Genomic DNA, 57,671 nt, shown 5'->3' with positions numbered 1-57,671 from the left:
GATACCATTCAAGTTGAATATGTAAGTGCGAATCCAACAGGCCCGTTGCATGTAGGTCATGGCCGTGGTGCTGCTTACGGTAGTGCTCTTGTAAATTTGTTGCGGGCAGCGGGTTACAATGTACAATCTGAGTATTACATCAATGATGCGGGGAACCAAATCGACAATATGGCTATCTCCATTGAGTACCGCTTCCAAGAGTTGCAAGGTGCGACATTAGTGTTCCCACCTAAGCGCAACGAAGATGGTTCCATGCCTGAATTCGATATTCCAGAAGGGGCTCTCGTGTTCCCTGAAAATGGCTACCGTGGTCCTGACATTATCGAGACTGCAAAAGCTATTGCAGAACGAGAAGGCTTCGATACATTAAATGCTATGAACGAAGCAGATCGTATTGCATTGTTCAAAGAGGAAGGTCTTAAAGAAAAACTAGCTCGACTAGAAGAAACATTGAGAAACTTCCGTGTTACTTTCGATCATTGGTTCTCTGAACGTACTGTTCATGAAGCTGATGAAATTCATCACTCCGTAGAGGCGTTAAAGGCTCTTGGCAAAGTGTATGAAAAAGACGGTGCATTGTGGTTGAAATCTACTGACTATGGCGATGATAAAGACCGCGTAGTTATTCGCGATAATGGAGTTCCTACTTATTTAGCTGCGGATATCGCATATCACCGCAATAAATATGACCGTGGCTTCAAAGAAATGATTGATATTTGGGGCGCTGACCATCATGGCTATGTATGTCGTGTAAAAGCTGCTATGGCTGCTTTCGGTTATGATCCAGACCAATTAACGGTATTATTATTACAAATGGTAGCATTGTTCCGCGATGGGGAACTTGTTAAATTGTCTAAACGTAGCGGCGATAGTGTTACATTAGATGAATTGATTGAAGAAGTTGGCGTGGATGCATCTCGTTACTTCTTCTTGATGCGTTCTCTAGATAGCCAACTTGATTTCGATATTAACTTGGCTAAATCTCGTAGCAATGATAACCCAGTGTATTATATCCAATATGCTCATGCTCGTATTCATAGTATTTACAACCAAGTGCGTGAAGCAGGCATTGCATTTGGTGATTATAATCAAACTGATTTCACAACTCTTACAAGTGAAATGGAATTAGAATTAATTAAGAAATTAGCTGAATATCCAGAAGAGGTAGTTCAAGCTGCCGAACATCGTGCCCCTCATCGTATTGCTCGTTACTTATACGATTTGGCAAGCATGTTCCACTCCTTCTACCGTCAAGGTCGTATCATTGGCGTAGATCCAGCATTGCAACAAGCTCGTCTTGGTTTAATTACAGCGATTGCCCTCGTACTTCGTCAAGGTTTGGGCATTTTAGGTATTTCCGCTCCGGAAAAAATGTAATAGGTGGGAGGCATCATGGCAACTAAGTATATTTTCGTAACTGGCGGCGTTGTTTCTTCTCTTGGGAAAGGGATTACAGCAGCATCCTTGGGGCGTTTGCTCAAAAACCGCGGTTTCAATGTAACGATTCAAAAATTTGACCCATACATTAATATCGACCCTGGTACGATGAGCCCTTACCAACATGGCGAGGTTTTTGTAACGGATGACGGTGCTGAAACTGACCTTGATTTGGGCCACTATGAACGCTTTATCGATATTAATCTTAGCAAACGCTCTAATATTACAGCTGGTAAAGTATATTGGTCTGTAATTAATAAAGAGCGTAAAGGTGATTACTTGGGCAGTACTGTTCAAGTTATCCCACACGTTACTAATGAAATTAAACAAAATGTATATCGTGTTGGTAAAGAAAATAATGCAGATGTGGTTATTACTGAAATCGGTGGTACCGTTGGTGATATTGAAAGCTTGCCATTCATGGAAGCTATCCGCCAAGTGAAAAAAGATGTAGGTCGTAATGACGTGCTTTATATTCACGTTACATTAGTGCCATACATCAATGCAGCAGGCGAATTGAAAACAAAACCAACACAACACAGCGTAAAAGAATTGCGCAGCATCGGTATTCAACCAGATATCTTGGTATGCCGTAGCGAAAAACACATTTCTGACGAAATGAAAGAAAAACTTGCTTTATTCTGCGACGTAGAACCAGAAGCAGTTATTGAAAACCAAACTTGCAGCTCCATTTATGAAGTGCCATTGATGATGCAAGACCAAGGTCTTGATGATATCGTTATTAAAAAGCTAGGTCTTGAAGAACGTCCTTGTGACATGACTGCATGGAAAGAAATGGTTCATAAAATCTTGAATCCTAGTAAAGATATTACAGTTGCCCTTGTTGGTAAATATGTAGCATTGCATGATGCGTATCTTTCTGTAGCAGAAGCATTGAGTCATGCTGGTATTGAAACTGATACTAAAGTTAACCTTCGTTGGATTGACTCTGAAGAACTTGATGATCTTTCTGTAGATCCTAAAGAGGTATACGAAGGTATTGATGGGATTGTAGTTCCTGGTGGCTTTGGCTCTCGAGGTGTAGAAGGTAAAATTCGTACTATCCAATATGCTCGTGAAAATAATATCCCATTCTTAGGCTTGTGCCTTGGTATGCAATCTGCAGTAATGGAATTTGCTCGCAACGTATGCGGTATGGAAGGTGCAACTTCTAGCGAATTTGACGAAAATGCAAAATACAAAGTAATCGATTTGATGAGTGATCAAGTTGATATAGATAAAAAAGGTGGTACAATGCGCCTTGGCATCTATCCTTGTAAACTAGAAGCTGGTACAAAAGCTCGTGAAGTATATGGTGAAGATCTTGTATACGAACGTCATCGTCATCGTTACGAATTTAACAATGAATATCGTCAACAATTGAGCGATGCAGGACTTGTTATCTCCGGTACATCTCCAGATGGTCGTCTTGTTGAAAGTATCGAAGTTAAAAACCATCCATTCTTCGTGGGTACACAAGCGCATCCAGAATTAAAATCTCGTCCGAATAATGCACATCCATTATTCCGTGGTTTTGTAGATGCGATTTTAGAACTAAAAAAATAGATAAAAAATGGGTTCTATTTTATCTATTATAGGTTTATTTATATTAGCTGTACTCAAACTAGAGCAGTTCGTATATGGTAAATCGGGGAAACAACAATCTACAACTGGCCATATGGCACGGCGTGGGCTCGCTAATTTAGCGGGATTAATCGCGTTTGATCATTCTACTGTGAATAGTAAGTCTGTTGTGGTACGTAAAAAGAAGGAAGATACTCAGAAATGAGTATCTTCCTTCTTTTTTTTCTGTATCGAAAAAACTTGCAAAAATATATCGATATATTTAAAAATAACACTTGCTATTTTAAATGATTAGTGTTATTATATAGACAAAGATAGATATAGATTTGATGTAAGTATATCAAAAGCATATAATAATCGTTAATAAAGAAAATACAAGGAGGACACAATGTCTATTATTGGTAAAAAACTTCCTGAATTTACACTTGATGCTTTCAAAAAACCTGAATTGGTAAAGGTAAGCACTGCAGACGTTTTGGGTAAATGGTCTGTATTCGTATTCTATCCGGCAGACTTTACATTTGTTTGCCCTACAGAATTAGAAGACGTACAAAACTCCTATGCTGAATTAAAAGAATTGGGTTGCGAAGTTTACTCTGTATCCTGCGATTCCGAATTTGTTCATAAAGCATGGTCTGATGCTTCTCCAAGCATTAACAAAATCGAGTACTACATGTTAGCTGATAAAAAACATGAATTGGCTGATTTCTTCGATGTATTCCAAGAAGAATCTGCTATGGCTTACCGTGGTACATTCGTAGTAGATCCTGAAGGTATCGTACGTACTGCTGAAATCCATGATATGGGTATTGGCCGTTCCGCTGAAGAACTTGTTCGTAAAGTACAAGCTGCTCAATTCGTAGCTAAACATGGTGACCAAGTGTGCCCTGCACGTTGGAAACCAGGTAAAGATACATTAAAACCAGGTCTTGACCTAGTAGGTAAAATCTAATATTTAGATTTACTAAACATCTCCTCAAATGACAAACTATGGGCACGGATCGTATCTCCAACGATACCGGTAAGCCCCATTACATGGTGAAATACTCTCCAATTCACCGATGTAAACCTCATATAACAAACTACAAACTATACGCAAAAAGACCAGCCTTTGGGCTGGTCTTTTTGTCGTTAATAGTGCACAGTAAATATGACATCTTATAATATTTCATAAAGCCCTTTAACTAAGTAGGAAATAAGGTCTTGCATTTTTACATTTTGTATTCTATAATAATATTAATTCCTAGTAATGTACAAGGTTTTATGTGAAAAGCATAGGACATGTATTGTTAATACGTTCAAGAGACGTTAGCTTTTACAAAGAAAGGCAAGATACATGAGAATTTCTACAAAAGGGAGATATGCATTGATGGTTCTCATCGACTTAGCAGAACAAGGTCTTGAAAAACCTGTTTCATTGCGTTCTGTAGCAGAGAGACAAGGCATATCTGAAAAATATTTAGAAGGTATTGTAGCTCGTTTAGGTACAGCTAAATTAGTAGATAGTATTCGCGGTAAGTACGGTGGATATAGATTATCTAAGAAACCTAGTGAATATACAATTATTGAAATTTTGATGGCTACCGAAGAATCGATGGCGATTATATCTTCATTAGATGAAGGTGTATCTACAGATGATGTCATCAATGAACGTACTGTTGGTTTTTGGGCTGGGTTGCAGAACTATATTCATGATTATCTTGCAGGCGTTACATTGCAAGATGTGATTGATGGTACGTATGCAAAGCTAGATACAAAATATGACAATTGGGATGGTTCTATTTAAATAATTTAGTTAAATTTATTTCATATTATGCATAATATCCATATAAGGAGTGTTGATTATGTCTAAAATTGCAAAATCTTTCGTTGAATTAATTGGTAAAACACCATTGTTAGCAGCTACTCGTTTTGGTGAAAGTGTAGGTGCTGAGGCTAATATTCTTACTAAACTTGAATATTTTAATCCAGGCGGTTCTGTAAAAGATCGTATTGCAGCTGCAATCATTCAATCTGCTATAGCTTCTGGTGAATTGCAACCTGGTGGTACGATTGTAGAGGCTACATCTGGTAATACAGGTATTGGTTTATCTGCAGTAGGCGCTGCACTTGGTTACAAGGTTGTCATCGTAATGCCGGAAACAATGTCTATTGAACGTCGTAAATTGATGCTTGGCTATGGTGCTCAACTCGTATTAACTGATGGCGCTCTCGGCATGAAGGGTGCTATTGCGAAAGCAAAAGAAATCGTCACAGCTACAGCTGGTGCGGTAGAGGCTGGACAATTTGTAAATCAAGCAAATCCAGCTATTCACTATAAAACAACTGGCCCTGAAATCTGGGGTGATACTGATGGTGCAGTAGATATCTTTGTAGCCGGTATTGGTACTGGTGGTACATTAACTGGTACAGGTCGTTATTTAAAAGAACAAAATCCAGATGTAAAGGTTGTTGCGGTAGAACCAAAAGATTCTGCTGTATTATCCAATGGTAAACCAGGTCCTCATAAAATCCAAGGCTTAGGTGCAGGTTTTATTCCTGAAACATTGGATACTAATATTTATGATGAAGTCATTTCAGTTGCTAATGATGATGCATTTAAAACATCTCAAGAATTTGGTCATACACAAGGTATTCTTGTTGGTATTTCCTCTGGTGCTGCTTTATGGGCTGCTGCTGAATTGGCGAAACGTCCTGAAAATAAAGGTAAGAACATCGTTGTTATCCTTCCTGATACAGGGGAACGCTACTTGTCCACTGCTTTATTCCCAGAAGAATAATTAAATACACTAGTATAGAATATATGAGGCGTCCTATGAGGGCGCCTCTTGTATTATTCAAGAGGTAAAAAAGGAACTGCCGCAGCAGTTCCTTTTTGTGTTATGGTATGTATTCAATTATGATTATCTACCGTATTTAACGATAGTATCCATCCAGTTAAACAGATCTTCTAAATCATAGTCACCAGAATGGTCTACATTAAATGGTGTAGACATGTCTACTGTATAGCCTAAATTTTGAGCACGTGTGCCTACAATCAATGGAATTGCAATCGATGTATTACTATCGGCAGTACCGTAACGGATACGATAGAATTGTGCATTTGTCGCTGCTGGAGAACCAAGATAGTTCATGGGATTCATCATAGTAACGACCTTAGCATTTTCTACATATACATCTTGGTTTGATGTTGTATCATGTAATGCCGCAGTGATTGTAAAGTGGTTATTATCTGTCGTGCTTGTGCCAAACAGACTATTTTCACCAGAGTCGTTTGTACGAGAGTCGAATGCACCAGGTGCTTTGGAACGGCTTACAAATTGATTATATACATCCCAGTTGATATCTTTGATGGCACCTGTTTTATTATCCCGTACTAAATATGTATGTCTAGATAAATCAGTACCTTGCGCTTGTGCTTTATTAGCTGCATCGATGATGAAAGTTTTCACATAGGACTTAAATGTACCATTACCATTCTTATCTAGTTTTAAGATACGTCCCATAGAGTCATGTAATTGTAAATTGTTTACATAATCAGGGAAACGTTCCTTAAGTAAATTAGAGTAAGCAAGATCGTCAGCATTCAAGTTTACACGTTGCATTGTGCGTTTTGGTGGAACAGCGGTACCACCTACATTAGCTTGTGGCAATTCTCCTTGTCCCATAGATACTTTATTGAAGGATGTAATACCACTATAACTCCATTCGTACGCCATATCTGCGGCATCAAGATTTGTGATAGGAGCATATGCAGAAACTGCATACACATTGGTTGGTGCTGTAGCAGCACCTAATGCTTGTAAATATGGTTGGAAGTCAGAGCTATTACCAGTAGCACCTTGTAATAAGGATAGAGCACCACCAGCACTTGTACCATTTGTAATTATACGATTTGCATTACCTGGAATAGCCGCATTATTGGCGTGTAAGTATGCTGTTGCAGCTTGTAAGTCAACGATAACTGCCGGTGCTTTACCTATAAAGTTGCCATCAGAGGCTTTGTTTGTACGGCCTCGAGTCGCAGGAGAGGCTACTACATAACCTCGAGATAATGCGTAAAGAACACTATTAGGTTTACCATTTTCTACTTTTGGTGCCATAGCTTGACTTGGCATATAACCGCCCACTGCATTTGGCATGAAGATAGGTGCTGTTTGTGTATTGTAACCATTAACTGTACCGTTGTTGAAGTATTCTTCTGGTACATAAATATTCATGTATTGTTGATCGATGTCGATTGGATTAGCCACATAAGGGATATATTCAAAAGCACGATACTTAATTTCCTTGTTATCTATAGTAGAAGACCTGGATTCGTAATTTTTTACGTCGAAGTCAAGGCTAATCTTTGCAGATGTATCTGCTTGTAAAGGAGGCTCCATTGGTTGAGATAAAATATTTTTTTCATCCATTGCACTAGATCCTTTCGTGGATGCTTGATTACGAGCATCTACATAAGATTGTGGTAACTTAGGCTCCTGTGCTTGCTTAGCTTCATCCTCGGCCTTTGCTTTTGCTTCAGCAGCTTCTTTTGCCTGAGCAGCAGCTTCTGCCTCAGCTTTGGCTTTAGCCTCCGCTTCAGCTTGTGCCTGAGCAGCGGCTTCTGCCTCGGCCTTAGCTTTAGCCTCCGCTTCTGCTTGTGCCTTAGCAGCGGCTTCTGCCTCGGCCTTAGCTTTAGCCTCCGCTTCAGCTTGTGCCTTAGCAGCGGCTTCTGCCTCGGCCTTAGCTTTAGCCTCCGCTTCTGCTTTGGCTTTAGCAGCAGCTTCTGATCTAGCTTTCGCAGCAGCTTGTTCAGCTGCGATGCGCTCTTGCTCTGCACGAATAGCGGCCTGACGTTCTTGTTCAGCCTTAATAGCCGCTTGGCGTTGAGCCTCAGCTTGTTCAGCCGCGATACGCTCTTGCTCCACACGAATAGCGGCCTGACGTTCTTGTTCTGCTTTAATAGCCGCTTGGCGTTGAGCCTCAGCTTGTTCAGCCGCGATGCGTTCTTGCTCTGCTGCTTGACGTTGAGCTTTAGCAATACGAGCTTGTTCAGCTTGGATTGCCTTTTGTCGTTGTTGTTCTGCTAGAATAGCCGCTTGGCGTTGCGCCTCTGCTTGTTTTTCCGCAACAATGCGATGATCAACTTGATCTACAACTGCTTCACTTTCTTTTTGTGCTGCTTCTTCCGCTGCAAGTTGTGCTAGTCTTTCCCGTTCAGCACGTTGAATATCGCGAATTGTTAAGTTTCGCTTTGCTACTACTGATTTAGTAGTTGTTGTATTAGCAACTACTAATGGCGTAGTAGACTGTTCTTGTACAACTACCGGTGTGCGTTGTACCTGTGTAGTTTGTATTTGTTGTTTACCATCTACTTGTTTTTCTACAACAACTGGTTCAGTTTTACGCTGTACATTGATTAGGCTGTGCATTGCCAAAGTTGGCTCCATCACAGTTTTTGTTTCTTTGTTAACCACGTATTGCGGTTGTGATACAGCCATATGTTGTGCAGATAAAGCTTTTGCTGTATCTGGTACTGGAATTGGACGCACACGAGGGATTAGTGGCGTAACCTTTGGTACAGATGGTGTAGTTTGTAGGGCTGATTGAGTAGCCAGTGGTTTTGCGACTGGTACCGCTACACTTGTAGAGGCTTGTGTCGTTGATTCAGTGGTAGTACTCGAACCTACTAAATCATTCATGTTGAGGATAGGGGCTGCATAGGCAACACCACCCAAAGCTGCTGCTGCTAAAAAGGCGGCAGTAACTTTACATTTCCTAGATGATTTCATGAATTAATTCTCCGAACTAGATTTCAAAAAATAGTTTATAATTTTAAAATTTATTTATCTTTATATAGTCTAACATAAATCGAAGTAATTGTATACTTATTGAGTTCTAGCAAATATGGGGATGAAAATAATTCCTAGATACTTACAAAAATATAAAACAATTTAAAGTAAAACTATATGATTAATAATTATAGTGAGATATATGAAAAAGTCCCTATGTACTTTTATGACATAGGGACTTAGAAGTTTTACTATAAGTTTCTTATTATATTTATGGCTTTCACTATATAAATAAGAATTTATATAGTATTATATTATTTATTTAATCTTGGTTTTACAATAGCCAAGATTATGCAAGCTACAACGGAACCGATTGCAATGGATGCAAGGTAAAGAAGTGGGTTGCCGATTGTTGGTACTACGAAGATGCCACCGTGAGGTGCACGTAATGTACATTCAAAGAACATGGATAATGCACCAGCTGTACCAGCACCGATGATGCAAGAAGGCAATACGCGGATAGGATCAGCTGCGGCAAATGGGATAGCACCTTCTGTGATGAAGGAAAGCCCCATGATGTAATTTGTAATACCAGATTTACGTTCTGCTTCTGTGAAGCGGCTAGGGAAGAATGTTGTACAAAGGGCAATCGCCAATGGAGGAACCATACCACCAGCCATAACAGCGGCCATAATACCATATTCACCAGTTGCTAGAGCGCCTGTACCGATAACATAGGCTGCTTTGTTGACAGGGCCACCCATATCAACAGACATCATAGCACCGAAGACAAGACCTAATAATATGCGGCTAGTAGTACCCATTGTTTGCAAGGAATTCATAAGCCATTCGTTTAAGGCAGATACTGGTGGATTGATGATAAATGTAATCGCGATACCAATAAACAATACGCCCAGTACAGGGTAGAAGAGTACTGGTTTAGTACCTTCTAATGCTTGAGGTAATCCGGATACGAGTTTCTTAACTAACAGTACTAAGTAACCTGCTGCAAAGCCTGCAATCAAGGCACCGAGGAAACCAGAACCGCCTTGGCTTGCTAATAAGCCACCAACGAAACCAGCTACAAGACCTGGACGGTCTGCAATACTCATAGCAATGTAACCTGCTAGAACAGGTAACATAAAGCCAAAGGATGCACCGCCGATTTTCATTAGGAATGCAGATAATGGTGTGCCAGAGCCGAAGCCAGAAGGGTTCGTTGGATTAAATGTATCGAATAAGAAGGCTAAAGCGATTAAGATACCGCCACCAATAACGAATGGAAGCATGTGGGATACACCATTCATCAAATGTTTGTAGATTTGGCGACCAAAGCTGTCTGACGCATCCACAGTAGATGCTGCATTATCTTTGTCAGCTTGAGATGCATGATATATTGGTGCTGTGTTGGACATAGCTTCACGCAATAATTCTTCTGCTTTATTAATGCCGTTTGCCACCTTAGTTTGAATTATTGGCTTGCCATCAAAACGAGTCATTTCTACTTGACGGTCAGAAGCGACGATGATGCATTTAGCATGCTCGATTTCTTCTGCTGTAAGTGCGTCTTTAATGCCAGAAGCACCATTTTTTTCAACCTTTAGAGAAATCCCCATTTCTTTAGCTTTACGTTCTAAGGATTCTGCAGCCATGTATGTATGAGCAATGCCAGTAGGACAGCCTGTAACAGCTAATACTTCGTAATATGGATTATCTACAGATACCTTAGGAACTACCTTTTCGATAGCCTCTGTAGCTTTTGCTTCGATAGCATCGGTAATGCTTGGTGCTTTTTCATCTTCCGTCTTGATATAGCCTTCTACAGATGGATCAAAGTTGCCTTCTTCTTTGGCAGTGATAAGTTCTAAGAATCTGTCAACCGTAGCTGATTGAATGAGGGCGTTTTTAAAGTCTGGATCAATCACCATAGTTGCTAATTTGCTTAATACTTCTACATGGGTATCAGCTGCACCTTCTGGAGCTGCAATCATAAAGAACAAGCGCGATGGTTGTCCATCAAGGGCATCGAAATCAACACCGTTTGGTACTACCATAGCGGCTAAACCTGCCTCTTTTACGCCATTGGATTTAGCATGAGGTGTGGCAATACCGTCGCCAAGGCCAGTAGAACCGGATTCTTCGCGGGCAAAGACAGCTTCTAAGTATTCTGCCTTGTCAGATAGGTTGCCGCCTTTATCCATTAAATCACCTAGAGTGTAAATGGCATCCGCTTTGTTAGTTGGTGATGCATTCAGCAGGATTGATTGGGGCTTTAATAAATCAGTAATCTTCATGTGTGTACTCCTTACTGTACATATATAATGAATAATAAAATTAACGAATGGTGTTAAGCAAGGTGAGGACCTCGTCCTTGGTGGCTAGATTCTCCGAAAAGGCTGAAGCAGAGCCTGTTGCAATACCCCAATAGAGGGCTTGTTGTAAATCTTGGGTGTTGAGGTATCCAGTCATGAAACCAGCTACCATAGAATCGCCGGCACCAACGGAGTTAATAAGTGTTCCTTTTGGCGCAGGACTGGTACATACTGTACCATCTGCTGCTACGAGAATAGCCCCATCACCAGCCATGGAGATGAGAACGTGTTGTGCCCCTTGGGTTTGTAATTCTTTTGCAGCAGCAATCAAGTCTTCTTTAGTGGATAAGGTACGTCCAAAGATTTCGCTTAATTCATGATTATTTGGTTTGATTAAAAATGGTTTATATGGCAAAACACGCGTTAATAAATCCTTAGTTGCATCTACAACGATACGAATGTGTTTATGGGCTAAGCGCTCCATAATGATTTCGTACATATCGCTTGGAAGGCTAGATGGGATGCTACCAGCTAAGATTAATGTATCTTGATCTGTTAATGTGTCCAGTTGTGTATATAATGCTTGTAGTTCATCGTCTGAGATAGTAGGCCCACGACCATTAATTTCAGTTTCTTCGTCACATGCTTTTACTTTAACATTGATACGTGTTAGACCTTCTTTGAGGCGAATAAAGCTTTCACGTACACCAAAATTGTTGAGTTGACGTACGATTTCATCCCCCGTAAAGCCTGCGATAAAGCCGAGGGCTGTTGTATTCATACCTAAATTGTTAAGTACGATTGATACATTAATACCCTTGCCACCGCCCAGCACATATTCTTGTTCAGTGCGATTGATTGTACCCGTGGTTAAGTGGTCTAAGCGAACGATATAATCCAATGCAGGATTGAAAGTAATCGTATAAATCATAAGTTTTCCTCTATATTTCGTATAAATAGAATGTATTAATGGATTTGTTGTTCCTTGCGTCGCAAGCGATACCAATAGATAAGTGGTACTAAGTATAAGAAGAACGCAAATGGTACGTAACCTGCGGGCGAGACATCCATCATAATGACAGGTACGAGCGCCGCAATATTCCATGGTTGTAAGGCTGCAATAAGAATGCCGCTGTTTTCAAAGTCTAGCATAACGTCTTCGTCATGAATGCGTTCTTTTGCATAGGTAGTACGCATAATCGAATGCGTCATGATTACCGCAATTGCTTGACTACAACCTAGAGCACCTGTAATAAATGCAATTAGTACATTCGACACAAAGAGTTTGGCGCGACCTGATACGTGTTGTAAAAGGCTGCGAATATCATTCCAAAAACCAACGCCTTCAAGCATGCCGGAAATGGAACAAGCCATGAATATAGATAGGGTTGGTATCCACATCGTTTGTAGGCCTCCGCCGTGGATAATATCCGATAGCGGATTATAATCTGGCAGATGGAACCCCAATACGGTAAATTGTAACATATCCATTACTGTATAATTTTGATGGATAACTGCGAGGATGGTTGCCGCCAGTGCACTAATACCAATAGGCCAACGTATAGATAGCTTTGTTGGTAACAAACCAATAATGATAAGAACTGGTATCCATAATGTCCAATGGATATTGAACACGAAATGAATCGTATCCGGTAGATAACTGTTAGTGTAGTCTAGTGGAAACCATAGGGATAAGAGTAGATACAATATACAGCTGATGATGAGAGCAGGTAAGCTATCTTTCAACATGATTGGTATATTGCTATTTACTTTGGTGTGTGTTAGAGCAGCTACGAGAGAGGCGCTAGAGGATAGAGGTGAGTTTCTGTCTCCTAAATAGGCGCCTGCCATAATGGCACCTGCTACAATATCAATAGGCAGATTACCAGCTTTGGCAATCGTAATTAGTACAATACCGATGGTGCCCACTGTTCCGAACGATGTACCAAGTAACATACTCACGCAGGATGTAATTAAAAATGCGCAGATTATGAAAAGATTTGGATTAATCAATTCAATACCAGACGCAATAATCATGGGAATAATCCCCGATGCTTGCCACATGGCTATGAGCCAGCCGATGAGCAAAAAGATTTGCATAACCACGATTGAGGTTTTGGCACTCGTCCAGGACATGCGGAGTAAGTCTTTTGGATTATATCCTTGTCGATATAGAGCGTAAGCGAGGCACAACCATACGAGGACTAATGCATAGCCGATGGGGACACTAAACATGACAGATGCTAGAATAATGATGATAGAAACGAATAATGCTATGACTAATCCTATGTTGGTAGGTATCAGGGCACGTCCCTGTTTATACTTTATGTACCCTTGTAATAGTAATTGTAACCATTTCATATTATTCGATAGGAAGTTCTGTTTCGAATACTTCCTCAGCCGGACCTGTCATAAGAACCGTGCCATCCTCCAAATAACTGATATGCAATGTACCAAGATATAATTCTACATCTACCTCACGACCTGTAAGACCTTTTTCGTGAGCCATGACCGCAGATGCACAAGAACCAGTACCGCATGCCAGTGTAGCACCAGCACCGCGCTCCCAAGTGCGAACCTTGATGTGATGGTCGTTGACCACCTCGATGTAGTTTACATTCGTATTGGCCGGAAATGCATCGTGTTTTTCAAGGATAGGACCCTGTGTTGTTACTGGTGCTTTAGTAATATCGTCAATGAAAACCTCAGTATGAGGTACACCGAGAAGAACGGAACTAACAGTAACTGTTTCACCATTTACATCGAGGTCCACATCAATAACTTTGTCCATTTCTACATTAATCGGAATATCGTGGCTATTAAAGAATGGGTTCCCCATGTCTACAGTTACTTGGGTAACCACACCATTATCAATGGTCAGTGTAGGTTTCATGACCCCTGCTAAGGTTTCGATGGTGAAAGTTTCTTTTGTAGTTTCACCGTGCTCATAGGCATATTTGGCAAAGCAACGAATGGCATTACCGCACATTTCGGCTTCGCTACCATCAGAGTTAATGATACGCATACGCACATCACATGTGTCGGATGGAACTAGGATAGCAAGACCATCAGCACCGATACCGGTGCGGCGGTCGCATAGGCGAATAGCGAGGTCTGTGTAATCCTTAGTTTTTCCCTGTGGATCAGAAAAGAGGATAAAATCATTTCCGAGACCATGCATCTTTGTTAATTTCATAAATTCTCCTATTCACAGTCGCATTTCAATTAGCGACATTTTCCTTAGAATAGAGTAGACTTTCACTATGATGCTCGTGAAAGTCTACGGTTAAATATATAATATAACATTATATCACAGAATATATTATATAATAGTAGTTCTCTTTATTGTTCCATGTAAAAATGTTAAAATATAATGTAATGTAGTTTATCAGTATAGAAAGAGGATCACACATGCGAATTCAAGGGATTTTTGGATCTCGAGGTGTTGCCGTTGGCAATGTGTACAAATATATACAAGAAGAAATAGTTATACCTGATTATGAGGTAGCAGAAGACCAAGTAGAGGCCGAGATTGCTAAGTTTGCCACTGCTATGGCGGCTACACTCAAGCAATTGGATACCATTCGACAAAAAGCATTAGTTGATATGGGGGCTGATGAGGCCGCTATTTTTGAAGCACATATGCAAATCGCTCAAGACCCGTCTTTATCAGATGGTATTAAAGCCCTAGTAGAATCATCAAAGATGAATGTTGTAGCTGCTACAGCACAAACCATTGAAACGTTTGCGGCTATTTTTATAGGTATGGATGATCCATATATGCGTGAACGCGGTGCAGATATCAAAGATATTGGTGACCGCTTGATGCGAAATATGCTCGGTATGAACCCTCGTGGTTTATCTCATATCTCTGGCGAGGTTATCATTGTCGCTCAAGACTTAGCTCCGTCTGATACAGCATCACTCGATAAATCCGTGGTAAAAGGGATTGTCACAGCGGCTGGTGGCCCTACATCTCATGCGGCTATCATGGCTCGCACCTTGGAGATTCCTGCTGTTATGGGCGTTGGTGATATTGAAGGATTTGCTGACGATGTGCGTGCTGTTGTACTTGGCACTGATGGTGAAGTGATTACGGAACCATCTGATGAGGAATGGGACCGCTATACAAAAGAAGCAGCGTTATTCCAAGAGGAATTGAAACGTCTAAAAGACTCTGCAAATTTAGAAGCTGTTACAAAAGACGGCCATCATGTTGATTTATTTGGCAATATCGGCAAATCTAAGGATGCAGACCATGCATTGACGATGGGGGCTCAAGGTATTGGCTTATATCGTACCGAATTCCTCTATATGGAAAACGATGAATTGCCTACAGAAGATGTGCAATTCGAGGAATATAAAAAAGTAGCTGAGGTGATGCATAGCAATCCTGTTATCATCCGCACCATGGATATTGGTGGCGATAAGGAATTGAAATGTCTTGATTTACCAGAGGAAATGAATCCATTCCTCGGCTATCGTGCGATTCGTATTTCCCTAAATCGCCCCGACATATTCAAGGCTCAATTACGTGCACTTCTTCGCGCTAGTGCTTTTGGGGATATTCACATCATGTATCCTATGATTGCCTCTGTAGAAGAGGTGAAAGCAGCCAACGAGATGCTTGACGAATGTAAAGAAGAATTGATTGCTGAAGGTGTAGCTTTCAATACGGATATTAAAGTAGGTATCATGATTGAGGTTCCTGCAGCGGCGGTGATTTCCCCAATCTTGGCTAAATACGTTGACTTCTTTAGCATAGGTACCAATGACCTTTGTCAATATACATTGGCCGTAGACCGTATGAATGAAGCAATTGGTAATTTATACCAACCATTGCATCCTGCTGTATTGCGTCTCATCAAACATGTTATCGATGCGAGCCATGATCAAGGTAAATTTACCGGTATGTGTGGTGAGTTAGCTGGTGATCCAGTTGCAACTATGATTTTATTGGGCTTAGGACTTGATGAATTCTCTATGACTGCATCATCCATTCCATTGATTAAAAATATTTTGCGCTCTGTTACAATGTCAGAATGTGAAGAACTCGCTCAAAAAGCATTGTCCATGGATACAGCGGAAGAAATAACAGCTTATGCAAAATCGGTACTTGCTGAAAAAGGATTAGCATAATCGGTAGCTTTCATAAAAACAAACTTGAATTTAATATGTATAAATTGATACAATACCTATATTAATAAGCAAAGGTATAAGGCGTGCTAGCACGCTGAGTAGAAAGAGGTAACTCATGAAAGAAGTAACAGTAGAAATTACAAACGAATCTGGTTTACATGCTCGTCCTGCGACGGCATTCACACAATTGGCTGCTAAATTCGCATCCAAATTGACAATCGCAGCTAATGGCAAAACTGCAGATGCTAAATCCATTTTGACTGTATTGACATTGGGCGCTACAAAAGGTACATCCGTAGTATTAACTGCTGATGGCGCAGATGAAGATGAAGCGTTGGCAGCACTTAGTGAGTTCTTAACAACAAACCACGACTAATACAAACGAAAGAGGCAATATCCAGAATTTAGGATATTGCCTCTTTTTATTTTCCCATGTTAGCGAAACGCTCCACGGCGAGTGTAAAATCATTTATTGTTTTATCTACATCACCATGTTGAATGCCATCACGTACACAGTGATTGATATGTCCTTCAAGAACCACTTGGCCAACCTTATGCAATGCAGACTTTGCAGCATTGATTTGGGATAGCACGTCTTCACAAGGAATGTCTTCTTCAATCATTCGATCAATAGCTTGCACTTGACCTAAAATTTTTCGCAATCGACGATGTAGATTGTCTGAATCCATACACTGTTTCATAATACTCCTCCAATTGGGCATGTTTTATCATCCTATTCATTATACGCTATTATATACATTAATTACAATATATAACCATGCATAAAATAGATGACTTGTGATACAATACAATCAATATATAATGAGTTGTATTATAGACATTTTATTTGTGAAAGTATATATAATCAGAAATCTGTTATGACACAGATATGGGTGAATGTATGTTTATATTTCGACTATTACGCCGTTTGGTTCTTATAATCTGTATAATCTTGGGTGCTATATACGCATATGATGCGTATCAAAGCTATCAAGGTACAAATCGTGTCAGTAAGGCGCACACAACTGTAGAACAGACGATTGAAAAAAATGAAGATACCTTAAGCCGTTGGGAACGTATATATCGCATGCTTACCTTTAAAGAAAAGGTTGAAATTGCACTGTATCAACGAGTTTCAAAGGATACATGGGTAAAATCGGATGTTATTCCAGATAATGCAAAACGGGCACTCATCGCTATAGAGGACAAGCGCTATTACAAACATGGTGCTATCGATGTACTCGGTGTATCCCGTGCTCTCTATGTAAACACAGTGGCTGGAGAAACTGTTGAGGGGGGCAGCACGATAACACAACAATTGGTAAAAAATTTATTCTTATCCTCAAAACGAACGATGACTCGTAAAGCAGAGGAAGCTATTCTTGCTATTGAGATGGAACATTATTATAGTAAGGATGAAATTTTGACGATGTATTTGAATACTGTCTATTATGGTCATAATTTCTATGGTATTAAAGAAGCAGCGGAAGGATATTTTGGAACAAGCCCTAGCCGTTTGACATTAGGTCAGTGTGCTATGCTGGCAGCCTTACCTAATGCACCATCCTATTTAGACCCTTATACAAACTATAAAGGGGCGAAGGCTCGCCAAAAGCTGGTGCTCGAACAAATGGTAGACCAAGGCATGATTACACAAGCTGAGGCTGATTATGCGTATACACAAGATTTAGGTTTAGACAATTAAATATAAAACGGTGGACTTTCAAAGAATCTATAAAGTGAAATGGCTGTGTGCTTATTAGATTTCAATTAGATATGGATTCTAGGAAAGTCTTTTCGATTCCGAAATATATAATGAAGATGAATAAAATTTCTGCTTGCATTTATAAATATACAGTGATATACTAACACCTGTAGTCGATAAGACATGAGGAATTCATAATGAATTCGTAGTATAATAATAGTAATTGGTATAATTCATACCTAGTATAATTTAGTTTATGAGGTGTTATCATGGGCAAAGCAAATAAAGTTGTACTCGCATATTCTGGTGGTTTAGATACATCTGTTATCATTCCTTGGTTAAAAGAAAACTATGGCGCTGAAGTTATCGCTGTTTGCGTAGATTTAGGTCAACCAGAAGATTATGATGCAGTTGAGAAAAAAGCAATTAAATCTGGTGCATCTAAAGCGTACATCGTTGATGCTAAAGAGGAATTCGTTAAAGATTATGTATGGCCTACAGTAAAAGCAGGTGCAATTTATGAAGGTAAATATTTATTAGGTACTTCCTTCGCTAGACCTTTGATTGGTAAAATCCTTGTAGATATTGCTGAGAAAGAAGGCGCTGATGCCATCGCTCATGGTGCGACTGGTAAAGGTAATGACCAAGTTCGTTTTGAGTTAGCTATCAAAGCATTGGCTCCGAATATGAAAATCATCGCTCCTTGGAGAGAGTGGGATTTGAAATCTAGAACAGACTGCATGGAATACGCTGCTAAACATGATATTCCAGTTGTAGCTACGAAATCCCATCCATATTCCATGGATCAAAACGTATGGCATTTGTCCCATGAAGGCGGCGATCTTGAAAATCCAGCAAATGCTCCTAAAGATGATGTGTACTTGGTAACACATACACCAGAGCAAGCTCCTGATGAAGCTGGTTATGTAACTGTAACTTTCAAAGACGGCGTACCTGTAGCTGTTGATGGCCAAGAAGGTACTCCTCTACAATTGTTAGAAAAGCTCAACGAAATCGGTGCACATCATGGTGTAGGCGTTGTAGATATCGTTGAAAATAGATTGGTTGGTATGAAATCTCGTGGCGTTTATGAAAACCCAGGTGGCTCCATTATCATGTATGCTCACAGAGAACTTGAATACCTCTGCCTCGATAGAGCTACATTCCACTATAAAGAGCTCATTGCTAACAAATATGCTGAACTTGTATACGATGGCATGTGGTTCGCACCATTGATGAACGCTTTGCAAGCATTCGTCGATGAAACTCAAAAAACTGTAACTGGTGATGTAAAACTTAAATTGTACAAAGGTAACATTATCTCTGCTGGTGCTACATCTCCATACTCCTTGTACAGCGAAGATTTTGTAACATTCGAAGAAGATGATGTATACAACCAAGCTGATGCGGCTGGTTTTATCAACTTGTTCGGTTTACCTCTTAAAATTAATGCATTAATGAAAGAAAAGGCAGGTAAATAATGGCTAAATTGTGGGGCGGGCGTTTCACAAAAGGCACAGATAAAGCGGTAGAGGATTTTACATCCTCTATCGCTTTTGACGCTAGAATGTACGCCGAAGATATTGCGGGCAGTAAAGCGCATGCTAAGATGTTAGCAAAACAAAATATTATCTCTCAAGAGGATTGCGATGCTATTGTGGCTGGCTTAACAAAGATTAAGGGGCAAATCGACAAAGGTGAATTCCCATTCTCTGTAGCTCTTGAAGATATTCATATGAATATTGAAAAACATTTAACCGATGATATCGGTGAGGCTGGTGGCCGTCTACATACAGGTCGTAGCCGTAATGACCAATGTGCGGTAGATTTACATATGTATGTACGTAAGGCCGTTATCGAAATGGGTGAGCTTATTGTAGATATGCAAAAGGCGCTCATCGAAACAGCTGAAAAATACAGTGATGTTATTATGCCTGGCTATACCCATTTGCAACGGGCACAACCAGTATTATTTGGTCACCATATGATGGCCTATTTCTCTATGCTAGAACGTGACTTTGATCGTTTGTTGATGGTATTTAAGCATGCAGACATTATGCCTCTTGGGGCAGGTGCATTAGCTGGTTCTACGTACGGTATTGATCAAACCTATACACAAAAGCTATTAGGTTTCTCCCGTATTTACGAAAATAGTATGGATGCCGTATCCGACCGTGACTACGTGGTTGAATTCCTGTCCTTTGCGTCTCTTGTGATGATGCACTTGAGCCGTCTCAGTGAAGAGTTAATTTTGTGGTCTACAAACGAGTTTAATTTTATTGAGCTTGATGATGCTCATTGTACAGGCTCTAGCATTATGCCACAAAAGAAAAATCCTGACGTATGTGAACTCGTTCGTGGTAAAACTGGTCGTACCTATGGTCACTTGCTTGGCCTTTTAACTACCTTGAAAGGTTTGCCGCTTACATACAACAAAGATATGCAAGAGGATAAAGAGGGTATCTTTGATGCTATTGATACGGTACACTTTGCATTGTCCATCAATGCGGCAATGATTCGTGGCATGAAGGTGAATGGGGCGCATATGAAAGCTGTCCTCGATGATGACTTCTCTAATGCTACAGACATGGCAGATTACCTTGCAAAAAAAGGTGTTCCATTCCGTGAAGCTCACGAAATCGTAGGTAATGCTGTACATCATTGCATTGAAAAAGGTTGCGTATTGCTAGATTTATCCGTTGAGGACTTCAAAGCTATTTCACATCATTTTGATGCAGATATCCTTGATGCTATTTCTATTGAAGCTTGTGTAGCAGGTCGTAACAATTACTCCGGCACAGCTCCAGAATGTGTGGAACGTCAACGCAATAATGGTAAAAAAGTTATTACAAACGAAGAATCACAAATTAATGATTGGAAATCTATTGTAAATTCTGTACAAGAGTAATTATTTAGACACAAAATTTCTTATAAAAGTGCTTAAAATATAGAATTTGGCTTCACCGTTTGGTGGAGCCAATTTTTTGATTTTCTCATTTATAAAGTGTCCGTATTGGATGGACTGTAAAAGAGTAATGGTCTTGTAGTACGAAACTATAGTTAGAATAGATAGTGGTTTTCCATATAATTAATAGGTTAAACTAGGATAAAATGACACTCTTAATGTTATCATACCGTTTCTAATATAAAATAATATATAATTACTATAATTTTATTCAATTCGTGTAATATGCTTTGTCCACCAATAAAGTACTTTTCATTTAACTCTTATGATGTTATTATTAATTCGAAATAAAAATAAAAACTTAAATAAAACGGTGCTTTCACATTCCCGCCCATTACAGCAGGAACTGAAAGTGCTTAGCGGTTTTGATATATATTTGTGAATTATGGACGAGAAAAAATTCACCTTACGAAAGGGGATTGATACATGAAAACCACCGCTAAAAAAATGTCTGTATTCCAGCTAACCACAATGGTAGCAGCCAATATGCTAGGAGCTGGAATCATTATGTTACCAACTAATTTGGCTCAAGTTGGTACTATTTCAGTTTTATCTTGGCTCGTAACAGCTGTGGGTGCGCTCTTGTTAGCGTATATTTTTGCTCAAGCGGGTATGTTCTCCCAAATTAAGGGAGGCATGGGCGGTTATGCAGAACATCGCTTCGGTAAAACTGGACATTTTATGGCGAGCTATGCTTATAGCATATCTCTCATCATTGCTAACATAGCTATTGCAGTATCTGCAGTAGGCTATGGATCAGAATTCTTTGGTGTTGATCTAAATGCAACGCAAACTAGTCAAGTAACAATTGTTTTGTTATGGTTTGCAGCGATTTTGAATTTTAGAGGAAATCGCTTTACAGGTCAGCTCAGCAACATTACTATTTGGGGTTGTGTTGTTCCGGTACTTCTTATCGGTACAATTGGTTGGTTCTGGTTTAATCCAGATACTTATATGGCAGCATGGAATCCAAACGACTTGCCGTTCTTTGAAGCAATTAAACAATCTATTGCTTTAACATTGTGGGGCTTCCTAGGATTTGAATCAGCAGCAGCAAATGCAGATGCTGTAGAAAATCCAAAGAAAAACGTGCCAATTGCAACTTTTGCAGGCACATTAGCAGTGGCGGTGATTTATATCTTGTCCACAAACGTTATGGCCGGTATTGTGCCTAACGCAGATTTACTTAATTCTAATGCACCATTTGGGCTTACATTTGCATATATGTTTAATGATACAATTGCAAATGTTGTGATGGCTCTTATGATTGTTTCTTGCTGCGGAGCTTTGCTTTGCTGGCAATTTACATTGTCTCGCGTATTTAAAAATGCTGCAGAAGCAGGCTATTTCCCTAAAGTATTTGCTCGTGTAAATAGCAAAGATGCTCCTGTTCGTGGCGTATTCATCTTACTTGCTATCGAAACAATTCTTACATTGTTCACAGCAAATGATTCCTTACGCGGTCAATTTGAAACATTGGTAAACCTTGCGGTTGTAACTAATGTTGTACCTTATATCCTCTGCATTCTTGCAGTACCAACTATGATGCAAATGTCTGGCGTTGCAGAACGTAAAATTGAACGTTTCTACATGGTTGCTGGCATCGGTGTAGTATACTGTGCATACGCAGTATATGCATGTGGTGTTGAAGCAATGGCTGGCAGCACTGTTGCAGTAGTTATTGGTATGGGAATCTATGTTGTACGTAAAGGTTGGCTAGCATACCGTGCTCAACGACTACAACAAAGTATCGATTAATTGAATATTTTTCTCGTCTTATTAGAGGCTGTTACTAGGTAACAGCCTCTTTTTTGTTATTGTCTTTAGACTGGTTCGCGACGTAGTCGCGAATCATAAAACCACCCGCTATGCGGGTGCGGCAACGAAAGTTATACAAAAAAATCACCTTGCTTAAGTATAATGTAAGTGTTCAAGCCGCATTATATGCAAAAGAAAGGTGATTTTATATGGCAACAAAGACACAGAGTCTTGCGCACACAAAATGGTTATGCAAATACCACATAGTATTTACACCTAAGTATAGACGTAAAGTTATATATAATCAATATAGAAATAGTTTACGTGAAATATTGAAGCGTTTATGTGAATATAAGGGCGTCAAGATTATAGAGGGGGAGCTCATGGCAGATCATGTGCATATGTTAGTATTAATCCCACCTAAAATAGCAGTATCATCTTTTATGGGATATTTAAAAGGTAAAAGTGCACTTATGATGTTCGATAAACACGCAAACTTAAAGTATAAATTTGGAAATAGACACTTTTAGTCCGAGGGATATTATGTTAGTACAGTAGGTCTAAATGAGGCAACAGTAAGAAAATATATACGTGAGCAAGAGTTACATGACCAAATGAAGGATAAGTTAAGTGTAAAAGAATATGAGGACCCTTTTAAGGGTAGCAAGTAATACATATCCCCTTTGAGGGGAAGGTTACGAGTCAATGGCTATGCGGCTTGAACGTAGTGAAAGCCAGTGCCTTTAGACGCTGGCCTAGTACTACGGGCTTATAGCCCGTGAGCAGGGGCTGTAACAAAACAGCCCCTTAAACTAAAAAAGATATGAGTTGATTTTATTGATATGTACTCATTTTCCTGGACACATATTATTTACTAGCCTAAACACATGGATGCTTCCCTGTATTTTACAGGGGGCATCCATTTTGTTTTTTTCTGGATTCTTCTGTTGTTGTAATAGTTAATATATTCTTCTATCGCTACTGCAAAAGCATTAAATGATGAATATTCTTTTTCAAAACCATAATATATTTCTGTTTTCAATCTACCAAAAAAGGTTTCCATCACAGATTTATCATAACAATTTCCTTTTCTAGACATAGATTGAATAATGCCCTGTTCTTTAAGTGCTTGCCTAAAATAGTTAGGTTGGTATTGCCATCCTTGATCAGAGTGGAAGATTAATCCTGAAAGATTAGTAAACTTCTTAAAGGCTTTCTCTAACATACGAGAAATCTGTTCTAAGTTAGGCCTTAATGCTAAGTTATACGCAACAATTTCATTCGTATTCATATCTAAAATAGGCGACAAATAGCATTTTCCCCACGAGAAATTAAATTGAGATTGACTACAAAACCTCGATTAAGAAGTTCTTGGTATACACGACGTACACCATACCGACCTTTATGTTCTGTAAAAATCTTATGGATTTCATCTTTTAGCTCTGTATTTATTTTATCTACAAGATCTACTTTAGTAAGTTCAAAATAATAGGTAGATTTGGACATTGGCATAGCTTTTAGAAGATATTTTAGTTGATATCCTTGCTTTCGGAGCGTTTTAATAATCGCTGCTTTTTCGCCTTGAGACGCGCAGCTTCCTTTTCTTCTCTCAAGGCAATCTCTTTTTTTATGACTTCATTTTCAGCCTTAATATAAGCATTCTCAGCTCGTAAGCGAATGAGCTCCTCGTATTCACTCTCTTTGAGTTTTCGAGGTGAGATAGTCTTAGTTACTTTCATTTTGCAATCCTTTGGTGGTCGTCCTTTAGGTTTATTAATAAGACCATTGTATCCCAAAGTTTTGTATTTATGAACCCATTGATACAGTTGTCCAGTATTAATTCCAGCCATAACAGATACAGAACGTATGGATTTTCCAAATAATACTTGGCATACTAACCCATATTTCTTCTCTGGAGACCAACATTGATTATCTGTACGATGCTTATTGATTTCTGGACCATTAAACATTTCTTGTCTAGCCCATTTTCTTATTTGATCATGAAAAGTATGAGGCAATACTCCGATTGGTGTCTCTGGCCATTCACCTTGATGAAATAATTCAATTGCTTTTTTTTTAAATTCATAACTATATCTCATGAAAATCCCCCCTTTACTGGTTGTCCAGTAAAGGGGGTACATATCATATATATTCAACTCATAGCTTTTTTCTATATTTCTAAGAAAAAGGACCTCGAAGGGCCCTCTTCATTGGTATAATTAAATTATGAAGCAAAACCATACCAATAAACTTCATTATACCAAACTAGTCATGCCTCGCCAACTAGTTTTACCATTGGATTATGGCATGTTGATAAAAGAAACAGCGCCTGTGCGGTTACTCGATGCTGTATTGGAGGAATTAGACTATAAAGAGTTACAGCATTTGTATTCTCTTAAAGGGAGAAAATCTAAAGTTCCACCGCATATTCTATTCAAAATTTTTGTTTATGCTATGTCCAACGGCGTGTATTCTACACGTATGATACAACAACAATGTGAAGAAAATATTAATTATATGTGGCTTCTTCAAGGCTGTTCAGCCCCAAGTCATATGACTTTTCAACGATTTTTCGCCCGTTGTACACTAGATATATTAATGAATCTGTTTTCACAGTTAATGGAAGCTATTAACAGACATGATACCTTAACATTCAATGAAGTCTTTGTTGATGGAACTAAACTAGAGGCTAATGCCAACAAGTATACCTTTGTCTGGCGAAAAGCAGTACAAAAAAGACTAGATACATTACCATCTAAATTAGCTATATTAAAGCAAGATATCTGGAATGAATTAGGCCTAGATACCCATTGTATGAATGATGAATGTATCTATACCTTCCTCTCTAAAGAGATTGAAGTACACCATATGGAATTAGTACAAGGAAAAGGTAAGCATAAAACACCATTACAACGATTGTATGAGCGAGCAGAAGATTTATATGAGAAGCGCAAAAAATACGAACAGCAATTGTATATTATGGGTGAACGCAACAGTTATTCTAAAACAGATCATGATGCAACGTTTATGCGTATGAAGGAAGACCATATGCGTAATGGACAGCTTAAGCCTGCCTACAATGTACAATTAGCAGTTCATTCTGAATATATTATGGGAGTTGGTATATTTCCCAAGCCAAATGATACTAATACCTTAATTCCATTTGTACAGCAATTAGAACAGATTCATAGCCGCCGATTCACATATGTGGTAGCTGATGCCGGTTATGATAGCCATGAGAACTTAACTTGGTTAAAAAACAACCATTACCTATCTTGTATAAAGCCTCAATATTATGAAAAAGCAAAAACTAGGACTTGTTCCAAGGATATTAGCAAAGCTCGTAATATGGAGTATATACCTGAAGAAGATGCATTTAGATGTGCAAAAGGACGTAAATTAAAATATGCCTTCACACGTAAGGCGAAAAACAAAACAAGATTTGTATCTGAGCGAAAGGTCTATATTTGTGAGTCTTGTAACCGATGTGGATACAAGAAGGAATGCCAACGGTATGTAAAACCAACGACAAAAAATCAAGTAAAACGAATTGAGATTACACCTGAGTATGATACCGTATTGGCCGAGAACCAAGATAGATTGATTAGTGATACAGGCATTCAATTACGAATTAACAGTTCCATCCAAGTTGAAGGCGCATTTGGTGTGTTAAAACAAGATCTGGGGTTTAGACGCTTTTTACACCGTGGCAGTGGAAACGTGCATAAGATGCTATATCTATTATCCATGGGATTCAATATTGCAAAATTACATAACAGAATACAAGCAGGACGAGTTAATACAACATTATTTACTGCAAAAGAAACTGCTTAAACCAAAAATTTTTAAATAGGCCTAGAGGCATATTTAAGTGCGTCTAAAAACAAAAACCATCAAGAAAACATAAGATTTTACAAATCTAATTTTCTTGATGGTTCTTATATTTTAAAGGGGCTGCAACTAGAATGCGGTAAAACCGCGTTCTGTTACAGCCCCCTGATTTTATTTTTATATGACTAAAATAGTGTAAAATCTTTATTTTCTTAGAATAACCCATACACTCTATAGTATTGATGATTACTTTCAGTTAGATTATTATTATAATTAATACATTTGTGGGTTATCATAAAATACTAATTTATTCATATGAATAGAGTGTTAACAAGGAGGATTTATGGAATTACTTTCATTATTTGAAAAAGGTGGATTAGTTATGTATCCGCTATTGGTTTGTTCAATTATTGCAGTTGCCATATTGATAGAGCGTGTGCGTACTTACAATAAGGCACAATCTAATATGCCACTATTAAAGGAAAAGGTCGCAGAGTTTGTTGTAGCAAAAAAATGGCAAGAGTTACGAGATATTTGTGATAAAGATGGCGGTGCTGCAGCAGAACTAGTTAAAACGGCAGCGTTACAACTGCATGATATTGATAAACAAACACAATCTTTACAAGGTGCGGCAATTGCTATTGCCGCACGTTTACGCGCTTATTTAAATTATCTTGAAACGATTGTAACATTAGCACCATTACTGGGTTTGCTTGGTACTGTGACAGGTATGATAGGGTCTTTTAGTGTATTGTCCGTATCTAATGGTGAGCCGTTTGCTATTACCGGTGGTGTAGGTGAGGCCTTAATTGCGACCGCAACAGGCTTGTGTGTTGCAATTCTTGCTCTCGTTATTCACGCTTATTTGGCTCAGCGAGAAGATAATCTTGTATCTCAAATGGAAGAAATAAGTGCTGTATATATGACGGCGTTAGTGGGTGATAATGATGCAGCTTAGAAATCTACGGACAACTAATAAGCCAAAGCTTATGATTATACCCATGATTGATATTATATTCTTTCTATTAGTATTTTTTATGATGAGTATGTTGTCTATGGTTGTGCAAAAATCTGTTCCTATCAATTTACCATCATCCCAAACCGCAAAGGTAGATATGCAGAAAAAAGTACCTATTACAGTAACAGCTGATGGAAGTATTTATATAGATCAAACAAAAACTACTATAGAAGGTATGATTAAGTATTTGCAAATTGAGCAAAGTAAGGGGTCAGAGATGACTGTTGTATTACGTGGTGATAAGGCGGCTCAATATGGTACTTTTGTACAAGTATTAGATACTTTAAAACAAATGAATATCACAAAAATTGCTGTTGCTACTGATTCTAAATAGGGGGTTCTTATGTCAAAGTGGAAATCCTCTTTTATGATATCAATCATAATAAATATATTGATATTTATGGGTGGCGCTGTATATATGAATTATTTTGCAGCACCTTCTATTAATCAGAATCGAGAGCCAATTGAAATGGAAATTGTATCAGATTCAGGTGAAGCTAATAATGGACCGCAGATTTCTGCTCCAAGACCAGAAAAGGTGGAGATTCCACCTATGCCAACACAAGAAATTGTTAAGGAAATCATACAAAGTGGTGTACCAATTAATGAAATAATTAATACTCCTCCTACAGAAAATAAAGCTAAAACAAACTCTAAGGCAGAGTCTATGGAAATTCCTCACACAGAAGAGCATTCTAATAGTAGCTCAAATTTAAATGAAGTATTACCTTCTAAGGAGGATTTATCTCGTAATCCGGTTCCTTTATATATCCCAGAACCAGATTTACCTATTATTCCGTCTAATCAGGGGACTAATCGTGCAGTTGCTAGTTTTACTATAGAGGTAGATGGTTCTACAAGTGAAATTGAGATGGTTCAATCATCGGGTTATGGACCTGTAGATAGTGCTATAATAAATGCTATTTCACAATGGTCTTTTAAGCCAGCAACTAATTCAGAAGGACAACCAATTACAATTCGTACAAAACGTGGATTTCAATTGAATATTCAAGATAAGTAGTGTGAATTTTCCATAATCTTAATTTGTAGATGAAAAATATTCATAAGTGTTTGGTAGATGGATACGCTTGGGGGTATATAATTATAGAACTTATTTGTATAGAATGAAATGTAAATAAAAGTTATATAGTGTGTATTTTTCTAATTGTGTGTGGAGGAGAAAAATATGAGAAAAAAATACTTATCAGTTTTAATTGGTATGACGTTAATAAGCCTGCCTTATGTAACGTTTGGGGAAGGGGCTGAAACGGCTCAAAGCAATTCTGATTCATCAGCGCCGTCAGCTACTTTAGCGGATTATGTAATGGATGACTTAGTAATTACAGGACAGCGTGAGAAAGTTTTACAAGGTGCATATGCAAGAAACAATACGACTTTTGGTTTATTAGGAAATAGAGATGTAATAGATACTCCTGCATCCGCTATGGTTATTGGACCTAGAACGGTTGAATCTTTTACAGCATCTACTTTACCACTAGATAAAGTTCTTAGTGTTAATCCATCTATTCGTATGGCTGGTAGTAACTTACATAATGACTTTACATATCGTGGGATTCGCTCCAATGGTACAAGTAGCTTAATCAATGGTATCCCAGGCTTGATGACGCAGTTTAATGCACCAACATATGCAATGGACCATATTGAGTTTCTTGATGGTCCTTCTGGTGGTTATACAGGCTCTGCCATTCAATATGAATCTACTGCAGCAGGTGGCATGGTTAACTTCGTTACTAAAAAAGCCGGTGATGAACCTCGCTTGATTTATAAACAAACTTTCACAGGCCGTAGTAATATGGGTGAATATATTGATGTTAGCAAACGCTTTGGCGCTCAAAAACAATGGGGCGTACGTGTTAACGCTGAAAATTTGCGTGGTGAAACTGGTGTAAAAGGTGAACGCGTGAATGCTGCTAGTATTTATGTTAACGTAGATCATAAGACAACTCATCATAATACGAACTTATTCATGGGGTACCGTGATGGGGAAGTAGAGAATGGTATGCGTTGGTTTAAGTTAGGTAATGTAGATACTTTGCCTAAAGCACCAAGTGGTAAGAATAACTACTCCTTTGATGGTATGTATAAATCCACATATGGTTACATTCTTGGCTTAAATCATGAGCAAAAATTAAATAAAACGACTACATTATTCTTCAATGGTGGTTTAAATCACAATAATTTGGATAATAATATAATGGCTAAATTTAGCTCATATACACTTAATAATAGTAACGGTGATTTTAATTTAGAATATCAAATTGGTGGTACTCCACAAAATACATACTACGCGCAAGTTGGTACACGCCATGAGTTTGGCAGTCCTTCCGTTAAACATAAAGTAACGGTAGCATTTGATAAATCTTGGAAGCAAAGAGAATCTGGTATCACGCCTAATTATAATAATGGCACTAATAACTTTGGTGTATTAGGTACAGGTAATTTATATACTGGTTTGAATCAAACTAGCATGCCTATTACAAAATACCGTACTGGTCTTGCTGCGAGACAACAAATGTGGGGGGTAACTGCATTAGATGAAATCAGTTATAAAAAATGGAATTTAGTATTAGGTGTTCATCATCATTCTGCAACAACTAATAACTATAATAATAAGACGGGTAATCTCGTTAGCTCCAATACGTCAAGTTCTACATCTCCTACTTATGCATTGATGTATAAACCAAATGACAATTGGTCTATCTATGGTAGCCACTCCGAATATTTTGATGCAGGGACTCCTGTTGGTAATGCGTATCGAAATGCAGGAGCAATCTTGCCACCAGCTAAAACAAAACAAAATGAAATCGGTGTCAAATATCAAAATAATGGCTTGTTAACAACATTGTCTTTATTTGATATTAAGATGGCTACTAATATCGTAGTTAACCGTACAGTAGCAGGTAATGCTGGTACATGGTTGCTTCAAGATGGTGCGGATCGTCATAAAGGTGTTGAGTGGACTATTAATGGTCGACTTGCTAAAAAATGGTCTGTATTCGGTGGCGCAATGTACTTAAATGCGAAGAAAGAAAAGACTACAGGTGGTAGACAAGATGGAACACGTGTAAGTGCACAACCGTACTGGAGTGGCACTGTAGGTGTTGAATATAATCCAAATGCTAAATGGGGTCTCATGACACGTATGACATACTTTGGTGATTCCTATATTCGCAATGGTGCAAGTAAGCTTGTTAATGTACCATCCTATACAGTATTTGATGCAGGTGTTCGATATAAAACAAAATGGAAGGATTCCTCTGCTGTATTCAGTTTAATGGCATATAATCTCTTTAATAAAAACTACTGGATGGCATCGAGAGGTGATCAAGTATACGTAGCTACACCAAGAACTTACATGATGTCTGCACAATTTGAACTATAATTTTTGTGTTAAACAGAAAGGAAGAGGCTGCTTTGCAGCCTCTTTATTACTATGTACTTACTTAAATATTGTAAATGGATTTGGATAATTCTAGTCCTATGGATTGCTGGTGGGCTCCTGTTATTTTATAATCCTAAAACTCAATATAATAATGAAATTGTTCTTGCTACACCACGAGACATAGCGCCAGGGCCTAAAGATCCGTATTACATAAGTAGTATTGGTATGGTTTGGGAACCTTTAATTGGTGTAGATTCTGATGGACACATAGCTGGTGTACTAGCTAGTGATTGGAGAGGGATACATGATAATAAAGATTGGGTGATTTCATTACGTCCTAATGTTACTTTTCATGATGGGACACCATTTAATGCTGATGCAGTATTAAAAAATGCTGAACGTTGGCAGAATATGAAAACAAAACCATCACCGTTTTATACGTTCAACTATAAGGTTCTATATGCGGGCCTTACATCAGTAGAAAAAATTGATGACTATACAGTTGTATTCCACTTGGACAAGCCTGACCCTGTTTTTCCAGAACGGTTAATCAATTTTTCATCAGCTATGTTTAATCCGAATAGTTTTGATATAACTACGGGGGATTTTGTTAACACCAATATAGGTACTGGTCCGTTTAAAATCGTGGATCGTCAAACAAATCAATATGTAGTGTTGCAGCGTAATGATCAATATTATGGTGAAAAGGCGAAAAGTGAATTTATTCGGATTCGTACTATACCGAGTGCAGAAACGCGATATGCGGCTTTGAAAGCGGAAGAAATATATGGCGTAGTTGATATTGGTGCCATGACACCAGCTTTGTCGTTAGAATTATTAGGAGATTCGAGATTTGCTATGAGTAAAAATCGAAATACGCTTAATCAAGTACTAACGGTTAATCAAAGCAATTGGCCTTTTTCTGATACACGAATGGTTCAAGCCTTGTCGCTTGCCATTGATAGAGACATCTTGATTCAACAGTATTTTTCCGGACAAGCGCGGCCTAATATTAATATCTTAAATAGTTTAAATCCTTTCTCTATTGACTTGCCAATTACTCGTGATATGGGGCGAGCAAAAGAGCTTTCAGCAGAAGTATTACAAGGTAAACGTGTGCAAGCTAAATTGATGATTCCTCAATATGGTTTAAACCGATACTCCTATAAAGAAGTGGCTCAATATTTACAGTACTTATATAAAGAGCTTGGCATTGATATATCTATAGTTATTTTGGATGGTTCAGCATTTTCAAAATTATCATCTCAAGGCAAGTATGATTTATCTTTGGGAACGATGGGGTTAGCTAATTATGCACCTGAAACTATCTTCAATACGTACTTAGCGGATAAAGGTCGTATGAATACCATATATAAAGTTGGCTATCATGATGATGAAGCGAGTATGTTGCTAAAGAGACTAGATAGTTTATCAACTGTAGAGGAGAGAATTCCTATATATAATAGACTACAGGTAATCGGCATAGAGCATCCACCTACAATTATATTGGGAAGTGATTTGAATGCTTTGATATATAATCAAGAGAAAATCAAAGGTTATAATGCATTAACTTATGGTGTATCATTGCAAACTATTGAGTGGAGGTAACATGGGGCGTTATATTGGAACTAAAATGATATTAATGATACCTACACTTATAGGTATCACTCTTATGGCTTTTATTTTGTTAAATATTGCACCTAGTGATCCGGCGCTTATAGCATTAACTATGGATGGCGTATCGGCGCCTAGCTTGCAAGAAATAGAAAATAAACGGCATGAGTTAGGATTAGACCTACCTCTAATTGTGCAATATAAGAATTGGATATATTCCATCTTAGTTGGTGATTGGGGCGTATCCTATATTACGCGTAAATCTGTAGTTGAAATGTTATTGACTGCAGCTAAAGTTACAGTACTACTTTCCTTGGTGTCTATTGTATTTACCGTTGTGATTGCAATACCTGTTGGTGCGTTTATGGCACAATCTCGTTTTCGAGGCATCACAAAATTATTAGATGCATTGTCTATTATAGGAACTTCTGTACCATCTTTTTGGCTTGCTATTATTAGCATTCATATATTTGCAGAAAATTTAGGATTATTTCCTACTAGTGGCTATGGTTCATTTAGACATCTTTTGCTTCCTGCGATTATATTAGCAATACCAACGATTGCTTCTGTGATGCGGGTGCAGCGAGATGCGATGGTTAAGATACAGGAAAGCAACTATGTTTTATTAGCTAAAGCTAAAGGTTTACCTGAATGGGTTATTGTTTATAAATATATGATACAAAACGCATTGGTTACATCTGTTACAATCATCGGTAATCATTTACGGTCTATACTAGGTGGGGCTATCATTATTGAAACAATTTTTTCCCTTCCTGGTTTTGGTATGTTATTGTTGCAAGCTATTCAGATGCGAGATTATCCTGTAATACAAGGTTATGTGTTGATTATTGGCATCATGACAATCGTAATTAATATCATAATAGATATTATCTATGTATGGTTACAACCATCGATTCGCTTAGGAAGAGGTTAATATGAAACAGTTTACAAAAATGGAAAAAGCATGCCTCTTTGTTATAGGTTTTTATCTATGTGTAGCCATTGTTAGTATTTTCTGGACTCCTTATGACCCTACAGTGGTAAATATTTATCAAGCCTTTGAATCCCCTAGTTGGAATCATTGGCTAGGTACTGATGCCTTGGGTCGTGATCTGGTGAGCCGATTGATGGTATCTGCAGAAATTTCAATTTTTTTCTGTATTATTACAGCGGTATTAACTATGACTTTAGGACTTGTGTTAGGGATTATAGGTGGCTATTATAAAGGACGCATTGATTTTGCTATTCAAAGTTTAGTCAATATTTTCCAAGGTATTCCGGGATATGCTTTTATGATTGCTTTAGCTGGTATTTTGGAACCTAGTTTGTTTAGTATAGTCCTGGCTGTTGTTATTACATCTTGGACTTCATTTTCACAAGTTGTTCGTAGTGAGGTATTATCTATTACATCACGTGAATATGTAGCAGGGGCCAAAGTGCTAGGGGCTTCTAATTTGTACATTATATTTCGCTATGTTTTACCATTATTAGTCCCACTCATATTAGTTCTGTTAACCATCCGCATTAGTACTACGGTTCTTATGGTGTCAGGTCTTAGCTTTATCGGACTTGGCTTGCAACCGCCTATGACGGATTGGGGAACTATGATTCAAGAAGGTCAGACATACTTCCGAACATATCCTATTTTGTTATATGCGCCAGGTTTATGCATTCTTACTTTCTGTGGTGCATTGAATTATATTGGTGAAAGTTATAAAAAACAATTGGTTTAAGGAGGGATTATGAAATCTATTGCGTTTAATAATGTAAAAATCTCATTCCCTCAAGAACAAGGGGTTGTGATTGAACAATTAAATACTGTGATTCAACCGCAGCATATCACAGCAATTATCGGCGAATCAGGTAGTGGGAAATCAGTGCTAGGTAAATCAATTGTAGGATTATTAAATCGTGCAGAAGTAACGGGTGCTATTAGCTATGGTGATATGGCATTAACCTCTGAGGTGCAACAATACTTACGGGGGAAAGAAATTTTTTATATTCCTCAAGATCCTGCTACGGCATTAAATCCATCTCTTGTTATTAGAGAACAGATGGAAGATACCTTATACTTTCATCAACTTATACAGGGGAATATAGCATTAGAAAAAATCAAACAAGAGTTGTTAGCGTATGATTTTGATGATGTAGAACGTATATTGTCATCCTACCCTGCACAATTAAGTGGTGGTATGCAGCAACGAGTTATATGTGCTTTAGCATCTGTAATTAAACCACAATGGATTATTGCGGATGAGCCTACTAAGGGGCTTGATGCGATAGCACGAAAATCGGTATATCGCTTGTTTTTATCTATGCAAGAGCATTTAAAAAATAGCATGATTATAATTACACATGATCTAGATTTTGCTGAGCATATTAGCGATTATATAATTGTTATGGAAAAGGGACGTATTGTAGAGGAAGGCAGTACAAAAGAAGTTATGCAGAATCCAACTAGTGAATATATGCAAAGTCTTTTAGCATCAATGCCCAAAAGGATGATTCATCATGAGTGATAATATTATAGAAATCAATCACATCTCTAAACATTACAAGATGGGTTTTTTCGGAAAGAAACAACATAATATTGTTAATGATGTGTCCATTGCAATTCGTCAAGGGACTACATATGGCTTGATTGGTAAAAGTGGCAGCGGTAAATCTACAATCATGAAAATGATTATGGGCTTAACATCTATTGATAGCGGTGAAATTCTTTTTAAAAACCGTTCGGTTACAGAGTGGTTACGTCACAGCAATCATGAATATAGAAGTTCTTGTCAAATGCTATTTCAAAACCCATTGCAGTCTATTTATCCTAAATTTTTAGCTCAAGAAGCTATACAAGAAGTAATTAATATTCATAAATTGCCGTTGAGCAATATTGATCAAGAAATAGTAGCAGTATTAGACATGGTTAGATTGAGTTCTAATATCTTGAAGCGTCGTGTAACAGAATTGAGTGGTGGTGAATTACAGCGTTTGTGCTTAGCTAGGATACTGTTAGTTAATCCAGAGCTAATACTGTTAGATGAACCTACTACACAATTAGATACAGGTTCGCAATTTCAAATTATGACCGTATTGAAGGAATTGCAGCACGAAAAACATCTATCATATCTGTTTGTTAGTCATGATATTGATTTAATGAAATATTTGGCTCACGATATAGGTGTTATAGAAAATGGTCAAATCATTGAGTCGGGACCTAGAAAAGCTGTATTACAGCAACCAAAATCTGATTTTATGAAACGATTATTAGATGCGTATTATACGTTGTAGAATTGGTTTTGATGACTGTTTGACATACTTAAAGTTATGACTATATTAAAATAACTTAGAAATATAGGCTAATTCTTAAAACTTATGAAGTAAATATGTTCCACAAGTTGCGTATGTATATGCATAGATGCTTATATATATTTTAGAATATGTATTCTTAATATAATATATAGTGATATTTCATACAGAGTTGTAATGTGAAATACGATTCTGTATTTTTTGCGCGTATAATTATGATAATATTATCAATTTATTATTTATTACCATAGGGGGTATATGTATTGTTAGTAAATCATAAATATAGTATATTTATAATTAATAAAAGTGAATAAACTGAGTGTCGGTTTTACCGAGCGTAAAAGAGGAAAATGGGTGTAAATCCTATACTATGAAAGTAGCTGTAATGAAGAGCAATATCTCATTTTAGTGTCACTGGGAAACTGGGAAGGCAGAGATGTTGTGATGAATCAATAGTCAGAAAGCCTGCTCAATCTAATAGAATAGTATCCATTTGTGTGGTATCTTTTGTTTAGGTTAGTCAGGTAGGCTAATCTTTTTTTCGTTATTTTCTTAGATGGCACCATAATGTTATTGTTGGCTTTTGTGTGTGTTTATGTTTATTCACTATTATGTGTTTTTATTTGAAAAGGGTATAGGAGGTGCCTATGGGCAAACGCTTTGTCAAGCAATTGGGGCAATTTATTGTCACTCTGTTTGGCATCACATTTTTGACATTTTGTCTCACCTATTTAGCTCCAGGGGATCCGGTTACTATGCTATTGGAAACGGCGGATACCATCGTATCTCAAGAGCTTATCGATGAAACCCGTGCTCAATTAGGATTAGACAAGCCGTTTATCGTACAGTATGCAAACTGGGTGGTCAATGCGGCTCAAGGTGATTTTGGCATGAGTTACTCTGCTAAAAAGCCTGTTGTAGATCGTATGTTGGAGGCTTTGCCAGGGACAGTTATGTTAGCAGGTACAGCATTAGTATTTACATTGCTCTATGCATTGCCGGCAGGGATTATAAGCGCCTTAAATCGAAACAAATGGATTGACTATCTGTTGCGCGCTGCTTCCTTTGTAGGCGTGTCTATGCCATCATTCTGGTTAGGCCTTGTATTGATTTATATCTTTGGTCTTAAATTAGGGCTCGTTCCTATTGCGTCCTCTCGTGTAACTCCTATCGGTGTAATTCTACCAGCCGTTACATTAGCTGTTGTAGTCGGGTCCAAGTACATGCGCCAAGTTCGTCTCGTTATTCTTGAAGAAATGCAAAAGGATTATGTTATCGGCGCACGTGCTCGTGGTGTGAGTGAGATGAAAATTTTATTCGGTCATATTTTGCCTAATGCAGTATTACCACTTATCACTATACTGGGCGTTGTTATCGGTTGGTTATTAGGCGGTGTTGCAGTTATTGAAATGGTATTCTCCTGGCCTGGCCTTGGGAATATGGCAGTATATGCCATTACCATGCGCGACTATCCATTGATCGAAGGTTTTGTGTTGTGGGTTGCCTTAGCATATATGTGTATTAATGCATTAGTTGATGCGTCATATATCTTGTTAGACCCTAGATTAAAAAGGGAGAGAGCATAATGGCAGAATTTATTCAAAAACATAAATTGTTCTCTTTCTATAGCGCCTTGATGATTGCGGTAGTTCTCATAGCTATATTTGCACCATGGCTGGCACCAGGTGATGCTTTTAGCTCAAATCTGAGTCAAGCATTACAAGCGCCAAGTAGTCAACATTGGTTTGGTACAGATAAGCTTGGTCGTGATGTATTGTCTCGCATCATTTATGGCACTCAATTATCCTTGTTTATGGGCGTATCTATTGTAGTGATTATGGTGACTATTGGTACTGTTATTGGTGCCGTAGCGGGCTATTTTGGCGGTAAGGTCGAGATGGTTCTTATGCGCTTGGCGGATATTATGTTATCCTTCCCAGGTGTTGTGCTCGCCATTGCTATTGCCGGTATCTTAGGTGGTAGTATTTTGAATACCATTCTTGCATTATCTGTTGTAGGTTGGGCAAAATATGCTCGTCTTGTACGGTCTATGACGTTGAAAGTTCGCGGTGAAGAGTATGTAACGGCGGCTGTCATGATGGGGGCCTCTACAACGACTATTCTAAGACGTCATATCATTCCCAATATCCTTCCTCTTGTTGTTACAACAGGAGCGCTTGATATTGGGGCTATCATGATTGAAGTAGCAGGTCTATCCTTCTTAGGTTTTGGTGCTCAACCGCCAACACCAGAATGGGGTCTTATGCTTAATGAAGGACGCCAATATTTGCAAACGAGCCCTTGGCTTATGGCATTCCCTGGTATGTCCATCCTTATCGTAGTAGCTATCTTTAACCTTTGGTCTGATTCCTTACGGGACGTAGTGGATCCTAAGAACCAAGGTTAGTTACGTGTGATGCTTATTTATAGGTTGTGTTGTGAAAGTTGTTATATAAATAGGCGGTAATAAGGTTTTTCCATTATGACTATTGTAGATTGTAGTGGTCATGATGTGTATGTTTTATGTTTATATGTAATGGTACAAGGAGATTTTACATGAAAAAATCTTGGAAAAAGGCCCTCTTAGCAGGTCTTAGCATTGTAATGATGGGTTCCTTCATCGCAGGTTGTGGCTCCGATAACAACGGCTCTGCAAATAAAGACGTATTGAAAGTAGGCGTAACTAACTTCGCTTCTACTTTAGAACCTACGGAAAACTTCTTCGCTTGGGTTGTAATGCGCTATGGTGTAGGCGAAACATTGGCTAAGTTTGACGAACAAATGAAACCTCAACCATGGATTGCATCTAAATGGGAAGTATCCCCAGACCATAAAACGTGGACTTTCACAATCAATGATAAGGTGAAATTCTCTAATGGTAAAAAAGTTGATGCTGCAGCAGTTAAAGCCTCTATCGAACGGGCTTTTGAAAAATCTAACCGTGCGAAAACATTCTTCGAATATGACTCTATGGAAGCTAATGGTCAACAATTAGTTATTCATACAACAAAAGAATATCCTAATATGCCTGGGCTTTTAGCGGATCCATTGTTCCTTATCGTCGATGTACAATCTGAAAAAGACGGACGCAACTTTGCGAAAGAAGGCCCTATCGGTACAGGCCCATACGTAGTTAAATCCTTCACTAAAGAACGCGCTGAAATGGCTGCTAACGAAAACTATTGGGATGGTGCAGTACCATTCAAAACTGTAGAAATTCCTTCCATCGATGACCCTAATACGCGTGCTATGAGCTTACAATCTGGCGACGTAGATATGGCTGTTAACATCGGTGCTGGTGAAATCGGCTTGTTCCAAGGCAACAACAAATTTAAAGTAGACGAAATCGCATCTCTTCGCGTAGTGTTGGCGCGTATTAACCAAAAGGGTATTCTTGGTGACGACAAGGTTCGCGCTGCTGTTATTTCCGCCACAGACCGTAAAAACTATGCCGATGTATTGTTAAAAGGTACATTCATTCCTGGTTCTGCTCCAATTCCACCATCTATGGACTATGGTTTCAAGGATTTGAAAGATCCTAATGCATATAGCCCAGATCGTGCTAAACAATTATTAGCTGAAGATGGTTGGAAAGATACAGATGGCGATGGCATCCTTGATAAAGATGGCAAACCATTAACATTTGACTTCGTAGTATATAACTCTCGTGCAGAATTACCACTTTATGCAGAAGCTGTTCAAGCAGACCTTAAAAAAGTGGGTATCGACATGAAAATCAAAACAGTTGACTATAACTTGATTGATAAAATGGGTCAAGATGGCGACTATGATATGCTTATCTCCAACATCGTAACTGCTAATACAGGCGATCCAATCTGGTTCTTAGCTAACTACTGGCATACTAATGTGGATGGTTCAAACCCTCAAAACGGTTCTGGTTACTCCAATCCACAAGTTGACCAATTATTAGATGCTGCTGAAACTGAATTTGATCCTGCAAAACGTCGTGACTATGCAATTCAAATTCAACAATTATTGATGAATGATGGTGCTGCATTGTTCTTAGGTTACCCTAAAACTAATATCGTTACTGGTTCTTACTTGAAAGGTGCTGTCATGTACCCAAGTGACTACTACTGGATTACTAATAAAATTACAAAATAATAAGGAGCTATAATGGCAGAAAACATACTAACTGTAGAGAACCTTAACATCGCGTACCAAGGTGTGCCTGCTGTTATGGATGTAAACTTTACCTTGGAACGCGGTAAGGTATTGACCATTGTAGGGGAATCTGGATCCGGTAAAACTACCGTGATCCGGGCCCTCATGGGTTTATTGCCTATAGGTGGTGAGGTCACAGATGGTACAATGCTCTTTAATGGTCAAGACCTTCGCACCCTATCTAAGTCAGAATGGAGAGCTATACGTGGTAAAGATATGGCCATGATTTTCCAAGATAGTGGTAGTGCTTTAGACCCAATAGTTCGCATTGGTAAACAGTTTAGAGAATTATATAAGTCTCACATAGAAATCGATAATGACGAATGTGATCGTCGTGCTATTGAGTTATTAGAATCTGTTTCTCTTCCTAATGGTGCGGATATTCTTCGTCGTTATCCCCATGAGTTATCTGGTGGTCAACGCCAGCGTGTGGGTATTGCTATGGCATTAGCGATGGATCCTGCGTTATTAATTGGTGATGAACCTACATCTGCTTTAGATGTAACAACACAATCACAAGTTGTTATGCAAATGCTAGAGTTGTCTAGAGAACATAACTCAGCTATCGTTATGGTAACGCATAATCTTGGTGTAGCTGCCTATATGTCTGATTACATCATCGTTATGAAAAAGGGCCGTGTTGTTGATGCAGGTGCTCCAAAGGATATCTTAGAAAATCCTTCTAACGAATATACGAAACAGTTGAAAGACGCTGTGCCGACATTGGGAGGAGGTCGTTACATTGACTAAATACGCTGTAGAAATTAAAAATGTATGCAAACGATTCCCTCTTCCGACTGGCGGAGAGCTAGAAGCATGTAAAGATATCAACATTACCCTTGAAAAAGGGCAGTCTCTTGGTATTGTAGGTGAATCTGGTTCTGGTAAAACAACTCTAGTTCGTATGATTATGAAGATGTTACCTATTACAGAAGGTGAAATCTATGTTGATGGTGTTGAGATTCAACACATGAATTCAGAACAAACTAGAGAATATCGTCAAAAAATTCAAATGGTATTCCAAGATCCATCGGCAGCTTTTAATCCGCGTATGAAGGTTAAGGACATTATTCTTGAACCACTATATAATTTTGGGCTTCTTGAAAAGGGAAAAGAAGAACAAATCGCTGGGGATTACCTTGAAATGGTAGATTTACCGCGTGAGTTTATGCATCGATTCCCACATGAAATGTCTGGTGGTCAACGTCAACGTGTAGCCATTGCTCGTGCTATCGTATTAGAACCTGAAATCCTAGTATTAGATGAAGCAACAAGTGCTCTTGACGTATCCGTACAGGATTCCATAGCGGACCTATTGGCTCGCTTACAAAAAAAGAAAAATTTAACATACCTATTTATTGCTCATGATATTGCGTTCATTCGTACAATGTGCCACAAAGTGGTTGTTATGTACAAAGGTGCTATCGTTGAAGAATTAGATGCATTCCATTTAGCTGATGCGAAGCATCCTTATACAAAGGTTCTATTGAGTTCTATCTTTGAAATTGGTCAAGATCATAAACCACTTTCATTAGAAGAAGCTACATTAGAAGCATAATAGTATATGCATGAGGCTTACTTTGAAATAAATTAAAGTGTATAGGTTAAGTAAAATAGCAGTTAGTTGATCGGCTAACTGCTATTTTTTGGTTTCTTAAAACAATATTGGGGCACAGGCGTTGAATATAATGGTTCTGGTTTCTCCAGTCCGCGCTTTGATGAATTGATAGCTCTTGGTGAAAGCGGGGCCGATCCAGTTATACGACGTAATGCCGTTATTAATGCGCAACAACTTATGCTAGATGAATCTGTAGCATTGTTCCTTGGATATCCTAAAATTAATATCGTAGGCAATAAATACATCGATGGTATTAAGATGACACCATCCGAATACTATATGATTACGAAAGATTTAAAACGAAAATAATGTGAGTATATGAAAAAGAGGACCCAATGGTCCTCTTTTTCATATACTCACATTATTTTTGGCTATCTACTGCATCAAGATCATTCATATCCACCTCGTTAGCACGACTAATCATACGATTATATTTTACATATAATTGTGTATATGCTTCGCCGTAGGAGGAGTTAATAATGATGTAATTTCTTGCTTCTGCAATAAATTCCTTTACTGCATCTTGGTATAGTTTAACAGCAGTTTGCGTTTCAGGTTTAGTACCTGGTTGTAATGCGTTTATGCGTTTAGTAATATCTTGTAGATTTGTTTCTACCTTTTGTGTATCTGTATTACCATCAGGATCGATGATATCTACTGTTTGAGATAATAGGATATTGAGCTCAATGAAGTTAACTGCATTGACACGATTTTCTTTAGCAAATTCTTTCATACGCTCAGAGTACAATTCATTATTACGATTTTCAAGGGTTAAATCAAAGGCGTTATAAGCTGCATTGAATTGGTCTGCAAGTGGAACATATTGATTTGCTAAATTATCACTACCCACATAATTGTCCTTTTCAAAGGTACGGTCTGTATAGTAATTTTGGATTTGCTCGGATACAGGAATTAATTGTGTTAAAATAGCAAGCAATTCATCGGTCGCTTTATTAACATCCTCATAAGGTGTGGAGCTTTCTTGTTTTGCTGCTTCGAGTTGAGATTTTAACTCTTTGTAATTAGGTAATGTTACAGTCGTATTGTGCGAATGATTACGTAATTCTTCAAGGGTTGGTTGTAATTGATATGTATAGGCAACACTATTCATATTAAACGTATCGGCTGCCTCAATATAAGGTCGTAAGGCATTAATTTTATCCTCGATAGTAGAACGATATAATATTGTCGTTGATTTATTAGAGAGGAAGTGATATGCACAATAAATCCCGCCACTAATTACAGCAATCCCTAGAATTATGGCTAAGATTAATTTAATATAACCCTTTTTCAATTGCCTATACTCCTTGTAAAATCCGTTTATGTAAGTATTTTTGTAAATATATCTATATTTTATATATTCTATATACTCGATAGTACCTTTATTATAGCATAGAATCAGGGGGCAAAAAAGATACATATAAATGATAAATTATTAAATAAATATAAATATTTTGCGTAAAGTTTATGTTGGGGGTATGAAATATTGAATAGGGATTCTTCTTGTTAATAAAATTGGGAGTAATAGCTTTGGGCTGCTATAATAATATATATATTATTGATAGGGGAGTCTACTATGTTTGATTCAAAAAATATGATTAATTTTTCTACAACAGAGCTCATTGCTAATGGGGAAGGACGTAATGTTTTATCTGCTATTGAGGATGGCTTACGTACATGTGATGAGTTTATTATTAGCGTGGCCTTTATAACTGCAGATGGATTATTGGTATTGAAACCTATTTTGAAAGAATTAGAAGGTAGAGGCATAAAGGGGCGTATTTTAACTACAGACTATTTAGGGTTTAATAATCCAGATGTTCTTGATGATTTAGGGCATTTAAATAATATAGAGCTTCGTGTATATTGCACTAGTAATGGCAGTAAACATGGTTTTCATACAAAGGGATATATTTTTAAACAAGATCAGTTATATCAAATAATAGTAGGTAGTTCGAACTTAACTATTAATGCGCTAAAAAAGAATAGAGAATGGAATACTAGAGCTCAATCTCATAAAGATGATACTTATACTAAAGAAGTTTTAGAGGAGTTTGAATTGTATTGGAATTCCGAGTTTACTATGAAATATTCGGAGTTCTTGCCATGGTATAGGCCTAGATGGGAACGGTCCAATCGTCAATCACTACAAAGTATTGCAGAACAAGTAGAGTTAAAAGGCTCCTTAAAATTGGAGCCTAATTTGATGCAGCGTCAATTTATAGATAACTTTAATGAGTTAAGATATAGAAATGAAACTCGTGGATTATTAATTTCTGCTACAGGTACTGGTAAAACTTATGCAGCAGCATTCGCAATGCGTGATATGAAACCCAAAAGATTGCTGTTTTTGGTGCATCGAGAACAAATTGCAAAGCAAGCATTGGGAAGTTTTCAACGTGTTTTTGATGATAAGTCGATTTCGTATGGCATTGTTTCAGGAACTGTAAAACGTTTTGATGCAGATTATGTATTTTCAACTATGCAAATGATGGGGCGCTCTGATATTTTAAAAAAATATAATCCAGATGATTTTGATTGTATTATTATTGACGAAGTGCATCGGGCAGGCGCAGAGAGTTATCAACGAATTATTGACTATTTCAAGCCCAAATTCTTATTAGGTATGACAGCTAGTCCAGAACGTACTGATGGATATGACTTATATAACTTATTCCATCATAATATTGTCTATGAGATTAGATTAGAGCAAGCGCTAGATGAGGATTTATTGTGTCCATTCCATTACTTTGGGATAAGTGATCTTTGGATAGATGGAAAGGAAATAAACATTGAAGAGGATAATATTAGTTTTTCCAATTTGTCTGAAGGAGAACGGGTTGATAAAATCATTGAAAAAATTCGTTATTTTGGTCATAGTGGACGTCGTGTTAAAGGCTTAGTATTTTGTAGCAATAAAAAAGAAGCAAAAGAGTTATCTGCTGCATTCAATCTTAGGAGATTTAGGACTATTTCCTTAACTGGTGAAGATTCACAAGAAATACGTGAAGATGCAATAGCACGATTGACAGGGACTGGTGATTATCAAGGTATTGTAGATGAGCAATTGGATTATATATTCACAGTAGATATTTTTAATGAAGGCGTAGATATTCCAGAAGTAAATCAAGTTATTATGTTGCGGCAAACAGAAAGTCCTATTGTATTTATTCAACAGTTAGGTCGTGGTTTACGGAAGTTTGAAGATAAGGAATTTGTAGTTATCTTAGATTTTATAGGTAATTATTCTAATAGCTATATGATACCATTAGCGTTATCTGGTGATAGAAGTTATAACAAGGATACTTTACGAAAATATGTACAATCAGGGAATCGTATTATTCCTGGAACGTCAACCGTTCATTTTGATGCTATTGCTAAAAAACGTATCTTTGCTGCTATAGATACAGCTAATTTAAGTAGTGCTAAAATTATTAAAGAAGCATATCTAGATTTGAAATATAAGTTGGGACATGTACCGAGAATTAAAGACTTTAAAGAATATGGCTCTATTGATATAACAAAAATTTTTAATAAATATAAGTCTTACCATCATTTTTTAATCCAAATAAAGGATAAAGACTACAATGTATCTCTTACACCAATTCAAGAACAAATGTTACACTACATATCTCAAAAGTTAGCAACAGGCATGCGTGTGAGAGATTTATTGGCGTTACAGCTTTTATTGGCTGGGAAAGACAATATTATTCATCGAGTAACAGAATTATTGCATGGTGAGTATGGTCTTGAATTATCTGATAAAGGGAGAATTAATTTAATTAATATATTATCTAACCAGTTTTCTGTATCATCTGCAAAAAAAACATTTAAAGATTGTATTTTTATTGAGGCAGATGGTAATGACTATTCAATTTCTAAAATATTTAAAAAGGCTTTGGAGAATGAAGATTTCAGAAAGCATATAAGTGAATTGATAAGTTTTGGATTAGACCGCTATCATACTAGATATAAACATAGTATCTTAAATAATACGCCATTTGCTATTTATGAAAAATATAACTATGAACAAGTATGTCAATTGTTAGAGTGGCCTCAAAATGAAGTTCCGTTGAATATAGGTGGATATAAGTATCATCGTGAAACAAAAACATATCCTGTCTTTATAAACTATCATAAAGATGAAGGAATTCAGGATAGTATAAAGTACGAAGATAGATTTGAATCCCCGACTTTGATTAAAGCAATTTCTAAAAACAATCGATCGTTCACATCTGATGATGTAGTATCGGCTTTTGATGCTGATAGCCTAGATATCGCAATGCACTTATTTGTACGTAAAAATAAGGATGACGAAGAGTCTAAAGAGTTTTATTATTTAGGGCCTATCCATTCAACAGGAAAGGAAAATGCAAAAGAGATTGTAATGGCGAGTGGCACAAATGCGGTTGAATTAGAATATAGATTGGATATACCAGTGCGTGATGATATATATGATTATTTAATAAATGGATAGGTGTGATATATATAATGAATAGAAAACAAATAGAAGTTGTTGCGGCTATAATTCAAAAGGGAAATACTATATTAGCTACTCAAAGAGGGTATGGTGATCTAAAAGATGGCTGGGAATTTCCTGGTGGTAAAGTAGAAGTCGGTGAGGCTCATGCTGAAGCTTTAATACGGGAAATAAAAGAAGAATTAGAAGCAGATATTGATGTAGGTAAGAAATTAATTACAGTACAATATAATGGCTATGAAAAGTTTGATCTTACAATGCATTGCTATTTATGTACATTAAAAGTCGATTCCAATGTTACCTTAGTTGAGCATGAAGCTGCTAAATGGTTAACTAAGGCAGAACTATACACTGTAGATTGGTTGCCAGCTGATATTGATGCTGTAGATGCTTTATATAAACTTTTATAACTGAGATTAATTGTATATACTCGTCCCCTCGTATATAATGGTATTAACAGATTTGTATTTTTCGATATAATCACATGAAAGGAGTCATTATGTCTAATTTCATTACTCCTAACGAATTATTACCTATCATGGATGAGGTTATCATCCTCGATGCAAGAGGCTTTCAAGATTATGAACGAGGGCATATTACGGGTTCTTTCCCCGTGGATATAACTAAGGATTTAACGGGGCCTATCGGTGAGCATGGTGGTCGCCATCCATTGCCAGATATGGACCAGTTGGCTAGAACCTTAGAAGCATTTGGCGTTAATGAGCATGCTAAGGTTGTTGTGTATGATTCTTGGCTATTCTTGGCTGGACGTCTTTGGTGGACCTTACGTTATCTAGGGCTTACAGATGTACGAGTTTTATCCGGTGGTATTGAAAGATGGGTTAAGGAAGGTCATCTGCTAACTAAAGATCCTACACCATTGCCTGTGGAAACGACAACTTTCAACTATACATTGCAAACACATATGACTATGAGTCGTGACGAGGTGTTGGATGCGAGCCAATCCGGTTCTCATGTTATTGTTGATGCTCGTGCGCCTGAACGCTATGATGGATCTGTAATAGATGTAATGGACGGCATGACCGGACATATACCAGGTGCTATTAATCATTTTTATGAAAGTGGTTATACCGCTGAAGGACCACGACCTATTAAGGATTTAGAAATTGAATTCGAGAAGGAGCTTCATCAGCAAAAGCCTATAGTTAGCTATTGTGGTTCTGGTGTTACCGCTTGTAACACCATGCTCGTTATGAGTGAGGTTGGTCTTGCATCTGCCTTATATGTGGGCAGTTCCAGTGATTGGGTAACCTACGATGATTTCCCAATTCAAACGGGGGTTGAAACGCTATGAGAATGTTGAACCATATATTATCTGTCATTGCTTTTGCGTATTTATGTTACCATCTGTACACCTATGGTCCCGGATTGTTTAATGTAACCGTTATGGTTATTTTCCTGTTATCCGTTGTGGCGAATTATTTTAGATATCGCAAGGAAAATGAGCTGAAAGCCAATGAAGCGGCTCGCCAAGCCCGTGCCCAAGCTAAGAATGATCGAAAACATAAACGTGCTCGTGAAAGCTAACTTTCATAAAAATAATAATGTTTATATACCTAATAAGGAGTATTTATGAAATTAATATCTTGGAATGTAAATGGATTACGTGCAGCCGTAACAAAAGGCTTTATGGACTCCTTTAATGAATTAGATGCAGATATTTTCTGCTTACAAGAAACCAAATTACAACCTCATCAAATCGAATTAGAATTACCGGGCTATGAACAATTTTGGAATAGTGCCGTAAAAAAAGGCTATAGTGGAACGGCTGTGTTCACGCGTATTAAACCAATTTCTGTAACGAATGGTATTGGCATTGAAGAGCATGATCAAGAGGGCCGCGTTATTACTGCTGAATACGATAATTTCTATCTCGTTTGCTGCTATACGCCTAATAGCCAACGTGAATTAGCGCGTCTTGAGTATCGTATGTCCTGGGAAGATGCTTTCCGCGAATATCTATTAGAATTAGATAAAAAGAAACCTGTTATTCTTTGCGGTGACCTCAACGTAGCACATAATGAAATCGACTTGAAGAACCCTAAAACAAATCGGAAAAACGCTGGCTTCTCCGATGAAGAACGGGCTAAGATGACAGAATTATTAGAGTCTGGTTTTACCGACACATTCCGCTATCTCTATCCTGATGCGGTCGATGAATATAGCTGGTGGTCCTACATGGGAAAAGCCCGCGATAGAAACGTAGGATGGAGAATTGACTACTTTATTACATCTAAACGCTTAGATGATAAGATTAAAGAGGCTAAAATCCATCAACAAGTATTTGGCAGCGATCATTGTCCAGTAGAACTCGATATTGAATTATAATATGTGACATAGTGAAAGTATAATTTCATAGATGTTTAAATTAACTAACAAAGCCTCATCTGCGGATGAGGCTTTCATAAGGAGGAACGATGGCACAAAAGCAAAAAGCCGTTGTATTATTTAGCGGCGGCGTAGATAGCACAACATGTTTGGCGCTCGCTATTGAGCGATTTGGCAAAGAAAATGTGGTGCCCTTATCCATACAATACGGCCAAAAACATAGCAAGGAATTAGAGGCTGCAGCAAACGTATTAGCATACTACGGCATAGAAGGCAAAACAATGGATGTAACAAAACTATTCGCCTTTAGTAACTCGTCTTTGTTAACGCAGTCTACAGAAGACGTTCCTACAGGCTCGTATAAAGAACAACAAGACGAACTCGGCGAAGGGCCTGTTAGCACCTATGTGCCCTTTAGAAACGGGCTATTCCTATCTGCAGCAGTATCCTTAGCCTTATCCCTCGATTGTGGCTATATCTATTATGGCGCCCATGCCGATGATGCAGCTGTCAATGCGTATCCAGATTGTACAGAAGTATTCTACACATCCATGGGCAATGCCATCTTTGAAGGATCTGGTAAGGAGTGCTCCCTAGAGGCTCCATTTATTAACCGCAACAAAGCCGACGTAGTCCGCGAAGGCTTGCGCCTAGGCGTGCCATACCAACTTACCTGGTCCTGCTACGAAGGCGGCGACCATCCATGCGGCCATTGCGGCACCTGCATCGACCGCCAAGAAGCCTTCCGTGCCAACGGTATAAAAGACCCTGCAAATTAGTCGCTCGCCATTTGGCGGACCAATGTTAGCATAACGTAAAGAATGCAATTGAGCATATACCATTATGCAGTAGAATTGATTGCTTTCGCAGAGCGACTTTAGTAGGTCAAGGCCCTCATCCGAAAACTCGTCAAATTAGATGTTCGCCGTTTGGTGGGCGGATGTTAGCATAACGTAAAGAATGCAATTGAGCATAAACCGTTATGCAGTAGAATTGATTGCTTTCGCAGAGCGACTTTAGTAGGTCGAGGCCCTCGGCCGAAGACCGTTAAGCTAGCTGGAGTGGGTGCGAAAGCAATCAATTCTATCAGGCAAAGAGTACATTGCCGTAATTCATAAAGTATGCTAATATAATTGTACCGCCAAACGGCGAACAACTACATAAGACAGTTTGAAACCATCCTGTCTCTAAACAAAACTACGGAAAACATAAGCACATTCAAGCATGGTAGTTTTGCCATGCTTTTTTTATTGAAAAGGAGGTGAGTGCATGATTTCTACACGAAAGTTAACGATTTCTGCTATGGTAGTAGCATTGTATATTGTTCTTATTTATATTACTCAAGGTATTTCCTTTGGGGCGTACCAAATTCGTATAGCCACATCTTTATATGCACTTGCTTATGCCTTTCCGTTCTTAATCGTTCCTATGGGCATAGGTAACCTTATTTCTAACTTTTTATTCGGCGGACTTGGTATCCTTGATATGATAGGCGGCTTTGGTGTCGGTATATTGACGACGGGAATCATCGTATTGATGCGTCGCGCTGGACTTAGCGCATGGTGGGCGATGATTCCAATCATCTTGGTACCAGCTCTATGCGTACCATTATGGCTTAGCCCACTTATTGGTGTGCCGTATTGGGCATTGGTAATCAATTTATTGATTGGTCAAACGATTCCTGGCGTAGTAGGGGCCACTTTGGTGAAAGCTCTCGTATCTCGTCGCACAATGGTTGCTTTGATGGGCTCTATTAAATAATTACATAATATGTAACTGAAAAGGACTGACTTTCAAATGAAAGCCAGTCCTTTTCGTTATATGAAATTTTGGGAGAAAAACCTTAGCAATTGTAGCCGCGAAGAGTAGTTTCGATGACAAGTCTTTCAAGGGCTACCATATATGCAGCTAAGCGAGGCGCAACATTGTATTTTTGTTGCATTTGCCATACTGCTTCAAAGCTGTTTTGCATATTCTTAGTGAGGCGTTCATTAACCTCTTCAAGGGACCAGTAGAATCCTGCCTTGTTTTGTACCCATTCATAGTAGGATACAACTACACCACCACCATTGGCAAGTACGTCAGGAATGATATCGATGCCTTTTTCGAAGAAGTATTTGTCTGCATCATTTGTCGTAGGGCCATTAGCACCTTCTAAGATAATCTTAGCTCGTACATTTTCCATGTTGTCCTTGTTGAGTTGGTTTTCAAGAGCTGCAAGATAGAGGATATCTACATCTTGTGCCAATAATTCTTGACCAGAAATAGTTGTCATTCCTGGTTCGGAGTAACCTACTAAGGAACGACCATGAGAGTTAGCGTATTCATATGCTTTTTCTACATCAAGACCATTCGGATTGTAAAGGTTAACAGCTACGTCACCAATTGCGACAACCTTAGCACCTGCTTCTGCGATAAGACGAGCACCTACGGAGCCTACATTACCGAAACCTTGAACCGCAACTGTCATATTTTTAATATCTAAGCCTTTTTTAGCTAAGTAGCATTGCAATGCGATGAGGCAACCACGACCAGTTGCTTCGTTACGACCTAGGGAGCCACCTACTTCGATAGGTTTACCTGTAACGATGCCAGGGCTCCATTCACCTTTTAATGTGCTGTATTCATCAGCAATCCAGCTCATGATTTGTGCATTAGTATTTACATCTGGTGCAGGAACGTCTGTATTAACGCCGATGATAGGCGCAATGCGACGAACGAAGTTACGTGTTAAGCGTTCTAATTCGCGAGGGTTCAATGTTTTAGGATCAACCTTGATACCGCCTTTACCACCACCATAAGGGATATTGGCAATAGCATTTTTGATTGTCATCCAAGCAGCTAATGCACGTACTTCGTTTTCATCAGAATCTGGATGGAAACGAAGACCGCCTTTCGCACTACCACGCAATGTGGAGTGCTGGCAACGATAACCTTCATATACGCGAACTTCGCCATTGTCTAATTGTAATGGAACAGCCACCTTGAGTTCCCTCTCTGGATGGCGCAATACTTCGTAATCATTTCTTGTGTAGCCAAGTCTTTCAGCAGCTACATCAAGTGTGTTTAACATGTTTTCGTATGGATTATAATTTTGCATATAAGTTCCTCCTGAGATTTCAGAATTGAATTGATGGTTTAAAAGTCTTGCTACTTACTATATTCGACATTGGCTATCGAATAACCTACATGAAATAAGAACTATATTCTATAGTTAAATAGTTTCAAAATAAAAGAGGACGATGAAAAACGTTTTCATCATCCTCATGAAATCAATAAATTTTATTTTTCTACTGTATCTTCTATAGGTGTAGCCGGTACAGAGGAGTCTGTAGTTTGACCGTCACCCCACCATACAATACCATAGGTATGATTTAGGACAGAACGGTTGAACACTGGTGTTTCGATACCAGCTTTACGTTGCTTAATGTAATCGTCGAGTGCAAGACCTGCTGTGCGGCCCATGCGTACGATGGAGCTAACATTTGTGAGCACTAAGAATGCCATGAACAAATCGGCTAGGTTCCACACGAGGTCGAGGGATGCGATAGAGCCAACAAATGTCATAAGAATTACGCCAATACGGAATAAATGGAGACAATATTTTTTGTCAGTTAAGTGGCTGATATTGATTTCCCCATAATAATAGTTACCGATAAGGGAACTAAAGGAGAACATAACGATGAAAATAGCTACTGCTGCAGGCGCCCAAGAGCCTAATTGTTCTGCTAGGTTATGTTGTACAAGGGCTACACCTGTAAGGCCCGTTGTGCTATAGTCGCCTACTATGAGAACGATAAAAGCAGACGCAGTACAGATGATAAATGTATCAAGGAATACACCAAAGGCTTGAACAAGTCCTTGTTCAACTGGGTGATTAACAGCTGCTGTGGCTGCTGCATTTGGTACAGAACCTTCACCGGCTTCGTTGGAGAAGAGGCCACGTTTGATACCGTTCATGATGGTTGCACCCAAGAGACCACCGCCTGCTGCAGTTGGATCAAAGGCAGATGTAATGATTGTATAGATTACATGTGGGAAGTGCTCAATGTTCATGAGGACTACAAATAATGCGGTAGCAATATAAAGCACAGCCATGATTGGAACGATAACTTCAGATGCTTTAGCAACGCGATGGATACCACCGAAGATAATAATACCTACAAGAGCAGCTACAACGGCACCTGTGTAGGATACATCAAAATTAAAGATTTGAAGAGACGCAGCTAATGTATTAGCTTGTACAGAGTTGTAAATCCAGCCATATGTAATACTAATCAAAATAGCAAATAAAACAGCTAACGATTTGTTGTTAAGACCGTAGCGGATGTAGTACGCAGGGCCGCCATAGAAACCGCCTTTAGCAACTGGTTCCTTGTAGATTTGAGCTAGTGTACTTTCAATAAAACCAGTAGCGGAACCGATGAAGGCAATCACCCACATCCAAAAGATAGCGCCAGGGCCGCCAAGTACAACGGCAATAGCGATACCTGCGATATTACCTACACCTACGCGGGATGCGGTACTAACACAGAATGCTTGGAAGGAAGAAACGTGGTTCTTTTCTGTTTTTGAACCTGCACCCGATGCAACGAGGCGCACCATTTCCTTGAACATACGGACTTGTACGGCGCCAGTAGTCATGGTAAAGAATAGACCTGCACCGATGAGAATGAAGATGATTAAGTAGTTCCACAGATAGGTATTGACTGTGGAGACTGCATTATTAAGTAGGGTTTCCATAAAACTCACCTTTCGCTAAATAAAATCATAAAATGTGTATCTATTGTATCAGAAAATGAGGGAAAGTTCTATAGAATATAATAAAACCGCATATATGGTAGAAAATTAGCACCATGCATGCGGTTTATATATTAATCTATTCGTATGTATTGGAATAGGTTATAGATCAGTGTCGAAGGATTCAGCATTCTCCATACCTTGTAATAGGGTTTGCTCGGAATGTTCCATATGAATTTGTGCGAGCTTACGGGCTTGCACTGCATTATGAGCTGCAATCGCTTCTACTAATTGACGATGTTCCTCCCAAGTTTTACGCAAGCGTCCTGGTTGATTCATGGAAAAACTGCGGAAGCGATAGGTTTGTTCACGTAAATTATGGACGATATCTGCTAGACGTTCGTTACGGGATGCTTTGTAGAGCACTTCATGGAATGCCACATCAGCGGCCACTACGCTTTCCATATCTTTGTTTTCCATGTAATCGCCAATTTCTACAAGCATGCGCTCCAAAGTTTCAATTTCTTCGCTCGTAATGCGCTCTGCTGCAAGACCTGCTGCTAATTCTTCAAGGGCTGAACGAATTTCAAATACTTGAGTAATATCTTTTAATGAAATATTGGCTACATAGGTACCACGGCGTGGAACCATAACGACAAATCCCTCCAACTCGAGCTTGCGAATAGCTTCGCGAATCGGTGTACGACTAACACCGAGTTCTTCGGCAAGGGGGATTTCCATCAAACGCTCACCAGGTTTGAGGGTACCATCTTGAATGGCTTGGCGTAGTGTTTCGCTTACCACTTCGCTCAATGGCTTATATGCATCTAAGCGTATAGGTTGTAATCGTTTTGTCATTGAACATCCTCCTGTGTGCATGTTTTGGTGATGAGTGAAAGCCAATTATGGCCGGCGTTTTTAATTTCCTCTTGTAAGGCTAATGCTTGAGTTGCCTTATCTAATAAAACGACCATAGTTGGACCGCTGCCGGTCATGATAGTAGGGTACCCACGACTTGTGAAGAATTCTTTACATGAAATGAGTTCTTCGTGATCAGGGAATAGCAACTCTTCGAAGGTATTGGCACTACTCGTAAAAGCAGCATATAAATCATTATTTTTTAAGTGTGATAATACAGTTGTAATTGTGTCAGACGATGCTTTTGATTGTCCCTTGTAATGTCCATAGGCGGCCGCAGTAGATACGGATACTTCTGGCTTAACAAGTAATAACCAATGAGGTTCTGGGGATGAATGATACATAAGTTTTTCGCCGCGCCCTGTGCCGCGAGCAGTACCACCTTTTAATAGAAATGGTACATCTGAACCTAGTTTAGCACCTAGTGTCATCAGTTCATCTGTTGTAAGGCGTAAATCCCAAAATTTGTTGAGCCCTAATAACATAGCTGCTGCATCGGCACTGCCACCGCCAAGACCTGCTGCGGCAGGTACGCGCTTTAGCAAATGGATGGCGGCACCAGCCTTACATCCTGTATAGGCTTGAAGCTCACGCAATGCCTTTAGTGCCAAGTTGCGTTCGTCATAGGGAATGAGGTCTTGAATGTATTGTGGTAGCTCAGGTGCTATACCGGAGAATACGACGGAATGATGTTTTGCAAAATAGATGGAATCCGCGAGTCGGATGGACTGGAAAATACTGTCGATATTGTGGTAGCCATCATCGCGTTTACCTGTAATAGCAAGGCCGATATTGATTTTGCTAAAACCCAGTTGTTCGATACTTTTTGACATAAAATCCTCGATGTTTTACATGATATCGTACGAATCTATGTAGAGGTCGTACATATGATGAAAAGTGATTGAAAATATACATTAAGTAGTTTATGATGAAATTGTATATGTATGTAAATATACCGCGTTTTTGCTGTATATCTAATTAGTTAATTATAAAATATTTATAGTGAAATAGCAATTTAGGGAGGCCTATATGTGGTCTAAATATAAAGATACTCTATACCAATGTGTAATGGTTGCTGTTGGCTGTGCTATCTTTGGTGCCGGTCTGGATGCTTTTGTGCTACCTCATAAATTGGTTAGTACTGGTATTAGTGGGATTGGACTTATCCTTTATTATCTTACCGGTTTATCTGTTGGTACGTGGAACGTAGTTTTGAACATACCGATTTTCTGGGCCGCTTGGCATTGGCTAGGTAAGAAGGTCATTATCAATACATTATATGGCACGGTTATGTTGTCATGGATGGTCGATGCCTTTGACTTTCTTCAATATGATATGGTCATATCTGATCCTTTACTGAGTTCTATGATGGCTGGTGTTACTACTGGGGTTGGCCTTGGAATTGTTTATCGAGTTGGCGGTAATACGGGGGGGCTTGATCCAATAGCCCTTATTGTACGAAAATATTACGGCCTTCAAATGGGGTCTATCAATAGTGCTATTAATGGTATCATTTTAGCTGCCGCTATTTGGGTTGTTGGTTTTGAAGCTGTAGCGGTAACACTGGTATCGCTTTATGTGTATACGATTATTACTAATAAGGTCGTTATTGGCTTTAATCAACGAAAGGTAGCTTTCATCATTACTTACAGAACTTATGACGTATGTAATGCAGTTATCAGTAAGGTGGGTCGCGGCGCTACGATTATTAATGGCATTGGTGCGTATACAAGAACGCCGAAGCAAATCGTTATGGTAGCTGTTAATTTACTACAGGTTAATAAATTGAAAGAAGCTATCGAAGAGGTCGATAATGAGGCTTTCATTCTCATCACAGATGCGCAAGAGGTTATTGGCAAAGGGTTTACTACACCGATAGTACCGACGTCTATAGAAAATCTTGTTAAAGAATGTGAGGAGAATGCTAATTATATAGAAGGAAAAGATAAGAATTAATCTAAGGAGGCTAGTATGGCTCATGCATTAGCAGGAACTCCTGTTCGTGAACAAGATATTATAGATATTCAAACGATTGTAGATGCCTATTTTGACAATGTTCCAGATATGACAAATCCCACACAGTTAGTGTCCTTTGGTACGTCTGGGCATCGTGGTACATCCGTGGATGGTACATTTACGGATCTTCATGTGGCGGCTATAACACAAGCTATTTGCGATGGCCGTAAGCAATTTGGTGCTACGGGACCTGTGTTTGTAGGACAAGATACACATGCTTTGTCGCAACCCGCGCTTGTAACCGTACTTGAGGTGTTAGCGGGTAATGGTGTGACAGCTATGGTTGATTGTGACATGGATTTTGTACCTACACCATCGGTGTCGCGCGCTATTATTCGCTATAATATACAACATGATGTTAAGGCGGATGGCATTATTATTACACCATCTCATAATCCTCCCGATAATGGGGGCATCAAATATAACACGATTATCGGCGGACCTGCTGATACGGTGGTTACAAAATGGATTGAAATGCGTGCGAATGAGTATTTGACTGCTTATTGTGAAAGTGAAAATTTCAAGCGCATTAGCGTAGATAATATTGAACCTACGGCTCAAGTTCCGTATGACTATAAAGGTCTTTATGTAGAGGAGTTGAGCGAAGTCATTAATATGGAGGCCATTAAAGCGGCTGGTCCTAAGACCTTAGTTGATACATTAGGCGGTAGTGGGGCTTCGTATTGGAAGGCTATTAAGGAACGATATGGTCTTGATTTAACGATTATTCATGACGAATATGATCCAACCTTTAGTTTTATGACCTATGACCATGATGGTAAGGTGCGAATGGATTGCTCTTCTCCATATGTAATGGAGTCGGTTATTAATAGAATTGGCGATTTTGATTTAGCTGTTGGGAATGATCCGGACTATGATCGCTATGGCATTGTTATATCTAGTGGTTTAGTCTCCGCTAATTCATTTCTCACAATGGCAGCACGCTATTTATTTACGACGCGGGGCTGGAAAAATAAAGGCATTGGTAAAACTGTTGTATGTACTACGATGATAGACAAATGGGCTGCAGGTGTTGAAATTCCGGTTTTTGAAGTGCCTGTAGGCTTTAAATATTTCTCACAACTTTTATTTGATGGTGTCATTGGTATTGGTGGAGAAGAAAGTGCAGGGGCCTCTTTCTTGAAGAAGGATGGAACTGTATGGACCACTGATAAGGATGGTATCATTATGGCTTTGCTCAGCATGGAAATCATGGCTGTTATGGGGAAATCTGCATTGAAAATGGCAGATGATTTTGCTGAGAACTATGGGGAACCACGCTTCGGTCGTATCGATGCACCGTGTAAAAAAGAGCAAAAGCAAATTTTAAAACAATTGAGTGCAGAATTGATTACTGCCACATTCGTTGATGGAGATCCTATTACTGGTATTCGTACCACATCAATGTATAATAATATGCCAATTGATGGTGTCCGGGTTGAAACCGATAAAGGATGGTTTGTGGCAAGACCTTCAGGTACGGAAGATTTATACAAAATTTATGGTGAAAGCTATAAAGGCG

51 protein-coding genes, 1 pseudogene and 1 riboswitch (2 of these 53 cut by a window edge) are annotated in these 57,671 nt (G+C 38.5%); of the genes and pseudogenes, 38 read left to right on the top strand and 14 right to left on the bottom strand.

What is annotated here, in order from left to right; all coding sequences use genetic code 11:
- The 6 genes from argS to cysK all read left to right on the top strand — a co-directional run.
- Nucleotides 1-1,377 carry the 3' portion of an arginine--tRNA ligase gene (argS, locus tag VTHSUH11_RS04250; RefSeq protein ID WP_059364869.1) on the top strand. Its footprint begins 357 nt before the window's first position, so the window shows 1,377 of its 1,734 coding nt (coding positions 358-1,734); the start codon falls outside the window, past its left edge; the stop codon is at nt 1,375-1,377.
- Nucleotides 1,378-1,392: 15 nt separating this feature from the next.
- Nucleotides 1,393-3,003, top strand: a complete 1,611-nt coding sequence (locus tag VTHSUH11_RS04245; protein ID WP_059364871.1) for a CTP synthase — start codon at nt 1,393-1,395, stop codon at nt 3,001-3,003.
- A 7-nt stretch (nt 3,004-3,010) separates the two neighbouring features.
- Complete coding sequence (locus tag VTHSUH11_RS04240) at nt 3,011-3,226, top strand: hypothetical protein (RefSeq protein ID WP_059364873.1); 216 nt, start codon at nt 3,011-3,013, stop codon at nt 3,224-3,226.
- Nucleotides 3,227-3,409: 183 nt separating this feature from the next.
- Complete coding sequence (gene ahpC / locus VTHSUH11_RS04235) at nt 3,410-3,973, top strand: alkyl hydroperoxide reductase subunit C (RefSeq protein ID WP_059364875.1); 564 nt, start codon at nt 3,410-3,412, stop codon at nt 3,971-3,973.
- A 384-nt stretch (nt 3,974-4,357) separates the two neighbouring features.
- Entirely contained in the window at nt 4,358-4,807 is a 450-nt protein-coding gene (locus tag VTHSUH11_RS04230; protein ID WP_059364878.1) for an RrF2 family transcriptional regulator, read from the top strand.
- 58 nt (nt 4,808-4,865) lie between these two features.
- Entirely contained in the window at nt 4,866-5,801 is a 936-nt protein-coding gene (cysK, locus tag VTHSUH11_RS04225; RefSeq protein WP_105092743.1) for a cysteine synthase A, read from the top strand.
- 123 nt (nt 5,802-5,924) lie between these two features.
- Here the strand turns inward: cysK and VTHSUH11_RS09555 are convergent, their stop codons facing one another.
- The 5 genes from VTHSUH11_RS09555 to dapF all read right to left on the bottom strand — a co-directional run bounded on the left by VTHSUH11_RS09555 (nt 5,925) and on the right by dapF (nt 14,303).
- A complete protein-coding gene (locus tag VTHSUH11_RS09555; protein WP_181143911.1) occupies nt 5,925-8,795 on the bottom strand; it encodes a subtype B tannase in 2,871 nt (956 codons plus the stop codon).
- 314 nt (nt 8,796-9,109) lie between these two features.
- On the bottom strand, nt 9,110-11,089 hold the full coding sequence (locus tag VTHSUH11_RS04215) for a PTS fructose transporter subunit IIABC (RefSeq protein WP_105092742.1): 1,980 nt from the start codon (nt 11,087-11,089) through the stop codon (nt 9,110-9,112).
- Nucleotides 11,090-11,129: 40 nt separating this feature from the next.
- Nucleotides 11,130-12,038, bottom strand: coding sequence for a 1-phosphofructokinase (pfkB, locus tag VTHSUH11_RS04210; RefSeq protein WP_105092741.1), 909 nt, complete (start codon nt 12,036-12,038; stop codon nt 11,130-11,132).
- A 35-nt stretch (nt 12,039-12,073) separates the two neighbouring features.
- Nucleotides 12,074-13,468, bottom strand: coding sequence for a Na+/H+ antiporter NhaC family protein (locus tag VTHSUH11_RS04205; RefSeq protein ID WP_170999131.1), 1,395 nt, complete (start codon nt 13,466-13,468; stop codon nt 12,074-12,076).
- Nucleotide 13,469: 1 nt separating this feature from the next.
- A complete protein-coding gene (dapF, locus tag VTHSUH11_RS04200; protein WP_059364714.1) occupies nt 13,470-14,303 on the bottom strand; it encodes a diaminopimelate epimerase in 834 nt (277 codons plus the stop codon).
- Nucleotides 14,304-14,518: 215 nt separating this feature from the next.
- On the opposite strand from dapF, the gene ptsP reads away from it, so the two are divergent.
- Together ptsP and VTHSUH11_RS04190 are read left to right on the top strand one after the other, a co-directional pair.
- Nucleotides 14,519-16,246 (top strand): phosphoenolpyruvate--protein phosphotransferase, encoded by a 1,728-nt coding sequence (gene ptsP, locus VTHSUH11_RS04195; protein WP_105092740.1) that lies wholly within the window; start codon nt 14,519-14,521, stop codon nt 16,244-16,246.
- Nucleotides 16,247-16,361: 115 nt separating this feature from the next.
- The gene (locus VTHSUH11_RS04190) at nt 16,362-16,622 is read left to right on the top strand and encodes an HPr family phosphocarrier protein (protein ID WP_105092739.1); all 261 of its coding nucleotides are present in this window, start codon (nt 16,362-16,364) and stop codon (nt 16,620-16,622) included.
- Between the two features lie 46 nt (nt 16,623-16,668).
- On the opposite strand, the gene VTHSUH11_RS04185 is transcribed toward VTHSUH11_RS04190, so the two are convergent.
- Nucleotides 16,669-16,947 (bottom strand): metal-sensing transcriptional repressor, encoded by a 279-nt coding sequence (locus VTHSUH11_RS04185; protein ID WP_059364708.1) that lies wholly within the window; start codon nt 16,945-16,947, stop codon nt 16,669-16,671.
- 200 nt (nt 16,948-17,147) lie between these two features.
- Between VTHSUH11_RS04185 and VTHSUH11_RS04180 the strand changes: the two genes are divergently transcribed.
- The 5 genes and pseudogenes from VTHSUH11_RS04180 (at nt 17,148) to tnpA (ending at nt 23,345) form a co-directional block, all read left to right on the top strand.
- Nucleotides 17,148-17,951 (top strand): transglycosylase domain-containing protein, encoded by an 804-nt coding sequence (locus VTHSUH11_RS04180; RefSeq protein WP_105092738.1) that lies wholly within the window; start codon nt 17,148-17,150, stop codon nt 17,949-17,951.
- A 269-nt stretch (nt 17,952-18,220) separates the two neighbouring features.
- Nucleotides 18,221-19,432, top strand: coding sequence for an argininosuccinate synthase (locus tag VTHSUH11_RS04175; protein ID WP_105092737.1), 1,212 nt, complete (start codon nt 18,221-18,223; stop codon nt 19,430-19,432).
- The gene (gene argH / locus VTHSUH11_RS04170; RefSeq protein ID WP_105092736.1) at nt 19,432-20,859 is read left to right on the top strand and encodes an argininosuccinate lyase; all 1,428 of its coding nucleotides are present in this window, start codon (nt 19,432-19,434) and stop codon (nt 20,857-20,859) included. Before VTHSUH11_RS04175 ends, argH begins: the two co-directional genes overlap by 1 nt.
- Nucleotides 20,860-21,342: 483 nt before the next feature.
- Nucleotides 21,343-22,674 (top strand): putrescine-ornithine antiporter, encoded by a 1,332-nt coding sequence (potE, locus tag VTHSUH11_RS04165; protein WP_105092735.1) that lies wholly within the window; start codon nt 21,343-21,345, stop codon nt 22,672-22,674.
- 209 nt (nt 22,675-22,883) lie between these two features.
- A pseudogene (tnpA, locus tag VTHSUH11_RS04160) lies at nt 22,884-23,345 on the top strand (IS200/IS605 family transposase).
- Nucleotides 23,346-23,548: 203 nt separating this feature from the next.
- Here tnpA and VTHSUH11_RS04155 read toward each other — a convergent pair.
- Genes VTHSUH11_RS04155 through VTHSUH11_RS04145 form a run of 3 tightly spaced genes read right to left on the bottom strand, consistent with a single transcriptional unit; the run spans nt 23,549 to nt 24,773 of the window.
- The gene (locus tag VTHSUH11_RS04155) at nt 23,549-23,983 is read right to left on the bottom strand and encodes an IS3 family transposase (protein ID WP_146104609.1); all 435 of its coding nucleotides are present in this window, start codon (nt 23,981-23,983) and stop codon (nt 23,549-23,551) included.
- Nucleotides 23,968-24,180 carry an IS3 family transposase gene (locus VTHSUH11_RS04150; RefSeq protein ID WP_219843293.1) on the bottom strand — a complete coding sequence of 71 codons (213 nt, stop codon included), beginning with the start codon at nt 24,178-24,180 and terminating at the stop codon, nt 23,968-23,970. Before VTHSUH11_RS04150 ends, VTHSUH11_RS04155 begins: the two co-directional genes overlap by 16 nt.
- 23 nt (nt 24,181-24,203) lie before the next feature.
- A complete protein-coding gene (locus tag VTHSUH11_RS04145) occupies nt 24,204-24,773 on the bottom strand; it encodes a helix-turn-helix domain-containing protein (RefSeq protein WP_244899980.1) in 570 nt (189 codons plus the stop codon).
- A 127-nt stretch (nt 24,774-24,900) separates the two neighbouring features.
- Between VTHSUH11_RS04145 and VTHSUH11_RS04140 the strand changes: the two genes are divergently transcribed.
- From VTHSUH11_RS04140 to VTHSUH11_RS04065, 16 genes are all read left to right on the top strand, one after another.
- Nucleotides 24,901-26,508, top strand: coding sequence for an IS1182 family transposase (locus VTHSUH11_RS04140; protein ID WP_105092731.1), 1,608 nt, complete (start codon nt 24,901-24,903; stop codon nt 26,506-26,508).
- Nucleotides 26,509-26,848: 340 nt separating this feature from the next.
- Nucleotides 26,849-27,463, top strand: a complete 615-nt coding sequence (locus VTHSUH11_RS04135; protein ID WP_105092730.1) for a MotA/TolQ/ExbB proton channel family protein — start codon at nt 26,849-26,851, stop codon at nt 27,461-27,463.
- Nucleotides 27,450-27,857 (top strand): ExbD/TolR family protein, encoded by a 408-nt coding sequence (locus VTHSUH11_RS04130; protein ID WP_342352074.1) that lies wholly within the window; start codon nt 27,450-27,452, stop codon nt 27,855-27,857. Before VTHSUH11_RS04135 ends, VTHSUH11_RS04130 begins: the two co-directional genes overlap by 14 nt.
- A 9-nt stretch (nt 27,858-27,866) precedes the next feature.
- Nucleotides 27,867-28,544 carry an energy transducer TonB gene (locus tag VTHSUH11_RS04125; RefSeq protein ID WP_105092729.1) on the top strand — a complete coding sequence of 226 codons (678 nt, stop codon included), beginning with the start codon at nt 27,867-27,869 and terminating at the stop codon, nt 28,542-28,544.
- 165 nt (nt 28,545-28,709) lie between these two features.
- Nucleotides 28,710-30,926 carry a TonB-dependent receptor gene (locus tag VTHSUH11_RS04120; RefSeq protein WP_219843292.1) on the top strand — a complete coding sequence of 739 codons (2,217 nt, stop codon included), beginning with the start codon at nt 28,710-28,712 and terminating at the stop codon, nt 30,924-30,926.
- A 51-nt stretch (nt 30,927-30,977) separates the two neighbouring features.
- On the top strand, nt 30,978-32,534 hold the full coding sequence (locus VTHSUH11_RS04115) for an ABC transporter substrate-binding protein (protein ID WP_105092727.1): 1,557 nt from the start codon (nt 30,978-30,980) through the stop codon (nt 32,532-32,534).
- 1 nt (nt 32,535) lies between these two features.
- Nucleotides 32,536-33,474, top strand: coding sequence for an ABC transporter permease (locus VTHSUH11_RS04110; protein WP_105092726.1), 939 nt, complete (start codon nt 32,536-32,538; stop codon nt 33,472-33,474).
- 1 nt (nt 33,475) lies between these two features.
- Nucleotides 33,476-34,273, top strand: a complete 798-nt coding sequence (locus VTHSUH11_RS04105; RefSeq protein WP_105092725.1) for an ABC transporter permease — start codon at nt 33,476-33,478, stop codon at nt 34,271-34,273.
- 9 nt (nt 34,274-34,282) lie between these two features.
- On the top strand, nt 34,283-35,059 hold the full coding sequence (locus VTHSUH11_RS04100) for an ATP-binding cassette domain-containing protein (protein WP_105092724.1): 777 nt from the start codon (nt 34,283-34,285) through the stop codon (nt 35,057-35,059).
- Nucleotides 35,052-35,825: an ABC transporter ATP-binding protein gene (locus VTHSUH11_RS04095; protein ID WP_105092723.1), complete on the top strand. Its 774-nt coding sequence runs from the start codon at nt 35,052-35,054 to the stop codon at nt 35,823-35,825. Before VTHSUH11_RS04100 ends, VTHSUH11_RS04095 begins: the two co-directional genes overlap by 8 nt.
- Nucleotides 35,826-36,143: 318 nt before the next feature.
- A riboswitch (cobalamin riboswitch) is annotated at nt 36,144-36,330 on the top strand.
- Between the two features lie 160 nt (nt 36,331-36,490).
- Nucleotides 36,491-37,429, top strand: a complete 939-nt coding sequence (gene nikB / locus VTHSUH11_RS04090) for a nickel ABC transporter permease (RefSeq protein ID WP_105092722.1) — start codon at nt 36,491-36,493, stop codon at nt 37,427-37,429.
- The gene (nikC, locus tag VTHSUH11_RS04085; protein ID WP_105092721.1) at nt 37,429-38,250 is read left to right on the top strand and encodes a nickel transporter permease; all 822 of its coding nucleotides are present in this window, start codon (nt 37,429-37,431) and stop codon (nt 38,248-38,250) included. Before nikB ends, nikC begins: the two co-directional genes overlap by 1 nt.
- Nucleotides 38,251-38,399: 149 nt before the next feature.
- A complete protein-coding gene (locus tag VTHSUH11_RS04080; RefSeq protein WP_105092720.1) occupies nt 38,400-39,968 on the top strand; it encodes an ABC transporter substrate-binding protein in 1,569 nt (522 codons plus the stop codon).
- Nucleotides 39,969-39,980: 12 nt separating this feature from the next.
- The gene (locus VTHSUH11_RS04075; protein ID WP_105092719.1) at nt 39,981-40,778 is read left to right on the top strand and encodes an ABC transporter ATP-binding protein; all 798 of its coding nucleotides are present in this window, start codon (nt 39,981-39,983) and stop codon (nt 40,776-40,778) included.
- Nucleotides 40,771-41,586, top strand: a complete 816-nt coding sequence (locus VTHSUH11_RS04070) for an ABC transporter ATP-binding protein (RefSeq protein WP_105092718.1) — start codon at nt 40,771-40,773, stop codon at nt 41,584-41,586. The genes VTHSUH11_RS04075 and VTHSUH11_RS04070 overlap by 8 nt, the downstream gene beginning before the upstream one ends.
- Nucleotides 41,587-41,751: 165 nt before the next feature.
- The gene (locus VTHSUH11_RS04065; protein WP_244899977.1) at nt 41,752-41,955 is read left to right on the top strand and encodes a hypothetical protein; all 204 of its coding nucleotides are present in this window, start codon (nt 41,752-41,754) and stop codon (nt 41,953-41,955) included.
- A 52-nt stretch (nt 41,956-42,007) separates the two neighbouring features.
- On the opposite strand, the gene VTHSUH11_RS04060 is transcribed toward VTHSUH11_RS04065, so the two are convergent.
- Nucleotides 42,008-42,940: a DUF3829 domain-containing protein gene (locus tag VTHSUH11_RS04060; protein WP_105092717.1), complete on the bottom strand. Its 933-nt coding sequence runs from the start codon at nt 42,938-42,940 to the stop codon at nt 42,008-42,010.
- Between the two features lie 282 nt (nt 42,941-43,222).
- Here VTHSUH11_RS04060 and VTHSUH11_RS04055 point away from each other — a divergent pair, with 282 nt between their 5' ends.
- From VTHSUH11_RS04055 to VTHSUH11_RS04025, 7 genes are all read left to right on the top strand, one after another.
- Nucleotides 43,223-46,123, top strand: a complete 2,901-nt coding sequence (locus VTHSUH11_RS04055) for a DEAD/DEAH box helicase (RefSeq protein ID WP_105092716.1) — start codon at nt 43,223-43,225, stop codon at nt 46,121-46,123.
- A 14-nt stretch (nt 46,124-46,137) separates the two neighbouring features.
- Nucleotides 46,138-46,536: a (deoxy)nucleoside triphosphate pyrophosphohydrolase gene (locus VTHSUH11_RS04050; protein ID WP_105092715.1), complete on the top strand. Its 399-nt coding sequence runs from the start codon at nt 46,138-46,140 to the stop codon at nt 46,534-46,536.
- Between the two features lie 89 nt (nt 46,537-46,625).
- Nucleotides 46,626-47,441, top strand: a complete 816-nt coding sequence (locus VTHSUH11_RS04045) for a sulfurtransferase (protein WP_105092714.1) — start codon at nt 46,626-46,628, stop codon at nt 47,439-47,441.
- The gene (locus VTHSUH11_RS04040) at nt 47,438-47,674 is read left to right on the top strand and encodes a hypothetical protein (RefSeq protein ID WP_105092713.1); all 237 of its coding nucleotides are present in this window, start codon (nt 47,438-47,440) and stop codon (nt 47,672-47,674) included. Before VTHSUH11_RS04045 ends, VTHSUH11_RS04040 begins: the two co-directional genes overlap by 4 nt.
- A 45-nt stretch (nt 47,675-47,719) precedes the next feature.
- A complete protein-coding gene (locus tag VTHSUH11_RS04035) occupies nt 47,720-48,475 on the top strand; it encodes an exodeoxyribonuclease III (RefSeq protein ID WP_105092712.1) in 756 nt (251 codons plus the stop codon).
- A gap of 89 nt (nt 48,476-48,564) precedes the next feature.
- Entirely contained in the window at nt 48,565-49,254 is a 690-nt protein-coding gene (queC, locus tag VTHSUH11_RS04030) for a 7-cyano-7-deazaguanine synthase QueC (protein ID WP_105092711.1), read from the top strand.
- 490 nt (nt 49,255-49,744) lie between these two features.
- Nucleotides 49,745-50,236: a QueT transporter family protein gene (locus tag VTHSUH11_RS04025; RefSeq protein WP_105092710.1), complete on the top strand. Its 492-nt coding sequence runs from the start codon at nt 49,745-49,747 to the stop codon at nt 50,234-50,236.
- 82 nt (nt 50,237-50,318) lie between these two features.
- Here VTHSUH11_RS04025 and VTHSUH11_RS04020 read toward each other — a convergent pair whose 3' ends face one another.
- From VTHSUH11_RS04020 to ispE, 4 genes are all read right to left on the bottom strand, one after another.
- Nucleotides 50,319-51,575, bottom strand: a complete 1,257-nt coding sequence (locus VTHSUH11_RS04020; RefSeq protein ID WP_059364655.1) for a Glu/Leu/Phe/Val family dehydrogenase — start codon at nt 51,573-51,575, stop codon at nt 50,319-50,321.
- A gap of 182 nt (nt 51,576-51,757) precedes the next feature.
- Nucleotides 51,758-53,218, bottom strand: coding sequence for an alanine/glycine:cation symporter family protein (locus tag VTHSUH11_RS04015; RefSeq protein ID WP_105092709.1), 1,461 nt, complete (start codon nt 53,216-53,218; stop codon nt 51,758-51,760).
- 159 nt (nt 53,219-53,377) lie between these two features.
- Complete coding sequence (locus VTHSUH11_RS04010; protein ID WP_105092708.1) at nt 53,378-54,073, bottom strand: GntR family transcriptional regulator; 696 nt, start codon at nt 54,071-54,073, stop codon at nt 53,378-53,380.
- A complete protein-coding gene (ispE, locus tag VTHSUH11_RS04005) occupies nt 54,070-54,966 on the bottom strand; it encodes a 4-(cytidine 5'-diphospho)-2-C-methyl-D-erythritol kinase (protein WP_059364650.1) in 897 nt (298 codons plus the stop codon). The genes VTHSUH11_RS04010 and ispE overlap by 4 nt, the downstream gene beginning before the upstream one ends.
- Nucleotides 54,967-55,162: 196 nt before the next feature.
- Here ispE and VTHSUH11_RS04000 point away from each other — a divergent pair, with 196 nt between their 5' ends.
- Both VTHSUH11_RS04000 and VTHSUH11_RS03995 read left to right on the top strand, forming a co-directional pair.
- Nucleotides 55,163-56,089, top strand: a complete 927-nt coding sequence (locus VTHSUH11_RS04000) for a YitT family protein (RefSeq protein ID WP_105092707.1) — start codon at nt 55,163-55,165, stop codon at nt 56,087-56,089.
- Between the two features lie 15 nt (nt 56,090-56,104).
- A protein-coding gene (locus tag VTHSUH11_RS03995; protein ID WP_105092706.1) for a phosphoglucomutase crosses the window boundary here: on the top strand, nt 56,105-57,671 show its 5' portion. The gene runs 80 nt beyond the window's last position; only the first 1,567 of its 1,647 coding nucleotides appear in the window; it begins with the start codon at nt 56,105-56,107; its stop codon lies off the right edge, out of view.

It is taken from the genome of Veillonella tobetsuensis (genome assembly GCF_002959935.1).
Taxonomy (GTDB): domain Bacteria; phylum Bacillota; class Negativicutes; order Veillonellales; family Veillonellaceae; genus Veillonella; species Veillonella tobetsuensis.
Note: the sequence above shows the minus strand (reverse complement) of the source record. Positions and strands in the feature narration are given on the sequence as shown.

Excerpts from the sequence above, each read along its gene's own strand:
- VTHSUH11_RS04245 (WP_059364871.1), top strand. The coding sequence starts at position 1,393 with ATGGCAACTAAGTATATTTTCGTAACTGGCGGCGTTGTTTCTTCTCTT.
- VTHSUH11_RS04240 (WP_059364873.1), top strand. The coding sequence starts at position 3,011 with ATGGGTTCTATTTTATCTATTATAGGTTTATTTATATTAGCTGTACTC.
- ahpC (WP_059364875.1), top strand. The coding sequence starts at position 3,410 with ATGTCTATTATTGGTAAAAAACTTCCTGAATTTACACTTGATGCTTTC.
- VTHSUH11_RS04230 (WP_059364878.1), top strand. The coding sequence starts at position 4,358 with ATGAGAATTTCTACAAAAGGGAGATATGCATTGATGGTTCTCATCGAC.
- cysK (WP_105092743.1), top strand. The coding sequence starts at position 4,866 with ATGTCTAAAATTGCAAAATCTTTCGTTGAATTAATTGGTAAAACACCA.
- VTHSUH11_RS09555 (WP_181143911.1), bottom strand. The coding sequence starts at position 8,795 with ATGAAATCATCTAGGAAATGTAAAGTTACTGCCGCCTTTTTAGCAGCA.
- VTHSUH11_RS04215 (WP_105092742.1), bottom strand. The coding sequence starts at position 11,089 with ATGAAGATTACTGATTTATTAAAGCCCCAATCAATCCTGCTGAATGCA.
- pfkB (WP_105092741.1), bottom strand. The coding sequence starts at position 12,038 with ATGATTTATACGATTACTTTCAATCCTGCATTGGATTATATCGTTCGC.
- VTHSUH11_RS04205 (WP_170999131.1), bottom strand. The coding sequence starts at position 13,468 with ATGAAATGGTTACAATTACTATTACAAGGGTACATAAAGTATAAACAG.
- dapF (WP_059364714.1), bottom strand. The coding sequence starts at position 14,303 with ATGAAATTAACAAAGATGCATGGTCTCGGAAATGATTTTATCCTCTTT.
- ptsP (WP_105092740.1), top strand. The coding sequence starts at position 14,519 with ATGCGAATTCAAGGGATTTTTGGATCTCGAGGTGTTGCCGTTGGCAAT.
- VTHSUH11_RS04190 (WP_105092739.1), top strand. The coding sequence starts at position 16,362 with ATGAAAGAAGTAACAGTAGAAATTACAAACGAATCTGGTTTACATGCT.
- VTHSUH11_RS04185 (WP_059364708.1), bottom strand. The coding sequence starts at position 16,947 with ATGAAACAGTGTATGGATTCAGACAATCTACATCGTCGATTGCGAAAA.
- VTHSUH11_RS04180 (WP_105092738.1), top strand. The coding sequence starts at position 17,148 with ATGTTTATATTTCGACTATTACGCCGTTTGGTTCTTATAATCTGTATA.
- VTHSUH11_RS04175 (WP_105092737.1), top strand. The coding sequence starts at position 18,221 with ATGGGCAAAGCAAATAAAGTTGTACTCGCATATTCTGGTGGTTTAGAT.
- argH (WP_105092736.1), top strand. The coding sequence starts at position 19,432 with ATGGCTAAATTGTGGGGCGGGCGTTTCACAAAAGGCACAGATAAAGCG.
- potE (WP_105092735.1), top strand. The coding sequence starts at position 21,343 with ATGAAAACCACCGCTAAAAAAATGTCTGTATTCCAGCTAACCACAATG.
- VTHSUH11_RS04150 (WP_219843293.1), bottom strand. The coding sequence starts at position 24,180 with ATGTCCAAATCTACCTATTATTTTGAACTTACTAAAGTAGATCTTGTA.
- VTHSUH11_RS04145 (WP_244899980.1), bottom strand. The coding sequence starts at position 24,773 with ATGAGATATAGTTATGAATTTAAAAAAAAAGCAATTGAATTATTTCAT.
- VTHSUH11_RS04140 (WP_105092731.1), top strand. The coding sequence starts at position 24,901 with ATGAAGCAAAACCATACCAATAAACTTCATTATACCAAACTAGTCATG.
- VTHSUH11_RS04135 (WP_105092730.1), top strand. The coding sequence starts at position 26,849 with ATGGAATTACTTTCATTATTTGAAAAAGGTGGATTAGTTATGTATCCG.
- VTHSUH11_RS04130 (WP_342352074.1), top strand. The coding sequence starts at position 27,450 with ATGATGCAGCTTAGAAATCTACGGACAACTAATAAGCCAAAGCTTATG.
- VTHSUH11_RS04125 (WP_105092729.1), top strand. The coding sequence starts at position 27,867 with ATGTCAAAGTGGAAATCCTCTTTTATGATATCAATCATAATAAATATA.
- VTHSUH11_RS04120 (WP_219843292.1), top strand. The coding sequence starts at position 28,710 with ATGAGAAAAAAATACTTATCAGTTTTAATTGGTATGACGTTAATAAGC.
- VTHSUH11_RS04115 (WP_105092727.1), top strand. The coding sequence starts at position 30,978 with ATGTACTTACTTAAATATTGTAAATGGATTTGGATAATTCTAGTCCTA.
- VTHSUH11_RS04110 (WP_105092726.1), top strand. The coding sequence starts at position 32,536 with ATGGGGCGTTATATTGGAACTAAAATGATATTAATGATACCTACACTT.
- VTHSUH11_RS04105 (WP_105092725.1), top strand. The coding sequence starts at position 33,476 with ATGAAACAGTTTACAAAAATGGAAAAAGCATGCCTCTTTGTTATAGGT.
- VTHSUH11_RS04100 (WP_105092724.1), top strand. The coding sequence starts at position 34,283 with ATGAAATCTATTGCGTTTAATAATGTAAAAATCTCATTCCCTCAAGAA.
- VTHSUH11_RS04095 (WP_105092723.1), top strand. The coding sequence starts at position 35,052 with ATGAGTGATAATATTATAGAAATCAATCACATCTCTAAACATTACAAG.
- nikB (WP_105092722.1), top strand. The coding sequence starts at position 36,491 with ATGGGCAAACGCTTTGTCAAGCAATTGGGGCAATTTATTGTCACTCTG.
- nikC (WP_105092721.1), top strand. The coding sequence starts at position 37,429 with ATGGCAGAATTTATTCAAAAACATAAATTGTTCTCTTTCTATAGCGCC.
- VTHSUH11_RS04080 (WP_105092720.1), top strand. The coding sequence starts at position 38,400 with ATGAAAAAATCTTGGAAAAAGGCCCTCTTAGCAGGTCTTAGCATTGTA.
- VTHSUH11_RS04075 (WP_105092719.1), top strand. The coding sequence starts at position 39,981 with ATGGCAGAAAACATACTAACTGTAGAGAACCTTAACATCGCGTACCAA.
- VTHSUH11_RS04055 (WP_105092716.1), top strand. The coding sequence starts at position 43,223 with ATGTTTGATTCAAAAAATATGATTAATTTTTCTACAACAGAGCTCATT.
- VTHSUH11_RS04050 (WP_105092715.1), top strand. The coding sequence starts at position 46,138 with ATGAATAGAAAACAAATAGAAGTTGTTGCGGCTATAATTCAAAAGGGA.
- VTHSUH11_RS04045 (WP_105092714.1), top strand. The coding sequence starts at position 46,626 with ATGTCTAATTTCATTACTCCTAACGAATTATTACCTATCATGGATGAG.
- VTHSUH11_RS04040 (WP_105092713.1), top strand. The coding sequence starts at position 47,438 with ATGAGAATGTTGAACCATATATTATCTGTCATTGCTTTTGCGTATTTA.
- VTHSUH11_RS04035 (WP_105092712.1), top strand. The coding sequence starts at position 47,720 with ATGAAATTAATATCTTGGAATGTAAATGGATTACGTGCAGCCGTAACA.
- queC (WP_105092711.1), top strand. The coding sequence starts at position 48,565 with ATGGCACAAAAGCAAAAAGCCGTTGTATTATTTAGCGGCGGCGTAGAT.
- VTHSUH11_RS04025 (WP_105092710.1), top strand. The coding sequence starts at position 49,745 with ATGATTTCTACACGAAAGTTAACGATTTCTGCTATGGTAGTAGCATTG.
- VTHSUH11_RS04020 (WP_059364655.1), bottom strand. The coding sequence starts at position 51,575 with ATGCAAAATTATAATCCATACGAAAACATGTTAAACACACTTGATGTA.
- VTHSUH11_RS04015 (WP_105092709.1), bottom strand. The coding sequence starts at position 53,218 with ATGGAAACCCTACTTAATAATGCAGTCTCCACAGTCAATACCTATCTG.
- VTHSUH11_RS04010 (WP_105092708.1), bottom strand. The coding sequence starts at position 54,073 with ATGACAAAACGATTACAACCTATACGCTTAGATGCATATAAGCCATTG.
- ispE (WP_059364650.1), bottom strand. The coding sequence starts at position 54,966 with ATGTCAAAAAGTATCGAACAACTGGGTTTTAGCAAAATCAATATCGGC.
- VTHSUH11_RS04000 (WP_105092707.1), top strand. The coding sequence starts at position 55,163 with ATGTGGTCTAAATATAAAGATACTCTATACCAATGTGTAATGGTTGCT.